At 71.3% G+C, this 55,627-nt stretch carries 54 protein-coding genes (1 of these 54 cut by a window edge); 31 read left to right on the top strand and 23 right to left on the bottom strand.

Annotated features, from left to right (window positions below; translation table 11 throughout):
• The 5 genes in view from ACFV9H_RS05435 to ACFV9H_RS05415 are tightly spaced (at most 51 nt apart) and all read right to left on the bottom strand, a layout consistent with a single transcriptional unit that may run on beyond the window.
• Positions 1-984, bottom strand: partial view of a LacI family DNA-binding transcriptional regulator gene (locus tag ACFV9H_RS05435; protein ID WP_385393658.1) — the 5' portion only. The gene continues 30 nt to the left of window position 1, outside the view; 984 of the gene's 1,014 nt are visible here — the first part of the coding sequence; the start codon lies at positions 982-984; its stop codon lies off the left edge, out of view.
• A complete protein-coding gene (locus tag ACFV9H_RS05430; RefSeq protein ID WP_385393655.1) occupies positions 969-2,555 on the bottom strand; it encodes a glycoside hydrolase family 13 protein in 1,587 nt (528 codons plus the stop codon). Before ACFV9H_RS05430 ends, ACFV9H_RS05435 begins: the two co-directional genes overlap by 16 nt.
• A 51-nt stretch (positions 2,556-2,606) precedes the next feature.
• On the bottom strand, positions 2,607-3,470 hold the full coding sequence (locus ACFV9H_RS05425; protein WP_385393652.1) for a sugar ABC transporter permease: 864 nt from the start codon (positions 3,468-3,470) through the stop codon (positions 2,607-2,609).
• Positions 3,467-4,495, bottom strand: coding sequence for a carbohydrate ABC transporter permease (locus tag ACFV9H_RS05420; RefSeq protein WP_385393649.1), 1,029 nt, complete (start codon positions 4,493-4,495; stop codon positions 3,467-3,469). The genes ACFV9H_RS05425 and ACFV9H_RS05420 overlap by 4 nt, the downstream gene beginning before the upstream one ends.
• A gap of 9 nt (positions 4,496-4,504) precedes the next feature.
• The gene (locus tag ACFV9H_RS05415) at positions 4,505-5,779 is read right to left on the bottom strand and encodes an extracellular solute-binding protein (protein ID WP_385393646.1); all 1,275 of its coding nucleotides are present in this window, start codon (positions 5,777-5,779) and stop codon (positions 4,505-4,507) included.
• 221 nt (positions 5,780-6,000) lie between these two features.
• On the opposite strand from ACFV9H_RS05415, the gene ACFV9H_RS05410 reads away from it, so the two are divergent.
• The 3 genes from ACFV9H_RS05410 to ACFV9H_RS05400 all read left to right on the top strand — a co-directional run bounded on the left by ACFV9H_RS05410 (position 6,001) and on the right by ACFV9H_RS05400 (position 9,652).
• Complete coding sequence (locus ACFV9H_RS05410; protein WP_385393644.1) at positions 6,001-7,620, top strand: glycoside hydrolase family 13 protein; 1,620 nt, start codon at positions 6,001-6,003, stop codon at positions 7,618-7,620.
• Between the two features lie 26 nt (positions 7,621-7,646).
• Positions 7,647-8,687 carry a LacI family DNA-binding transcriptional regulator gene (locus ACFV9H_RS05405; protein ID WP_385393642.1) on the top strand — a complete coding sequence of 347 codons (1,041 nt, stop codon included), beginning with the start codon at positions 7,647-7,649 and terminating at the stop codon, positions 8,685-8,687.
• 74 nt (positions 8,688-8,761) lie between these two features.
• Entirely contained in the window at positions 8,762-9,652 is an 891-nt protein-coding gene (locus ACFV9H_RS05400; RefSeq protein WP_385393639.1) for a phosphatase PAP2 family protein, read from the top strand.
• Positions 9,653-9,661: 9 nt separating this feature from the next.
• Here the strand turns inward: ACFV9H_RS05400 and ACFV9H_RS05395 are convergent, their stop codons facing one another.
• Both ACFV9H_RS05395 and ACFV9H_RS05390 read right to left on the bottom strand, forming a co-directional pair.
• Positions 9,662-10,867, bottom strand: coding sequence for a hypothetical protein (locus ACFV9H_RS05395; RefSeq protein ID WP_385393637.1), 1,206 nt, complete (start codon positions 10,865-10,867; stop codon positions 9,662-9,664).
• The gene (locus ACFV9H_RS05390) at positions 10,864-11,151 is read right to left on the bottom strand and encodes a hypothetical protein (RefSeq protein WP_385393634.1); all 288 of its coding nucleotides are present in this window, start codon (positions 11,149-11,151) and stop codon (positions 10,864-10,866) included. The genes ACFV9H_RS05395 and ACFV9H_RS05390 overlap by 4 nt, the downstream gene beginning before the upstream one ends.
• Positions 11,152-11,364: 213 nt before the next feature.
• Between ACFV9H_RS05390 and ACFV9H_RS05385 the strand changes: the two genes are divergently transcribed.
• The gene (locus tag ACFV9H_RS05385) at positions 11,365-12,111 is read left to right on the top strand and encodes a CAP domain-containing protein (RefSeq protein WP_385393632.1); all 747 of its coding nucleotides are present in this window, start codon (positions 11,365-11,367) and stop codon (positions 12,109-12,111) included.
• Between the two features lie 3 nt (positions 12,112-12,114).
• Here the strand turns inward: ACFV9H_RS05385 and ACFV9H_RS05380 are convergent, their stop codons facing one another.
• Positions 12,115-13,695 (bottom strand): amidohydrolase, encoded by a 1,581-nt coding sequence (locus tag ACFV9H_RS05380; RefSeq protein WP_385393630.1) that lies wholly within the window; start codon positions 13,693-13,695, stop codon positions 12,115-12,117.
• Entirely contained in the window at positions 13,617-15,176 is a 1,560-nt protein-coding gene (locus tag ACFV9H_RS05375) for an APC family permease (RefSeq protein ID WP_385393627.1), read from the bottom strand. Before ACFV9H_RS05375 ends, ACFV9H_RS05380 begins: the two co-directional genes overlap by 79 nt.
• Positions 15,177-15,289: 113 nt before the next feature.
• Between ACFV9H_RS05375 and ACFV9H_RS05370 the strand changes: the two genes are divergently transcribed.
• From ACFV9H_RS05370 to ACFV9H_RS05355, 4 genes are all read left to right on the top strand, one after another.
• Positions 15,290-15,925, top strand: coding sequence for a TetR/AcrR family transcriptional regulator (locus ACFV9H_RS05370; protein WP_385393625.1), 636 nt, complete (start codon positions 15,290-15,292; stop codon positions 15,923-15,925).
• A 72-nt stretch (positions 15,926-15,997) separates the two neighbouring features.
• Positions 15,998-16,564 (top strand): 1,4-alpha-glucan branching protein, encoded by a 567-nt coding sequence (locus tag ACFV9H_RS05365; RefSeq protein WP_385393623.1) that lies wholly within the window; start codon positions 15,998-16,000, stop codon positions 16,562-16,564.
• 63 nt (positions 16,565-16,627) lie between these two features.
• Positions 16,628-17,182, top strand: coding sequence for a DinB family protein (locus ACFV9H_RS05360; protein ID WP_385393621.1), 555 nt, complete (start codon positions 16,628-16,630; stop codon positions 17,180-17,182).
• Positions 17,183-17,217: 35 nt separating this feature from the next.
• On the top strand, positions 17,218-17,688 hold the full coding sequence (locus ACFV9H_RS05355; protein WP_385393619.1) for a hypothetical protein: 471 nt from the start codon (positions 17,218-17,220) through the stop codon (positions 17,686-17,688).
• Between the two features lie 2 nt (positions 17,689-17,690).
• Here the strand turns inward: ACFV9H_RS05355 and ACFV9H_RS05350 are convergent, their stop codons facing one another.
• Both ACFV9H_RS05350 and ACFV9H_RS05345 read right to left on the bottom strand, forming a co-directional pair.
• Positions 17,691-17,894 (bottom strand): DUF397 domain-containing protein, encoded by a 204-nt coding sequence (locus ACFV9H_RS05350; RefSeq protein WP_385393617.1) that lies wholly within the window; start codon positions 17,892-17,894, stop codon positions 17,691-17,693.
• The gene (locus tag ACFV9H_RS05345) at positions 17,891-18,754 is read right to left on the bottom strand and encodes a helix-turn-helix domain-containing protein (protein ID WP_385393614.1); all 864 of its coding nucleotides are present in this window, start codon (positions 18,752-18,754) and stop codon (positions 17,891-17,893) included. Before ACFV9H_RS05345 ends, ACFV9H_RS05350 begins: the two co-directional genes overlap by 4 nt.
• A gap of 109 nt (positions 18,755-18,863) precedes the next feature.
• Here ACFV9H_RS05345 and ACFV9H_RS05340 point away from each other — a divergent pair, with 109 nt between their 5' ends.
• Positions 18,864-19,349, top strand: coding sequence for an ATP-binding protein (locus tag ACFV9H_RS05340; RefSeq protein ID WP_385393612.1), 486 nt, complete (start codon positions 18,864-18,866; stop codon positions 19,347-19,349).
• 239 nt (positions 19,350-19,588) lie between these two features.
• Positions 19,589-20,443 carry a helix-turn-helix domain-containing protein gene (locus ACFV9H_RS05335; RefSeq protein ID WP_385393610.1) on the top strand — a complete coding sequence of 285 codons (855 nt, stop codon included), beginning with the start codon at positions 19,589-19,591 and terminating at the stop codon, positions 20,441-20,443.
• 155 nt (positions 20,444-20,598) lie between these two features.
• Here the strand turns inward: ACFV9H_RS05335 and ACFV9H_RS05330 are convergent, their stop codons facing one another.
• The 4 genes from ACFV9H_RS05330 to ACFV9H_RS05315 all read right to left on the bottom strand — a co-directional run bounded on the left by ACFV9H_RS05330 (position 20,599) and on the right by ACFV9H_RS05315 (position 24,955).
• Positions 20,599-21,819: a glycosyltransferase gene (locus tag ACFV9H_RS05330; RefSeq protein WP_385393608.1), complete on the bottom strand. Its 1,221-nt coding sequence runs from the start codon at positions 21,817-21,819 to the stop codon at positions 20,599-20,601.
• A gap of 207 nt (positions 21,820-22,026) precedes the next feature.
• Positions 22,027-22,917 carry a LysR family transcriptional regulator gene (locus ACFV9H_RS05325; protein ID WP_385393605.1) on the bottom strand — a complete coding sequence of 297 codons (891 nt, stop codon included), beginning with the start codon at positions 22,915-22,917 and terminating at the stop codon, positions 22,027-22,029.
• A gap of 121 nt (positions 22,918-23,038) precedes the next feature.
• Positions 23,039-23,932, bottom strand: a complete 894-nt coding sequence (locus tag ACFV9H_RS05320) for a LysR family transcriptional regulator (RefSeq protein WP_385393603.1) — start codon at positions 23,930-23,932, stop codon at positions 23,039-23,041.
• A gap of 123 nt (positions 23,933-24,055) precedes the next feature.
• A complete protein-coding gene (locus ACFV9H_RS05315) occupies positions 24,056-24,955 on the bottom strand; it encodes a LysR family transcriptional regulator (protein WP_385393601.1) in 900 nt (299 codons plus the stop codon).
• 88 nt (positions 24,956-25,043) lie between these two features.
• Between ACFV9H_RS05315 and ACFV9H_RS05310 the strand changes: the two genes are divergently transcribed.
• The 8 genes from ACFV9H_RS05310 (at position 25,044) to ACFV9H_RS05275 (ending at position 33,348) form a co-directional block, all read left to right on the top strand.
• Positions 25,044-25,445 carry a VOC family protein gene (locus ACFV9H_RS05310; protein ID WP_385393598.1) on the top strand — a complete coding sequence of 134 codons (402 nt, stop codon included), beginning with the start codon at positions 25,044-25,046 and terminating at the stop codon, positions 25,443-25,445.
• On the top strand, positions 25,409-27,007 hold the full coding sequence (locus ACFV9H_RS05305) for an MFS transporter (protein WP_385393596.1): 1,599 nt from the start codon (positions 25,409-25,411) through the stop codon (positions 27,005-27,007). The genes ACFV9H_RS05310 and ACFV9H_RS05305 overlap by 37 nt, the downstream gene beginning before the upstream one ends.
• Positions 27,008-27,226: 219 nt before the next feature.
• A complete protein-coding gene (locus ACFV9H_RS05300; protein WP_385393940.1) occupies positions 27,227-27,895 on the top strand; it encodes a DUF4097 family beta strand repeat-containing protein in 669 nt (222 codons plus the stop codon).
• A 67-nt stretch (positions 27,896-27,962) separates the two neighbouring features.
• Positions 27,963-29,087 (top strand): serine hydrolase domain-containing protein, encoded by a 1,125-nt coding sequence (locus ACFV9H_RS05295; RefSeq protein WP_385393594.1) that lies wholly within the window; start codon positions 27,963-27,965, stop codon positions 29,085-29,087.
• Positions 29,088-29,175: 88 nt separating this feature from the next.
• Positions 29,176-31,452, top strand: coding sequence for a DPP IV N-terminal domain-containing protein (locus tag ACFV9H_RS05290; protein ID WP_385393592.1), 2,277 nt, complete (start codon positions 29,176-29,178; stop codon positions 31,450-31,452).
• 148 nt (positions 31,453-31,600) lie between these two features.
• The gene (locus tag ACFV9H_RS05285) at positions 31,601-32,452 is read left to right on the top strand and encodes a DUF998 domain-containing protein (RefSeq protein WP_385393589.1); all 852 of its coding nucleotides are present in this window, start codon (positions 31,601-31,603) and stop codon (positions 32,450-32,452) included.
• Positions 32,362-32,559, top strand: a complete 198-nt coding sequence (locus ACFV9H_RS05280) for a DUF4287 domain-containing protein (protein WP_385393938.1) — start codon at positions 32,362-32,364, stop codon at positions 32,557-32,559. The genes ACFV9H_RS05285 and ACFV9H_RS05280 overlap by 91 nt, the downstream gene beginning before the upstream one ends.
• A gap of 192 nt (positions 32,560-32,751) precedes the next feature.
• Positions 32,752-33,348, top strand: a complete 597-nt coding sequence (locus ACFV9H_RS05275; protein WP_385393588.1) for a dihydrofolate reductase family protein — start codon at positions 32,752-32,754, stop codon at positions 33,346-33,348.
• On the opposite strand, the gene ACFV9H_RS05270 is transcribed toward ACFV9H_RS05275, so the two are convergent.
• Positions 33,349-34,197 carry a hypothetical protein gene (locus tag ACFV9H_RS05270; protein WP_385393585.1) on the bottom strand — a complete coding sequence of 283 codons (849 nt, stop codon included), beginning with the start codon at positions 34,195-34,197 and terminating at the stop codon, positions 33,349-33,351.
• A gap of 182 nt (positions 34,198-34,379) precedes the next feature.
• Between ACFV9H_RS05270 and ACFV9H_RS05265 the strand changes: the two genes are divergently transcribed.
• Complete coding sequence (locus ACFV9H_RS05265; protein WP_385393583.1) at positions 34,380-34,931, top strand: SigE family RNA polymerase sigma factor; 552 nt, start codon at positions 34,380-34,382, stop codon at positions 34,929-34,931.
• Entirely contained in the window at positions 34,928-35,854 is a 927-nt protein-coding gene (locus ACFV9H_RS05260; protein WP_385393580.1) for a hypothetical protein, read from the top strand. Before ACFV9H_RS05265 ends, ACFV9H_RS05260 begins: the two co-directional genes overlap by 4 nt.
• Positions 35,855-35,949: 95 nt before the next feature.
• Here the strand turns inward: ACFV9H_RS05260 and ACFV9H_RS05255 are convergent, their stop codons facing one another.
• Both ACFV9H_RS05255 and ACFV9H_RS05250 read right to left on the bottom strand, forming a co-directional pair.
• The gene (locus tag ACFV9H_RS05255; protein ID WP_385393577.1) at positions 35,950-37,350 is read right to left on the bottom strand and encodes an acyltransferase family protein; all 1,401 of its coding nucleotides are present in this window, start codon (positions 37,348-37,350) and stop codon (positions 35,950-35,952) included.
• A 57-nt stretch (positions 37,351-37,407) separates the two neighbouring features.
• A complete protein-coding gene (locus ACFV9H_RS05250) occupies positions 37,408-40,395 on the bottom strand; it encodes a bifunctional [glutamine synthetase] adenylyltransferase/[glutamine synthetase]-adenylyl-L-tyrosine phosphorylase (RefSeq protein ID WP_385393574.1) in 2,988 nt (995 codons plus the stop codon).
• A gap of 283 nt (positions 40,396-40,678) precedes the next feature.
• Here ACFV9H_RS05250 and ACFV9H_RS05245 point away from each other — a divergent pair, with 283 nt between their 5' ends.
• The 3 genes from ACFV9H_RS05245 to ACFV9H_RS05235 all read left to right on the top strand — a co-directional run bounded on the left by ACFV9H_RS05245 (position 40,679) and on the right by ACFV9H_RS05235 (position 43,470).
• Entirely contained in the window at positions 40,679-41,059 is a 381-nt protein-coding gene (locus ACFV9H_RS05245; protein WP_385393572.1) for a hypothetical protein, read from the top strand.
• Positions 41,059-41,220 carry a hypothetical protein gene (locus tag ACFV9H_RS05240; protein ID WP_385393569.1) on the top strand — a complete coding sequence of 54 codons (162 nt, stop codon included), beginning with the start codon at positions 41,059-41,061 and terminating at the stop codon, positions 41,218-41,220. Before ACFV9H_RS05245 ends, ACFV9H_RS05240 begins: the two co-directional genes overlap by 1 nt.
• Positions 41,221-41,415: 195 nt before the next feature.
• Positions 41,416-43,470, top strand: coding sequence for a PIG-L family deacetylase (locus ACFV9H_RS05235; RefSeq protein ID WP_385393566.1), 2,055 nt, complete (start codon positions 41,416-41,418; stop codon positions 43,468-43,470).
• A gap of 76 nt (positions 43,471-43,546) precedes the next feature.
• On the opposite strand, the gene ACFV9H_RS05230 is transcribed toward ACFV9H_RS05235, so the two are convergent.
• The 3 genes from ACFV9H_RS05230 to ACFV9H_RS05220 form a co-directional block, all read right to left on the bottom strand.
• The gene (locus ACFV9H_RS05230; protein ID WP_385393564.1) at positions 43,547-43,963 is read right to left on the bottom strand and encodes a nuclear transport factor 2 family protein; all 417 of its coding nucleotides are present in this window, start codon (positions 43,961-43,963) and stop codon (positions 43,547-43,549) included.
• 89 nt (positions 43,964-44,052) lie between these two features.
• The gene (locus ACFV9H_RS05225; protein WP_385393561.1) at positions 44,053-44,760 is read right to left on the bottom strand and encodes a helix-turn-helix transcriptional regulator; all 708 of its coding nucleotides are present in this window, start codon (positions 44,758-44,760) and stop codon (positions 44,053-44,055) included.
• A gap of 150 nt (positions 44,761-44,910) precedes the next feature.
• Positions 44,911-46,272 carry a glutamine synthetase family protein gene (locus tag ACFV9H_RS05220; RefSeq protein WP_365479648.1) on the bottom strand — a complete coding sequence of 454 codons (1,362 nt, stop codon included), beginning with the start codon at positions 46,270-46,272 and terminating at the stop codon, positions 44,911-44,913.
• Between the two features lie 172 nt (positions 46,273-46,444).
• On the opposite strand from ACFV9H_RS05220, the gene ACFV9H_RS05215 reads away from it, so the two are divergent.
• The 4 genes from ACFV9H_RS05215 (at position 46,445) to ACFV9H_RS05200 (ending at position 48,816) form a co-directional block, all read left to right on the top strand.
• The gene (locus tag ACFV9H_RS05215; protein WP_385393558.1) at positions 46,445-46,819 is read left to right on the top strand and encodes a hypothetical protein; all 375 of its coding nucleotides are present in this window, start codon (positions 46,445-46,447) and stop codon (positions 46,817-46,819) included.
• A gap of 54 nt (positions 46,820-46,873) precedes the next feature.
• Positions 46,874-47,563, top strand: coding sequence for a DUF3105 domain-containing protein (locus tag ACFV9H_RS05210; protein ID WP_385393556.1), 690 nt, complete (start codon positions 46,874-46,876; stop codon positions 47,561-47,563).
• Entirely contained in the window at positions 47,560-48,237 is a 678-nt protein-coding gene (locus tag ACFV9H_RS05205; RefSeq protein ID WP_385393554.1) for a DUF305 domain-containing protein, read from the top strand. Before ACFV9H_RS05210 ends, ACFV9H_RS05205 begins: the two co-directional genes overlap by 4 nt.
• Positions 48,238-48,396: 159 nt before the next feature.
• Complete coding sequence (locus ACFV9H_RS05200; RefSeq protein ID WP_385393552.1) at positions 48,397-48,816, top strand: CBS domain-containing protein; 420 nt, start codon at positions 48,397-48,399, stop codon at positions 48,814-48,816.
• Here the strand turns inward: ACFV9H_RS05200 and ACFV9H_RS05195 are convergent.
• Positions 48,801-49,694: an alpha/beta fold hydrolase gene (locus ACFV9H_RS05195; protein ID WP_385393549.1), complete on the bottom strand. Its 894-nt coding sequence runs from the start codon at positions 49,692-49,694 to the stop codon at positions 48,801-48,803. The genes ACFV9H_RS05200 and ACFV9H_RS05195 overlap by 16 nt on opposite strands.
• Positions 49,691-50,404, bottom strand: a complete 714-nt coding sequence (locus ACFV9H_RS05190) for a DUF998 domain-containing protein (RefSeq protein ID WP_385393546.1) — start codon at positions 50,402-50,404, stop codon at positions 49,691-49,693. The genes ACFV9H_RS05195 and ACFV9H_RS05190 overlap by 4 nt, the downstream gene beginning before the upstream one ends.
• A 73-nt stretch (positions 50,405-50,477) precedes the next feature.
• On the opposite strand from ACFV9H_RS05190, the gene ACFV9H_RS05185 reads away from it, so the two are divergent.
• The 4 genes from ACFV9H_RS05185 (at position 50,478) to ACFV9H_RS05170 (ending at position 55,590) form a co-directional block, all read left to right on the top strand.
• Positions 50,478-50,879, top strand: a complete 402-nt coding sequence (locus ACFV9H_RS05185; RefSeq protein ID WP_385393543.1) for a hypothetical protein — start codon at positions 50,478-50,480, stop codon at positions 50,877-50,879.
• An 80-nt stretch (positions 50,880-50,959) separates the two neighbouring features.
• Entirely contained in the window at positions 50,960-52,540 is a 1,581-nt protein-coding gene (locus ACFV9H_RS05180) for a multicopper oxidase family protein (protein ID WP_385393540.1), read from the top strand.
• Positions 52,541-52,635: 95 nt separating this feature from the next.
• Positions 52,636-53,766: a DUF4352 domain-containing protein gene (locus tag ACFV9H_RS05175; RefSeq protein ID WP_385393537.1), complete on the top strand. Its 1,131-nt coding sequence runs from the start codon at positions 52,636-52,638 to the stop codon at positions 53,764-53,766.
• A 69-nt stretch (positions 53,767-53,835) separates the two neighbouring features.
• Positions 53,836-55,590, top strand: a complete 1,755-nt coding sequence (locus ACFV9H_RS05170) for an NAD+ synthase (RefSeq protein ID WP_385393535.1) — start codon at positions 53,836-53,838, stop codon at positions 55,588-55,590.
• Positions 55,591-55,627 lie beyond the last annotated feature (37 nt).

The raw sequence follows: 55,627 nt of genomic DNA, 5'->3' as shown, positions 1-55,627 counted from the left end.
CACCAGTTCCGGCTGGAAGATGTACTCCGTGCGCTGGACCGGGGTGCCCGAGACCGCCTCCAGGAGGGCGCCGACCGCCGCCGTGGCCATGGCGCGGACCGGCTGGCGGACCGTGGTCAGCGGGGGGTCCGTGAAGGCGATGAGCGGGGAGTCGTCGAAGCCGACCACCGATACGTCCTCCGGTACGCGCAGCCCCCGCTCGCGGGCCGCGCGGATGACGCCGAGCGCCATCGGGTCGCTGCCGCACACGATGCCCGTGCAGCCGCGTTCCAGCAGGGCCATGCCCGCCGCGTGGCCGCCTTCGACCGTGAACAGGGTGCGTTGGATCAGGCCTTCGGCGCCAGCGGACGGCACGGCCGCGACGAATCCCTGTTCCTTCCGCGCCGACGGCACGTACCGCGTGGGCCCTATCGCGAGGCCGATGCGGCGGTGGCCCAGGTCCTCCAGGTGGCGTACCGCCATCTCGGCCGCCGCACGGTCGTCCGGGGAGATGAAGGGGGCGTTGACGGCTTCGTTGAAGCCGTTGATGAGGACGAAGGGGACACCGCGGGCCGCGAGCCGCTGGTAGCGGGAGGGGTCCGCCGAAGAGTCCGCGTGGAGGCCCGACAGGAACACGATGCCCGTGACCCCGCGCTCCTCCAGCTGCTCCACCAGTTCGTCCTCGGTCGCCCCTCCCGGAGTCTGCGTGCACAGCACCGGCGTGTATCCGTGCCCGGCCAGCGCCTGCTCGATGACCTGCGCGAAGGCCGGGAAGATGGGGTTCGTCAGCTCCGGGATCAGCAGTCCGACCAGGCCGTTGCTGCGGCGCTTGAGCCGCACCGGGCGCTCGTAGCCCAGCAGGTCGAGCGCGGCCAGCACCTTGTGCCGGGTGCCGGCCGCGACGCCCGGCTTGCCGTTGAGCACCCGGCTGACGGTCGCCTCGCTGACCTCGGCCTGCGCGGCGATGTCCGTCAGCCGGAGGGGGGAAGTCACCCCTGCCACCACGCCGTGGTGTCGGAGGGAAGGACGTCTCCTTCGCACGGTCCGCTGGACAGCAGGAGCGAGCCGGGCGCGGGCATCCGTACCGGCGCGGCCGTGGTGTTGGCGGTGCACACGAAGTCGCCCCGGCGGAAGGCCAGCACGCCTTCCGGGGCCTCCAGCCACTCCACGCCCTCGCCCGCGCCCAGCTCCGGCCGCTCGCGCCGCAGTCGCAGGGCCGCGCGGTACAGCTCCAGCGTGGACGCCGGGTCGCCGGTCTGCGCCTCGACGCTCAGCCCGGCCCACTCGGCCGGCTGCGGCAGCCAGCTGCCGCCGGTGCCGAAGCCGTACGGGGCCTGGTCGCCGGACCACGGCAGCGGTACGCGGCAGCCGTCGCGCAGGCCGTCCTGGCCGTTGGCCTTGAAGAAGGAGGGGTCCTGGCGCACCTCGTCGGGGAGGTCCGTCACCTCCGGCAGGCCGAGTTCCTCGCCCTGGTAGACGTACGCCGATCCGGGCAGGGCCAGCATCAGCAGCGCGGCGGCCCGCGCGCGGTCCAGGCTGCCGTAGCGGGTGCGGTGGCGGACCACGTCGTGGTTGGACAGCACCCAGGTCGTCGGGGCGCCGACCGGACGCATCGCGTCGAGGGACTCGTCGATGGTGGCGCGCAGCGCCTCGGCGTCCCAACCGGTGTTCAGGTAGTGGAAGTTGAAGGCCTGGTGCAGCTCGTCGGGGCGCAGGTACATCGCGGTGCGGTCCGCGCTGGGGGTCCAGGCCTCGGCGACGCCGATGCGGTCGCCCGCGTACTCGTCGAGGACGCGGCGCCAGGAGCGGTAGATCTCGTGGACGCCGTCCTGGTCGAAGAAGGGCAGCACCTGGTTGCCGAGCAGCTTGAGCTGTTCGCCGCGGCCGAGGTCGGGCAGGCCGGGGGCCTTGACCAGGCCGTGGGCGACGTCGATGCGGAAGCCGTCGGCGCCGAGGTCGAGCCAGAACCGCAGGATGGAGCGGAACTCGTCCTGGACGGCGGGGTGTTCCCAGTTGAAGTCGGGCTGCTCGGGGGCGAAGAGGTGCAGGTACCACTCGCCGTCGGCGACCCGGGTCCAGGCGGGGCCGCCGAAGATGGACTCCCAGTCGTTCGGGGGTTCACTTCCGTCCGCCCCCCGGCCCGGACGGAAGTGGAAACGCTCGCGCAGCGGCGTGCCCGGCCCTTCCCGCAGCGCCTGCTTGAACCATTCGTGCTGGTCGGAGCAGTGGTTCGGGACGAGGTCGACGATGATGCGCAAGCCGAGCTCGTGGGCCTCGCGGATCACGGCGTCGGCGTCGTGCAGGGTGCCGAACATGGGGTCGATGGCCCGGTAGTCGGCGACGTCGTAGCCGGCGTCGGCCTGCGGGGAGGCGTAGAAGGGGCTGAGCCAGACGGCGTCGACGCCCAGTTCCTTGAGGTAGGGCAGTCGGCTGCGGATGCCTTCGAGGTCCCCCATGCCGTCCCCGTTGGAGTCGGCGAAGCTGCGCGGATAGACCTGGTAGATCACCGCTTCTCTCCACCAGCCGGGCTGGGTGCCGGTGGAGGTGGGAAGTGCGTCGGCGAGGTGCTGGGTCATGTCGTCCTTGAAGAGATCGGGCCGGGGGTGAGAGGGGGCTGGCGCGGGTGGTCAGCCCTTGGTGGCGCCTGCCGTCATCCCGGCGACGAGGTGACGCTGGGCGAAGACGAAGAAGATCGCTGCGGGGATGGCGATGAGCACGGAAGCGGCGCTCATGGCACCCCAGTTGGAGGTGTACTGCGTGACGAAGGTCTGCAGTCCGCCGGCCAGCGTGAGGTTCTCCTCGCCGACCATGAAGGCGGAGGCGTACGCGACTTCGCCCCATGCGGTGATGAAGGCGTAGAAGCCGGTGACGGCGAGGCCGGGCTTGGCGAGCGGCAGGATGAGCCGCCAGAAGGTGCCGAACGGGTTGAGCCCGTCGACGCGGCCGGATTCGTCGATCTCCACCGGGATGGTGTCGAAGAAGCCCTTCATCATCCAGGCGCAGAACGGCACGGCGATCGTGAGGTACGTGATGATCAGGCCGAGGGGCTGGTTGAGCAGCCCGAGGTCGCCCATCAGGTTGTAGAGCGGGACGATGAGGATGGCCATCGGGAACATCTGCGTGATGAGCAGGGTCCACATCAGGGGCTTCATGCCGGGGAACTTGAACCGGCTGACCGCGTATCCGGTGGTGGCGGCGATGAACACGCCGAGGACGGTGGTGACGCCGGCGACCAGGACGGAGTTCGCGAACCAGCTGAGGAAGTGGCTCGACTCCATCAGGTACTGGTAGTTGGAGAGGGTGGGTTCCTTGACGAAGTCCGTGGTGATCGCGTGCTCGGCCGGCTTGAGCGAGGTCAGCAGGATCCACAGCACCGGGAAGACGGCGATGACGGACGCGACGACGAGGGTGGCGTGCAGGCCGACGGAGGCGAGCGGGGATCGGCTCCCCCGCGGGCGGGTGTCGTTCTTGACGGCAGTGGTCACGGTCACCACACCTCTCCCTGCTTGCGCAGCGAGCGCCGGTAGACCAGCGCGAAGATCATGAGCAGCAGGAGGATCAGCACGCCCCAGGTCGCGGAGACGGCGAAGTCGCGCGGGCTGGTGACGAAGGCCTCGCGGAAGGCCTGGGTCACGAGGATCTCGGTGGAGTCGCCCGGGCCGCCCCGGGTGAGCAGGAAGATCACCGGGAACATGTTGAAGGTCCAGATGGTGGAGAGCAGGATCACCGTCATGCTGACCGAGCGCAGGCCGGGCAGGGTGATGTGCCGGAACCGCTGCCAGGCGGTGGCGCCGTCCATTTCGGCGGCCTCGTAGAGCTCGCCGGGGATGGACTGCAGTCCGCCGAGCAGGGCGACCATCATGAAGGGGACGCCGAGCCAGACGTTGACGGCGATGACCGAGAACTTGGCCCAGGTCGGGTCGTCGAGCCACGGGATCGCGGCGATGCCGCCGCCGTCGAGGATCTTGTTGAGGATGCCGTTGTCGCGGTTGAAGAGGAACCGCCAGGCGAAGACGGAGACGAAGCCGGGCACGGCCCAGGGCAGGATCAGCGCCATCCGGTAGGCGGCGCGGCCGCGGAACTCCCGGTTGAGCATGTTGGCCAGCACCAGGCCGAGCGTGAAGGTGATCGACACGCAGCCGACGGTCCACAGGACCGTCCACACCAGCCGCTGCAGGAACACCGGGTCGCTGAGCACGGCCGCGTAGTTGTCGAGTCCGACGAACTCGTACGTGGCCTCGATGTGGCGGACGCCGATGGTGCGGGAGACGTTGCGCTCGTTGGCATCGGTCAGCGACAGGTAGATGCCCCGGACCAGCGGCCAGCCGATGATCACGCCGAGGACGAGCACCACCGGGGCGATCATGGCCCAGGCGTACCAGTGGGTGGCGAGGGCCCGCCCCAGCCCACCGCGCTTCCTGCTGTCAGTCCTGCGGCTCCGGCCGCGGGCGACGTCGGTGTTCCCGACTTCGTCACCCGCGGCCTTCGCCACCGACTGGCTGGTGTGAGCAGCCATCTGTATCTACTACTTCCAACCCTTGAGGATCTTGCGGAATTCGACTCCGGCCGCCTTGGCCGCGTCCTCCGGGCTCGAAGCCCCGGTGATCGCCTTGGTGTATTCGACCTTCAGCGGCTCGAAGAGGGAGCCGTTCTCCGGGATCCAGGCGCGCTCGACGGCCTTGTCCACGGCCGGCTTGAAGAACTGCACCATCTGGTTGCCCTTGACGTCGGGCTGGTCGTAGGCGGCGGTGCGGGTGGGGAGCAGGCTCAGCTCCTTCGAAGACTGCACCTGCACCTCCTGCGAGGTCATGTACTCGACGAAGGCGTGCGCGGCGTCGCGGTTCTTGGACCCGGCGAAGACGGCCAGGTCGTGGCCGCCCTGCGGGGAGCCCGCCTTGACCGAGCCGGCCGGGACGGGGGCGACGCCGAGGTTGGCCTTGTCCTTGAACTGGTCGCCCGCGTAGGTGTCGGCGACGGCCCACGGACCGTTGATCATCATCGCCACCTCCCCGGTCTTGAAGGCGGTCTGCATGTTCACCCAGCCGTCGGTGGCGTTGGTGAGCGCCGCCCCCGAGGTGACCAGGTCGCGCGCGGTCTTGAAGGCCTTGACGCCCGCCGCGTTGTCGACCGTGACGGTCTTGTTCTTGGCGTCGACCAGGTCGCCGCCCTCGCCGTAGATCAGCGGGAGGAACCAGTAGGAGTCGTCGCCGCGCAGGTAGAGGCCGGCCTTGCCGGTCTTGCTCTTGATGGCGGCGGCGGCGGTCTTCAGCTCCTCCAGCGTGGTGGGGGGCTGGACACCGGCGTCGGCGAGCATCTTCTTGTTGTAGAAGAGGCCGAGGGAGTCGATGACCTGCGGCACGGCGTAGGTCTTGCCCTCGAACTTGCCGCTGGCCGCGGCCTGCTTGAGGAACTCCGCGTCCACCTTCTTCGCCGTCTCGGCCGGCACCTCGTCGAGGTAGCCGAGCGAGGCGAAGTCGGCGACCCAGCCGACATCGGCGCGGATCACGTCGGGGGCGTCGGAGCCGCTGCTGAAGGCGTTCTTGACCTTGTTCTGCGCGTCGCCGTACGGCACGTTCACGTACTTGACGGTGACCTTCGGGTGCTTCGCGGTGAACGCCTCGGCGATCTTCTGGAAGCTGGCCTTCTCGGCGTCGTTCGAGGTGTCCCACCACGTGACCGTGCCGGAAAGCTCGCCGCCGGACTTGGTCTCGCCACCGTCGCCCTTGGTGTCACCGCCGCAAGCCGTCGCCGCGAGCGCCAGGGTCGCGACCAGCGCGGTGGCCGCTATGCCACGCCGCATATGAACTCCTTCGATGATCCCGGCCGCGCCTCGCGGTCCCGAGTTGCAGGGAACGTAACAAGCCTGCAAGCCGACCGAAAGACCTTGCGGCAATTTTCTGCAAGACGAGCTGATCGTTACATCCGTGTGTCCGTACGGTTGCCGCAGCTTGCTGTTAGTTCGAGTCACCTTCGACCGTCCGGGCCCGCAACCAGGGGGCGTGTACTCGCGTTGACCCCGATATGACCCATGAGCTGATCGCGTCCCGGCTTGCAAGCGCTTCCAGCAACGCGACTTCCGGCAACGCGACCGCGAGCGGCTGGTGGCGCGATGCCGTCATCTATCAGGTCTACGTACGATCCTTCGCGGACAGCGACGGGGACGGCGTCGGGGACCTGCGCGGCGTGCGCGAGCGCCTCCCGCACCTGGCCCGCCTCGGGGTCGACGCGGTGTGGCTGACCCCCTTCTACGTCTCCCCGCAGGCGGACGGCGGCTACGACGTCGCCGACTACCGGGCCGTCGACCCCCTCTTCGGGGACCTCTCCGACGCCGACGCGCTCGTCGCGGCCGCGCACGCGCTCGGGCTGCGGGTGATCGTGGACGTCGTACCGAACCACACCTCCGCCGAGCACCCCTGGTTCCGGGCGGCCCTGCGCGACCCCGCCGCCCGCGCCCGCTACCACTTCCACCCCGGCCGGGGACCGTCCGGAGAGCTCCCGCCCAACGACTGGGAGTCCGTCTTCGGCGGCCCCGCCTGGACCCGGCTGCCCGACGGCGACTGGTACCTGCACCTCTTCGCCCCCGAGCAGCCCGACCTGAACTGGGAGCACCCCGAGGTCTCCGAGGAGTTCGACTCCGTCCTGCGCTTCTGGCTCGACCTCGGCATCGACGGCTTCCGCGTCGACGTCGCCCACGGCATGGTCAAGGCCCCCGGCCTGCCCGACATCGGCCACGGCGCCCAGGCCACCCTCATCGGCACCGAGCCGCTCCCCTTCTTCGACCAGGAAGGCGTCCACGAGATCCACCGCTCCTGGCGCCGCCTCCTCGACTCCTACCCGGGCGAGCGCATCGGGGTCGCCGAGGCCTGGGCCCCCACCTCCGAGCGGCTAGCCCTGTACATCCGCCCCGACGAACTGCACCAGGCCTTCAACTTCCGCTTCCTGAACTGCCCGTGGGACCCGGCCGCGATGCGCACCGTCATCGACGAGTCCCTGGCCGCCACCGCCTCGGTCGACGCCCCGACCACCTGGGTGCTGTCCAACCACGACGTGGTCCGCCACCGCACCCGCTACGGCAGCCTGGACCGCGCCCGGGCCGCCGCCCTGCTGATGCTGGCCCTGCCCGGATCGGCGTACGTCTACCAGGGCGAGGAACTCGGCCTGCCGGAGGTGACGGACCTCCCGGACGACGCCCGCCGGGATCCGGCCTTCCACCGCACGGCCGGCCAGGACGGCCTGCGCGACGGCTGCCGCGTGCCGCTGCCCTGGGCCGGCGCGGAGCCGCCGTACGGCTTCGGGCCGGGCGGGACCTGGCTGCCGCAGCCCGCCGGGTGGGGCGACCTCAGCGTGGCCGCCCAGACCGGCGACCCGCACTCCACCCTGGAGCTGTACCGCGCCGCCCTGGAGCTGCGCCGCGCCATGCCGGGCCTGGGCGCGCCGGAGGCGGGCCCGCTGACCTGGCAGTCCGCGCCCGAAGACGTCCTCCTCTTCACCCGCCCCGGCTTCGCCTGCACCCTCAACACCCGCCCGACCCCCGTCGAACTCCCCGCGCCCGGCCGTCCCGTACTCTCCAGCGCCCCCGTGGAGACGGACGGCCGCACGGTCCGGCTTCCCCCGGATTCGTGCACGTGGTGGGCAATGTGAACGTCCGACCGGTACAGTCCAATCCCGTGACCGCACGGCTAGCCGACATCGCAGCCCAGGCGGGGGTCAGCGAAGCCACAGTCAGCCGCGTGCTCAACGGCAAGCCCGGTGTGGCCGCAGGCACCCGTGAGTCCGTGCTGGCCGCGCTCGACGTGCTCGGCTACGAGCGTCCCGTGAAGCTGCGCCAGCGCAGCGCGGGGCTCGTCGGCCTGATAACCCCCGAGCTGGACAACCCCATCTTCCCGGCGCTCGCCCAGGTCATCGGCCAGGCCCTGACCCGGCAGGGGTACACCCCGGTCCTGGCCACGCAGACGCCCGGCGGGTCCACCGAGGACGAGCTGACCGAGATGCTGGTCGACCGCGGCGTCTCCGGGATCATCTTCGTCTCCGGGCTGCACGCCGACACCACCGCCGACATGGGCCGCTACGACCAACTCCGGGGCCAGGGCGTCCCGTACGTCCTCATCAACGGCTTCTCCGACAAGGTCCAGGCCCCCTTCGTCTCCCCCGACGACCGCGCCGCGATGCAGCTCGCCGTCACCCACCTCACCGCGCTCGGCCACACCCGGATCGGGCTGGCGGTCGGGCCGAAGCGGTTCGTGCCGGTGCTCCGCAAGATCGAGGGCTTCCGGCTCGGGATGAAGGAGCGGCTCGGACTCGACGAGGCCGCGGTCGAGGGGCTGATCCAGCACTCCCTCTACACCCTGGAGGGCGGCCAGGCCGCCGCCTCCGCGCTGATCTCCCGCGGCTGCACCGCCGTGGTGTGCGCGAGCGACATGATGGCGCTCGGCGCGATCCGGGCAGCCCGGCAGCAGGGGCTGCGCGTCCCCCAGGACGTGTCGGTGGTCGGCTTCGACGACTCCCCACTCATAGCGTTCACCGATCCGCCGCTGACCACCATCCGGCAGCCCGTGCAGGCCATGGGGCAGGCCGCGGTCCGGACGCTGCTGGAGGAGATCGGCGGTACGCCGGCCCCGCACAGCGAATTCGTCTTCCTGCCGGAGCTGGTGGTGCGCGGCTCCACGGCCTCCGGCCCGGGGCAGGGTCGGGGGCGGAGTCGTCCCTAGGACGGAGAGGCTGCGCCCAAGACCGTCCCGAGGGATGATCGAGGGCGAGAACGCATCTGGCAGACTCTTTTCCCATGGGTGAAGCGAGCGTGAAGACACTGGAAACCCGGACGGCTGTCTCGTCACCCACCGTGACCGAGAGCGAGACCCGACCGGGGTCCGACCGCACCCTGATCTCCAGGTTGCGTTCGCCGCGCCGGCCGCGGATCTGGTTCGAGGTCCTCCTCATCGCGGTCAGCTACTGGACGTACTCGCTGATCCGCAACGCCGTGCCCGAGCAGAAGGCGGCCGCCCTCGCGAACGCCGACTGGATCTGGCGCGTCGAGCACGATCTCGGCATCGCCGTGGAGAAGTCCGTCAACCACGCCGTCGATTCGGTGACGTGGCTGATCGTGGGCATGAACTACTACTACGCCACGCTCCACTTCATCGTGACCATCGGCGTGCTCGTGTGGATCTACCGTTTCCATCCCGGGCGTTACGCGGCCACGCGCCTGGTCCTCTTCGCCACCACGGGCGTGGCCCTCGTCGGCTACTACTTCTACCCGCTCGCGCCGCCCCGGCTGATGAACGGGCAGGACTTCATCGACACCGTGCTGGTGCACCACACCTGGGGCTCCATGGCCTCCGGCAACCTCAAGCACATGTCGAACCAGTACGCGGCCATGCCCTCCATGCACATAGGGTGGTCGCTCTGGTGCGGGCTGACGATCTTCGCGGTCGCCTCCGCCCCCTGGGCCCGCATCCTGGGCCTGCTCTACCCGACGGTGACGCTCGTCGTCATCGTCGCCACCGCCAACCACTTCTGGCTCGACGCGGTGGGCGGCCTGCTCTGTCTGGCCTTCGGTTACCTCGTCTCGCGGGCCTGGTTCGGCTCGCTCCCGCACCTGCTGCCGCGCCACCCCGAGCACGCGGGTCCGCACCCGGCGGCGGCGCTGCTGAACCGCTTCCGCACCCGCGCCTGACGACGCGGGTCAATCGGGGCGCACCGCCCCCTCCCGTAGCCCTCGCCACCTCCGCAGCAGTCCGCGCCGAGCAGCGGGCACGGGCTCCGGCCCGGACGGCCGTACCGAGACCTCCGCGCCCGGACCGAGCCGCTCCAGAGCCTCGCCGAGGGTGCGGGCGTAGGCCTCGTCCGCCAGGATCCGCACGCTCTCGAAGGGGTGGCCGAGGCGTTCCTCCGACGCCAGGATCCGGCGGAGCAGCGGCGCCGCCGCCGCGGCCGGGGCGCCGATCTCCCCGAGCCTGCGGACGGCCTCGTGCACCGGCATGGCCGGCTGCCCCGTCCAGGCCGGGTCCACGGCCGCCAGCAGCACCGGCACGGCCGGCTCCGGGTCTCCGGTGATCCGCCAGTACGCGTGCGCCGCGGCGACCCTGGTCCAGGCGCCGGGCGACTCCATCAGGCCGCGCACGGTGTCCGTGTGCGCCGCGGCCAGGGGGCCGAGGTCGGCGAGGAAGGGCAGGCCGTGGCCTGCGCTCCCGGACGCCACGGCCGAGCCGCACACGTCGAGGGCGAGGGTGGGGTCCCCGGTGGCCCTCCAGTGCGCCCAGGCCGCCCGCCGGAGGTGGTGGCGGCGGGCCGACGGAGTGCGGCCGGTGGCGAAGGCGGCCAGCCGGTCGGCGGCGACGGCGGCCGGGGGGCCGATCCTGCCGAGGACGCGCAGGGCGTCGTAGGCGTACGGCGTCTCCAGGTACCGGACCACGTCGGGCACGGCGGGCGCCGCGGCCGGACCCCAGGCGGCGAGGAGTTCGAGCGTGAACGTACTCGCGTGGTACCGCTCCGGCCGTCGGCGCAGACCGGGCAGCACCACGGGGAGCAGGTGTACGGCGGGCAGCGCGGCCAGGATGCGGGCCCGGGGGCGATCGGAAGGGAGCTGGTTGTCGTTCGCGAGGCGCCGCAGGGCGGGCAGCGCCCGGACGTCGCCCATCCCGGCGAGGGCGAGGGCGTTCGCCTCGGCGGAGTGCCCGGAGGCGCGGACGATCCGCCTGAGCCGCTTGTCGAGGGACTCGGCGATCCGATCGGCATGCGCGGCGACGGCCCGGCCGGCCTGGGCCATCGCGGCGTCGGCGTCCCAGTTCGGCTCCCTGTCGCAGGCGGCCGTGACGACGGCTTTCCAGCACCACGGATCCGGCCGCCGGTAACGGAACACCGCCTTGACGGCGTCGTCCAGGCGTCTCACGCGGTGACCCGCGTCAGGGCGGAGAGGCCCTCGGCCGACGACTTGCTGCTCATGTCTCCCCCGGTACCTTCAACGACCGCCTCTTCCTCGCGGAACACACTGCCAGGCAGTTCCGGGTCCGATACGTGACATGCATCACAGCGCACCTCTCGACGCGGGGCATCCGCAAGGGATTTCACGCCATCGACATTTCGATATTTGTCCGTTTTGGAATCGACATTCCCCTCAACTACGGGAACGGAATCCGCGATACCGGCAAGCCCGTCGCCGACCCGCCTGGTCACGGCCGTTTCTGAGAACCCCTCAGACGGTTGCGGCAGTGATCAGATCGTGACCATGCACGATCACCGGCCCGTTTCAAGCCGGGATGCGAATGCCCCGAGGACGTCGGAAACGGAAACTTGCCAGGCCGTTGGAGGGCTTTTAAGAATGGCGGCCACTCCGGCGCCCCGCGGTTCGGGCTCCGGAAGCTTCGCGATCACCGAGTGAGGTCACGCATGCAGAAGCATCGGAAGAAGAAGCCCTACAGGAAAATAGTCATCGGCGTCGGTGTCCTGGGAATCGTGGGTGTCCCCAGTGTCGCCGTGGCCTGCTGGGACACCCAGGACACCGGTCGGACGCGGGCCGCGAGCCGGCAGGAGAGCCGCCCGTGGCAGTACGCGACGCCCTCGGCCACCCCGAGTTCTCAGGCACCTGTGGACGTCCCGCCGCCGAGCAGCCCGCCGGCCGCCTCCCCCAGCAGCCCCGCGGCGTCCGCGCAGCCGGTCGTACAGACGACGGCGCCTGCGCGGCCGCAGCCGACGAAGCCACCGACCGTCACCAGGCAGCCGGCGCCCGCGCCCTCGAAGACCTCTGCCGCGCCTGCTTCCGGCGCCGCCGCCGCGGTCCTCTCACTCGTCAACCAGGAGCGCGCCGCCGCGGGGTGCCCGGCCCTCACGCTCAACGCGAAGCTCACCAAGGCCGCGCAGGACCACAGCGCGGACATGGCCGCCCACGGCAACATGTCCCACACCGGCTCCGACGGATCCGACGCGGGCCAGCGCATCACCCGCGCCGGATACGCGTGGAGCTCGTACGGCGAGAACGTCGCCTACGGCTACAGCACTCCCGAAAAGGTCATGGAGGGCTGGATGAACAGCCCCGGCCACAGGCAGAACATCCTGAACTGCTCCTTCAAGGAGATCGGCATCGGTCTGGCGCAGCCGAACTCCTACTGGACACAGGACTTCGGCACGGCTCGCTGACGTTCAACGGTGGGTGATGCGCCCGCCCGACATCGTGAGGACGACCGGCGCCTCGGCCAGCTCGTCCGGGCCGGCCGTCACCGGATCCAGCGCGAAGGCCGTGAGGTCCGCGCGGAAGCCCGGTGCGATCCGGCCCGCCACCCTCTCCTCCCCCGCCGCGAGCGCCGCGTGCGAGGTCATGCCCTCCAAGGCCATCAGCCCGGTCAGGGCCCGGCCGGCCGAGGCCGCCCCGAGCGGGCTGCGGGCGGTGAGCAGCACCTGGCGGGCGTCGTAGTGGGCGATCGGCCAGTCGGAGCCCAGCGCGAGGACGGCTCCCGCGTCGCGCAGGTCCCGGCAGCGCCAGGCCCGCCCGGCCCGGTCGTCCCCCAGCCGCTTCGACCACTCGTCGGTGTGGTCGGCGCGGGTGTACCCGGTGTGCGGCGGCTGCATCGAGGCGATCACCCCGAGCTCCGCGAACCGCTTCAGCTGGTCGTCGGGGACGGTCTCGATGTGCTCGATCCGGTGCCGCATCCGGGCCCGTACGCCGATCGCCTCCACGGTGTCCAGGACGTGGCGGACGGCGGCGTCGCCGATGGCGTGGGTGGCCGTACGCACCCCGGCCGCGTCCAGGATCCGTACCGCCCGGGCGTAGGCCTCGGGGTCCGGCCAGAAGGCCTCGGTGCCCTGGCCGTGGCAGTCGGCGTGCTCCAGCCAGGCGGTGCCTCCCTCGACGGTGCCGTCCATGAAGAACTTCACGCCGCCGACCTGCCAGTTCCGGCCCATGAGGCGTTGGAGCTCGATCAGCTCGTCGAGCTCGTCGTCGTCGTCGGCGCCCGGCATGCACCAGGGGGCGAGGTTCAGTCGGAGCGGGAGGTGGCCCTCGTACTCGACGGCCGACAGGAGGGCCGGTACGTCCCCGTCGCCCATGTCCATGACGTGGGCGCCGGTGAGTCCGGTGGCGGCCATGTCGTTCAGCAGTCCGACGAGGCCGGCGCGGCGCTCGGCCGAGGAGGGCTTGGGCACGAGGGCGCTGACGAGGCCCATCGCGGCGTGCTCGATCAGGTGGCCGGTGGGGCGGCCCTCGGAGTCGCAGACGATCTCGGAGCGCTGGGCGAAGGTGCGCGGCCCGGTGATGCCGGCGGCGGCGAGGGCCGCGCCGTTCACGAGCGCGGAGTGGCCGTCGTACAGGCGCAGGAAGGCGGGGGCGCCGCCCAGGGCCTCCTCGACGAGGACCCTGTCGACGGGCCGGCCGCCGAAGGCGTTGTGGTCGAGGCCGTGGCCGACGACCCAGCCCTTGGCGCGGTCCGCCGCGCGCAGGGCGGCGCGCAGTTGGTCGAGGTCCCGTACGGCGGAGAGGTCGGTGCCGGTGGCCATCTCGATGCCCCAGACCGGGTGGCTGTGGGCGTCGGTGAGGCCGGGGGTGAGGGTGGCGCCGCCGAGGTCGATCAGCTCGGTGTCGGGGCCGAGGCAGTCGCGGCGTACGTCGGAGTCCTCCCCCACGGCCACGATCTCGCCGCCGAGGACGGCTACCGCGCGGGCTTGGGGGCGGCCGGGGTCGAGGGTGCGGACGCGGGCTCCGGTGAGGACGGTGTCGGCAGCGGGCACGGGGGGTCTTCTCCTTCTGACGTGCGGGGCTGTTCGGGCTCTTCGGGCTCTTCAGGCTCTTCGGCGAAGCGGGCGTATATCTCGGGGCGGCGGGTCTTCAACCGCTGGGCGAGGGCCAGGCCGGCGAGGAAGACGGCGGGCACGAGGGCGACGAGGACGGTGTTGACGGTGGTGGAGGCCATGGTGAAGAGCTCGACCTTGGAGGCGACAAGGAAGATCGCCACGGCGAGGAGGACGGCGGCGGCGACGGGCGCGACCACGGTCCGCCAGGGGCCTTCCGCATGGGCGGTGCGCCGGAAGTAGACGGGTACGGCGATCGCCGCGAGCAGCATCAGCACCATGAGGGCGATCATGCCGGGGGTGTTCACCCAGAGCAGCAGCTGCTGGTACGGGTCGGCTCCGGCGAGCGCGAAGCCGAGGACGATCACAGCTCCGAGGACGGTCTGCGCGAGGCCCGCCCGGTACGGGGAGCGGTGGCGGGGGTGGACGCGGCCGAGGGCGGCGGGCAGCACCCCCTCCTCGGAGAGCGCGAGGGCGTACCGGTTGATGGCGTTGTGGAAGGCGAGCAGGGAGGCGATGACGCTGGTGACGATGAAGACGTGCATCAGGTCCGCCGCCCAGGGGCCGACGTAGGTGGTGATCGCGGCGAAGAAGAGCCCGCCGGGGTCGGCGCCGGCGGCGGCGAGCACTTCCTCCGCGCCGAAGGCCTGGATGACCGTCCAGACGATGAAGGCGTAGAAGAGGCCGAGGAAGGCGACGGCGATGTAGGTGGCGCGCGGGATGGTCCGGTCGGGGTCGCGGGCCTCGCGGCGGTAGATGACGGTGGACTCGAAGCCGGTGAAGGCGGCGAACGCGAAGGCCAGGACGGCTGCGGTACCGGGCACGAGGACGGCTCCGGGGGCGAAGGAGCCGAGGGAGAGCCCGTGGGCGCCGCCCTCGAGGAGCACTCCGGCCGCCAGCAGGACGAGTATCCCCGTCTCGGCGACGAGCAGGATCCCGAGCAGCTTGGCGCCGAAGTCGATGGAGCGGAAGCCGCCGTACCAGATGAGCGCGAGCCCGGCGAGGGAGACGGGCAGCCAGGGGATGTCGAGGCCGAACAGGGCGCGGCCGGTGTCGGCGGTGGTCGTACCGAGGAGGCCGTAGACCCCGATCTCCATGCCGTTGTAGCCGATGAGCGCGAGCAGGGCGGCGCCGATGCCGACGCGCTTGCCGAGGCCGCGGGTGATGTACGCGTAGAAGGCGCCGCCGCTGCGGACGTGGCGGCTCATGGTGGTGAAGCCGATGGCGAAGACGGCGAGGGTGATGCCGGCGAGCAGGTAGCCGGCGGGGGCGCCGATGCCGCCGAGGAGGATCGCGACGGGGGCGACGCCGGCCATGACGGTGAGGGGGGCGGCGGCGGAGACGACGAAGAAGGAGATGTCGGCGGTGCCGAGCGCCGCGCGGCGCAGTTCGGGTGGCGTGGTGCTTTCGGGTTCGGGCAAGGCGGGGCCCTTCTGCTGGGGGAGGCAGAATCGGAAACCTAAAGGCTTTCGGTTTGCGGCAATGTAGCCTCCGGTTTCGGAGTACGGGAAGACCTGACGGCGGGAGAAAACCGATGGCGCGGCCACGCACCCCCCTGCTCGACCGGCAGCGGATCGCCGCGACCGCCCTGCAACTGGTGGCGGAGCAGGGAGAGTTCAGCGTCCCGCAGATCGCCCGGGCGCTCGGGGTGCAGACGGGCTCGGTGTACCACCACGTGGACGGCCGGGCGGGGGTGATCGAGCTGATCCGGGAGCTGGTGTGCGACCTGATCACCGACGACGCCCTGACCCTGACCCGGGGAACCCCCTGGGACCGCGCCCTGGAGGAGTGGGCGCGCTCCTACCGGGCCGCCTTCGCCGCCTACCCCCGGGCCATCCCGTTGCTGATGACCAACCCGGTGCGGGCCCCGAAGGTCCTCGCCCACTACGAGCACGCGGTGGCCCTCCTGCTGGCGGCCGGCTTCGCCGAGCCGGACGTGATGCCGCTCCTCACCGCCCTGGAGAACCTGATCCTGGGCTCGGCCCTCGACCTGGCGGCCCCCGAGACCATGTGGGAGCCGACGTCGGAGACCCCGCTGCTGGCCGGCGCCCTCGCGGCGGTGGGCCGGGGCGGCCGCGCGGACGCGGCCTTCGACCTCGCGCTGGCGGCGTTCCTGTCGTACGCCCGCACCCTGCGGGACGGGGCGGCGTTCCGGGGCGCGGGTGCTTGACCTTGCCGCCGCTTCGGCGTCCTAGGCTTGATCGCAGAACTCACCGTCCCTGACTTCTGGAGGCCCGTCCTCATGGCTGTCGTACACCGCACCACCATGACCCCCGGCAAGCTGGAACTCCTGTCGTCCTGGCTCCCGTTGCAGCCCTGGTACGAGGGGCAGCCCGGCCGGACCCCGGAGCTGACCAAGGCGGGCGGCTTCCGGCTTGACGACCCGGAGGGCGAGGTGGGCATCGAGTTCATGGTGGTCACCGACACGGCGGACGGTGTGACGTACCACGTCCCCCTGGCCTACCGCGGCGCCCCGCTGCCCGACGCCGACGATGCCCTCGTCGGCACGTCGGAACACGGCGTACTGGGCACCCGTTGGATCTACGACGGCACCCAGGACCCGGTTGCGCAGGCCCAACTCCGCGCGCTGCTGCGGGGCGAGGCGGTCCCGCAGGCCCAGAGCGCCAGCGACACCCCGGACCCCACGGTCGTGGTGGTGCAGGGCGAGGGCGGCCCGACCCTGACGGTGACCCGCGTCCTCCACACGGACGCCGCGGCGGACCCGGGCGCCGCCACCCACGTCACGGCAACGTGGCAGGACGCGGACGGCAAGCCGGCCCGGGCCGTCTTCGCGGCCCTGCGTGCGTGAGACTCCGGGCACGCACACGTAATTGACTAGCGGCTCGGGCCCTCACGGACGAACATGCGACGCATGAGCGATCAACCCGCACGATGGACCCAGGCGACCGTCTACCCCGACATGTGGGCCAACCCTGACGACGACCCTCGCAACAACGAGGCCAGTCCGGACGGCGAACTTGCGACGCTGCAGGACTTCCTGGCGAACTACCGCATGACCCTGCGGATGAAGTGCGAGGGCCTGAACCCTGAGCAACTGGCCCGCCGGTCGGTCCCGCCGTCGACGATGTCGCTGCTCGGCCTGCTCCGCCACCTCGCCGAGGTGGAACGGGACTGGCGCACCTGGATCACCGGGGTTCCGCTGCCGAAGCTGTACGGCGAGCGCGACTCGGACTTCGACGGAGCCGTCGCCGACCAGGCCGTGGTCGACGCCGCGTACGCGGACCTGGCGCGCGAGCAGGCCGAAACCGACGCCCTGCTGGCCCAGTACCCGGACCTGAGCCGGCGCGTGGGCAAGGACCAGACCTCCATTCGGGAGCTGATGGTGCACGGGATCGAGGAGTACGCCCGCCACTGCGGGCACGCCGACCTGCTGCGCGAGTGCGTCGACGGACGCGTGGGCCAGTGACGGGGCCGGGGCTTAGCGCCACGATGTACGTACGCATGAAGACTCCGTTGGCGACCATGACGCTGGCCCTGGCCTTGGCCCTGGCGGGCTGCACGGCGCCGGTGGACGACGCGACGGCGTCGTCCACCGCATCCGCGTCCGCCTCCACCTCGCCCGTCACCCGGGACACGGTGGACAAGGAACTGCGGGCGGCTATCCAGCAGGCAGGCCTGGACCCTGCGAAGGGGATGACCACCGCCGAACGGAACGGCAAGAAGCACCCGGGCCTGGTCGACTGGATAGCCACCATCCCGACTGCGGAAGCCGAGCAGGCGCTGCCCAAGATCGGCGCCGAGCTCGAACGCAACGGCTGGAAGGCGGAGCCCCCCATCGACTCCGTCCTCCGCTACAAGAAGTCCGGGTGGCGCCTGCTGGCGAGCAGCTTCGGCAGCAGCAAAATGCCCACGCTCGCCGAAGGCAGCAGCATGGTCCAGCTGAATGCCTCGGACCTCACCGACGCGGGCTGACGTCAGCCCGCGGCGTACCGCACGAAGCCGGTCCAGGTGTCGGGACCCACGGCCAGCCGGCCGCCGTCCACGTCCTTGGAGTCCCGCACCAGGACCGCTTCGGGCATCACCGCGACCTCGACGCAGTCGTTACTGCTGCTGGCGCTGTAGCTGCTCTTGACCCAGCTCAGTGCGGAAGGGCCGCCGACCGAGGGCTTGATGCTCATGTCTCTCCCAGCACTTTCTCGATGAAGGCCCTCGACTGCCTTGGGTTGAGGGCCTGTGAACGGATGATCCCATAGCGGAGTTCGAGGATCTGGATGTTCTTCGCGTCCGTGATCAGGCGGCTCATCAGCTGCGCCTCCACGTACCCGATCGTAGAGCCGTCTCGGAGCTTCAAGACGTCGATCTGACCACCCATCCCTGCGTGATCCTCACAGTCCATAGGCATCACCTGGATCTCCACATTGCGCAATCGACCGACATCAAGCAAATGCTCCAGCTGCCTGCGGAGTACGTCGCGCCCACCGATCGTCCGCTCCAGCGTCACAGGCTCCAGCACGAAGGTCAGCGCCGGTGACGGCTGCCTCTGGAAGATCTTCTGTCGCGCCATGCGGGCCGCGACGTGTCGCTCCACCTCGTCCGGGGAGTAGGCCGGCCGCCGGATCTCGTACAGCGCTCGCGCGTACTCCTCCGTTTGGAGCAGGCCGTGCAGGTTGTGGTTCCCGTACGCACCCAGCTCAACCGCTTTGGACTCCAACTCAGCCAGGTCCCGAACCTTCTTGGGATAGCGGGCCTTTTCGACATCAGCCTTCATCGCGGCAATTTTGCCGCCCGCACCCAGGATCCCGTCCGCCTTGTCCAGGTACTCAGGACGCGGAATCCGGGTGCCCCGCTCAATCTTGTAGATCAGGTTCGGCCCGTATCCCATGCGCGTAGCGAACTCCGCGCGGTCAAGCCCCGCCGCCTCCCGCCACATTTCCAGCTGACGCCCGAGGGCAGCGACAACCGCCCCCGATTCGTCTTTCGGATCAAGTTCCCAACTCGACTCGCTCGACTCATCGGCGACGCCGTCTGCATTCGGCACTTCCACCCCCAAGGGACAGGCGGGACAGGGCTGGACACCCCGGGACAGCCGCCGTACACAGCGACCTCAGCCCTGTTCAGGTTACGCACGCCTCGCCACGCTGAGTCACGTGAATCAGGAAATCACCTTCGTCGCCACCCTCCCCGCCAGCCCGCACGGCGCCCGTGCCGCACGGCAAATCACCTCCGCCCAACTGGCGGACTGGGGGCTTCCATTCGCCGACGCGGCTCAGGTAGTCGCCGAGCTCGCGAGCAACGCAGTCACGCACGGCCGCGTTCCCGGGCGGAGGTTCCGGCTCCGGCTCACCTCCACCGGCACCACGCTCCGTATCGAGGTGAGCGACACCCGCAGCGAGTGCGCACCCCCGCCCATCCCCGAACTCCCAGCCGCCGACGCCGAATCCGGCCGTGGCCTGATCCTCATCTCGGCACTGGCGGACAAGTGGGGCGTCACCCTCGGCCCCGTACCACTGAAAACGGTCTGGGCCGAAATCGCGCTACCGGCACCCGGATCACCGGATCCGGGTTTCCACGACCCGGTGATCCGCGAAGCGGTTCCGCACGACGTAAACCCCTTTAAAGAACCAGGGAAATGACCTCACCAAACCAAACCCCGCCCCCTCACTCGGTCGGGTGAATGCGGCCAACCTGGCTGGCGCATATGCCAATTCAGGGTGCAGGCTCGGCCTCGACAACCGCAAACATGCGAACGGCCCCCGACGGGACTGCCATCCCGACCGAGGGCCTCACCGCTCAGGAAGAAGAGCTTCCCGTGGCTGAACAGCACCATAGCGCGCCGTCGCGCGCCTCGTACCGCATTCGGAAGCCTGGTGTCATGCACGAGAAGGACTCTCAGGCCGAGCGCTACGTCAAGATCGACAACCGCCTCGCCCAGCACGGCGAGTTGAGCTTGACGGCGATCGGCCTGTCCACACACATCCAGTCACTGCCCACCGGCGCCGATGTGTCGATCAAGGCCCTGGCGCAGCGGTTCACCGAGGGCGAGGCCCGCATCGCCTCGGCCCTGCGCGAGCTGGAAGCCCACGGCTACCTGTCCCGGACCCGGGAGCGACTTCCGTCGGGGCAGATCGTCATATGCACGGTGTCGTACAACATCCCGCTCGCCAAGCGCGCGAAGGCCGCGGAACCCGCCGGCCGAGGCCCCGCCCCGGCCCCCGCACCGCGCCGGGTCCAGGCGGCTCCGGACCCGGAACCGGAACCCGAACCGGCCCCCGAGGCGGCAGAGCCGGTGGTGATCCACCGGCCCGAGGCGCCACCTCCCCCCAAGCCCAGCAGGCCGACTCCCGAGGCCCACCGAGAGGCCGCCGACCTGCTGGCCCGTCTCCGCCTGCGCGACCCCCGCCTGCTGCTCTCGGAACGCGACGTGGCCCGCCTCGTGCCCGGCGTCACCACCTGGCTGGAGCGCGGCGTGACCCCCGCCGCGATCAGCGGAACCCTCGCGGGCTGCCTCCCGCTGGAGCCGATCCGCTCCCCCGCCGCGCTCCTGGCCCACCGCCTCACGGAACTCCGCCCACCCGCCCTCCTGGACCGCCCGGCCGGCCCACGCCACCCGAGCGCGGACCGGGAGCTCCATCCCCTCCAGACCTGCGACGGCTGCGACCGCGCCTTCCGGGCCCCTTCCCCGGGCCGCTGCGCCCCCTGCACGCCTGCTGCGGCCGCGGCCGCATAGACCTCAGCCTGCTGGTACGGGGGATGACCCGGGGCCTTGGGGGCCTGCACCCGTACGGCGCGCAGATCGCGGAGGCGCGCGCGTTGGTGACGAGCGGCCCGAGCCGACGCGCGGCGGCGGCGAGAGCGCGACTGCGCGAGCTGGTGACCGAGGTACTAGGAGTCGCTCACCGCGCCGAGCAGCAGCTTCGCGGCCACCGTCGTGCCGTCGGTGCGGATCGTGCCGGCCACGGCGGTCGCTCGGGCGGCCGTCCGCGGGGTCAGGGCCGCATCGAGCGCGGCCGACAGGGACTCGGTGGTCGGGGTCGGGCCGTCGTGTGCCACGCCGATGCCGAGGTCGGCCACGCGCTCGGCCCAGTACGGCTGGTCCGCCCCCTGGGGGATCACCACCTGGGGTACGCCGGCCTGCGTGGCGGTCGTCGTCGTGGCCGCACTGCCGTGGTGGACGACGGCGGCCGCCCGTCGGAAGAGTGCCTGGTGGTTGACCTCGCCGATGACGAAGCAGTCGTCCCGGTCGTCGATCAGGTCCAGGTCGGCCCAGCCGCGGAAGACCACGGCGCGCCGGCCCTGCGCGCGGATGGCCTCGATGGCCACCTTGGCGAAGTCCTGCGGGGCGCCGATGGGCATGCTGCCGAAGCCGATGTACACGGGCGCCGGGCCGGCGTCCAGGAACGTCAACAGGTCGGTGGGGAGCGGGCGTTCGTCGGTCGTGGTCCACGCGCCGGTCTGCACCACGTCGAGGTCCGTGGGCTGCCACGGGGACAGGATCGGGTCCGTGGCCAGCCACGGCTGGTCGGTGAAGGCGTAGTCGCGGACGTTGTCCACCGGCGGCAGGCCCATCGCCGCCCGGCGGGTGTTGATCGCCTCGCCGAACATCGTGTTCGCGATCTGCGCGTCCAGGTCCCACAGCGCCCGGTTGTCGGTCGCGTCCTCCGGCAACGGCTGCCCCCGCCGCGCGGGCGGCCGGCGGTACGGCGACGGGAGGGCGACCGGCTGGTGGCTCACGTGCACGAAACGGATGCCCAGCTTCTCGGCCGCCGACCGCGCGCAGGCCGCGACGGGCAGCGGGCCGGTGACCACCAGCGCGTCGCATCCCTCGGCGGCCGCGCCGACCGTGTCGAACTGCGCGTCCATCAACGCGGCCGCCCGCTCGGCCAGTCCCGCCGCCGACCCCGGGGTCACCGTGGTCACCAGCGGGCGTACCGGCGCGCCGGCCGGCACCATCTCCACTCCGACCCCGGCGAGCCGCTCCACGAACTCCTCGTCCGGCGGCGCACACACCCGTACCTCCGCACCGAGCTCCCGCAGCCGCACCGCGAGTCCCACCATCGGCTCGACGCTCCCACGCGACCCGTACGTCGACAACAGCACACGCATTCCGCAACTCCCCGTTTTCCGCAGGTCTTTCTGCTCAGATCGGCGATTCTGCAGCATGATGTGGATCTTGTGGCAAGCCCCCCATTGCGCTATATGTTGAACGTGGCGGGAGTGACTCCGGACCGATGTCGGGCGCTCACCGCGGCCGATCGGCCGATGTCTCCTTCACCTGATCGACTCCGACCGGTACGGCCGTCGAAGGCCCCCTCACAAAGCCATCGTGCCGAGGTCGCGGGCGATGCGTACGAACGAGTGGACCATCGGGTTGTCGTTGTCCGACCGCCAGACCAGGCCCCAGCGGAGCAGCGGGGCGTCGTCGAGGTTCAGGTAGGTGATGTCCGGGCGGACGTGGAAGCGGCGGACTTGGGCGCCCAGGGTGTGGATGGCGTCGCCCGAGGAGATGATCACGTAGAGCGTGTCGAGATCCGCGACGGCGAAGTTCCGCTCGATCTTCCGGCCGCTGGGCGCGTAGAAGGGCATGAAGGCGTCCTCCCAATACTCGGGCTGCTCCCACTCCCCGCCGATCACCCCGTGGTCGGCGAGCACCTCCAAGGACACCGACTGACGGACAGCCAGCCTGTGGTCGGACGCCACGGCCGCGACCCGGGATTCCTCGAACAGCACGGGCCCCACCGAGAGATCCGGCTCCTCGACAGGGAGCCAGGAGAGCAGCAGGTCGGCTTCACCCCTGCGCAGCGGCCCGAACGGATCGACGAAGCCGTTGTAGCGGAGCCGTATCCCGCACTTCGGATGGAGGGAGCGGAAGGCGTCCCAGAAGGGCCGCAGTTCGTGTGCGTTGGAGACCAGCAGGTTGATCCGCAGGATGTCCGTCTTGCCCTGGGCGGTGAGCCGGGCCCGGTCCATGCTCGCTTTCAGCCCCTGGTAGATCGGCCGCAGGTCGTCGCGCAGCTGCTCACCTACCGGCGTGAGACACACCTGGCGACTGGTCCGCTCGAAGAGCTCCGCCCCGATCGACCGCTCCTGCTTCTTGATCGCCTGACTGACCCGCGCCGCCGACACGTGCAGCCGCTCGGCCGTCCTCCCGAAGTGCAACTCCTCCGACAGCGTCAGGAAGATCTCGATATCCCGCAGCTCCACGCGCCCCCACGCCCCCGCTCGTTCATCAACTTTCGCCTGGTCAGCGTTGCATGATCGGTCGTTGATGATCACGTTGTCCACACCGGATGGCCAGTGCACGAACACACTGGCAGCCGGGCCCTTACAACGACATCGTCCCGAGCTCGCGGGCGATGCGGACGAAGGACCGCACCATCGGGTTGTCGTTGTCCGAGCGCCAGACCAGGCCCCAGCGCAGCAGCGGTGCGTCATGGATGTGCCGATAGGCGATGTCGGGGCGGACGTGGAAGCGGCTGGCCTGGGAGGCCAGGCTGTGGATGGCCTCGCCCGAGGAGATGATCAGGTACAGATCATCCAGATCCTTGGCGTCGAAGTCCCCCCGTTCGATCACCCGGCCCTTGGGCGTGTAGAAGGGCATGAACGCGTCCTGCCAGTAGTCGGGCTGCAGCGACTCCCCGCCGAGCACGACGTGGTCGGCGAACACCTCCATGGACACCGACTGGCGGTCCGCCAGTCGGTGGTCGGACGCCATCGCCAGGACTCGGGGCTCTTCGAACAGCACGGGGCCCACCGTGAGATCCGGCTCCTCCACGGGCAGCCAGGAGAGCAGCAGGTCCGTCTCGCCCCTGCGCAGCGGCCCGAACGGATCGACGAAGCCGTTGTAGCGGAGTTTTATCCCGCACGTCGGATTCAGGGAGCGGAAGGCGTCCCAGAAGGGGCGCAGTTCGTGTGCGTTGGAGACCAACAGGTTGATCCGCAGGATGTCCGTCTTGCCCTGGGCGGCGAGCCGGGCCCGGTCCATGCTCGCCTTCAATCCCTGGTAGATCGGGAGCAGGTCGTTGCGCAGTTGCCGGCCGACCGTTGTGAGCTGGACCTGGCGGCTGGTCCGCTCGAAGAGCTCCGCCCCGATCGACCGCTCCTGCTTCTTGATCGCCTGACTGACCCGCGCCGCCGATACGTGCAGCCGCTCGGCCGTCCTCCCGAAGTGCAACTCCTCCGACAACGTCAGGAAAATCTCGATATCGCGCAGCTCCACGCGCCCCCACGCCCCCGCTCGTTCATCAACTTTCGCCTGGTCAGCGTTGCATGATCGGTCGTTGATGATCATCTTGTCCACACCGGATGGCCAGTGCACGAACACACCGGCAGCTGGGCGCCCTTACAACGACATCGTCCCGAGCTCGCGGGCGATGCGGACGAAGGACCGCACCATCGGGCTGTCGTTGTCCGACCGCCAGACCAGCCCCCACCGCAGGAGGGGCGTGTCGCGGACGGGGATGTACGTGACGTCGGGGCGGACGTAGAAGCGGGTGACCTGGTTGCCCAGGAGGTGGATGACCTCCCCGTCGGCAACGAGCGTGTACAGCTGGTCCAGCGTCGTAACCAGGAACTTCCGTTCGATGGCACGACCGCTGGGTGCGGAGAACGGTACGAAGGCATCCTCGAGGTACTCGGGCTGGGGCCCGTCCGGCCCCACGATCCCGTGGTCCGCGAACACTTCCAAGGTCACCGACGAGCGGCCGGCCAGCCGGTGGTCGGCGGCCATCAGCGCGACCCTGGGTTCGTCGAAGAGCACCGGTCCCACGGTCAGGTCGGGCTCTTCCACCGGGAGCCATGACAGCAGCAGGTCGATCTCGCCGTTGCGCAGTGGGGCGAACGGGTCCATGTAGCCGTTGTGGCTCAGTCGCAGACCCCACTGCGGATGCTGCGTACGAAAGGCGTCCCAGAAGGGCCGCAGTTCGTGGCCGTTGGTGACCATCAGGCCGATCCGCAGGACGTCCGTCTTGCCCAGGGCAGCGAGCCTCGCCCGGTCCACGCTCGCCTTCAGGCTCTGGAACACCGGCCGCAGATCACCGAGCAGCTGTTCCCCCACCGGCGTGAGCCGCACCTGGCGACTGGTCCGCTCGAAGAGCTCCGCCCCGATCGATCGCTCCTGCTTCTTGATCGCCTGACTGACCCGCGCCGCCGACACGTGCAGCCGCTCGGCCGTCCTCCCGAAGTGCAACTCCTCCGACAACGTCAAGAAGATCTCGATGTCGCGCAGCTCCACGCGCCCCACGCCCCCGCATGTTCATTAACCCCTGGCTTAACCGGCGTTGCATGATCGATCGTTGATCATCATCTTGTCCAAAACGGATGCTGGCTGCATGAACGTCGTCACCACCAAGGTGTCGTTGACCGTGCAGGACGTGGGCGCGTCCAGCCGGTTCTTCACCACTCATCTGGGGTTCCGCGAAACCGAGTTGGCCGAGGGATACGTATGCCTCCGCCGAGATGACGCCTCCGCCGAAATCGCCCTGTCCGAACGCGACCTCGAGCTGGCGCCGCCTGGACGGCTCGGCCAGGGGCTCTCGGATCTGGTCGTGACCCTCGTGGTCACGGACGTCATCGCCGAGTACGAACGGCTGCGCCGCGAGGGTGCCCCCGTCACCGGCCCGCTGCACCAAGAGCCCTGGGGTGAGCTGCTGTTCCAGCTCACCGATCCCAGTGGCGTCGTGGTGCAGCTCACCGAATGGGTTCCGCCGGCCGGCGCCCCCGAACACAACTAACCGAAAGGTTCCCGTTTTTCGTGGACGAGATACTTGAGTCACAGCGGGCGAATCCGCGCCGCTGGCTCATCCTGGTCGTGCTGTGCCTGAGCACGCTGGTGCTGGTCATCGACAACATGGTGCTCACGGTGGCCATTCCGCCGCTCGCCGAGGACCTGGGGGCGAGTGCCCAGGACATTCAGTGGATCATCGACTCCTACATCCTGGTCTTCGCCGGCCTGCTCCTGACCTCGGGCAGCCTGTCCGACCGGTTCGGCAGGCGCCGTGTGATGGTCATAGGGCTCGCGCTGTTCGGCGCGGCCTCGGTGCTCGGCACTGTCGCCGACAGTCCGGGGCAGTTGATCCTGGCGCGTGTGCTGATGGGCGTCGGCGGTGCGCTGATCATGCCCAGCACGCTGTCCATCCTGATCACCGTCTTCGACGAGGCCGAACGCCCCAAGGCGATCGCCGCCTGGGGGTCCGTGTCCATGCTCGGCGTGGTGGGCGGCCCCTTGCTCGGCGGCTGGCTGATCGCCGCCTACTGGTGGGGCGCGGTCTTCCTGATCAACATCCCGATCGCGGCCCTGGCCATCATCGCGGCGCTGGCCCTGATGCCGGAATCGAAGGGGCCCTGGCGCAAGGCGGACCCGCTGGGCATGGTGCTGTCCGTGGCCGGGATGACCGCGCTGGTGTGGACGATCACCGAGCTGCCCAAGGACGGCCTGGACCGTACGAGTACCCAGGTCACGCTCGCGGTCGGGGTGCTGAGCCTGGTCGGATTCGCGGTCTGGGAGACCCGTACGGCACACCCGATGGTCCCGGTGTCGCTGTTCCGCAACCGTGTCTTCACCGGGTCCAGCCTGTCGCTGGTGCTCCTGACCTTCGCGAACGGCGGCCTGCTGCTGGTGCTGACCCAGTACCTGCAGTTCGTACTCGGCTACACGCCCACCGAGACCGGCCTGGCCTTCACCCCGCTCGCCGTCGCCGCCCTCGCCTTCAACGGCATCGGCGCCGGGCTGTTGGCGAAGACCGGTACCAGGATCATGGTGGTTCTCGGCCTGCTGATGATCGCGGCCGGGTCCGGTGTCCTGACCGGCCTGTCCGCGGGTGACGGATGGGGACCGCTGACCACCGCGATGGTCCTGATCGGAGCGGGTGCCGGACTGGTGATGCCCGCGGCCACCAGCGCCCTGATGGGGGCCGTCCCGGCCGAGCACGCCGGTGTGGGGTCCGCGCTCAACGACACCATCCAGCAGGCCGGCGCCGCCCTCGGTGTGGCCGTGTTGGGTGCCGTCCTGTCGAGCACGTACACCTCCGAGATGCCGGTCGGTACGCCCGAGGCCGCCCGTCACGCCGTTTCCGAGGCGCTCGTCGTGGCAGCCCGTACCGGGGACGAGGGGCTGGCCGCAGCGGCCCGCGAAGCCTTCACCTCGGCGATGTCCGCCACCTTCCTGGTCGGTGTCTGCGGGGTGCTGGGGGCGGCGGTGCTGGCGCTCTTCCTCATGCGGAGCCGCAAGGCGGAGGTGGCCGAGAAGGAGGCCGCCCGGACCCAGGACCAATTCGCCACGGTCGCCGGGCCCTGACGCGGCTCGGCAGTGCCGCCTGAGGTCCGCGTGAGCGTTCACCTTCAACCCATTGCAACACACAGGCGCAGCGCATTGCATTAACCGCAAAGACGATTGCAACGATTTACCCGAACTCACCTGCGCAGATGCCGGTTTCGCGCAATGAATGAGTTGAAGAGTCCATGAATGCAACGTAGCTTTTCCCACATCGGAAACAACGAGCTCAAGGAGAGCATCATGCAGAAGTTCGACACCCCCGCCCCGGTCGCCACCGTCCTGGACATCCCCGCGGGACACGTCCGGTTCATCGCCGCCGACCGGGCCGACACCACGGTCGAGGTCCTGCCCTCGGACGCCTCGAAGGGCAACGACGTGAAGGCGGCCGAGCGGATCACGGTCGCCTACGGCGACGGCGTCCTGCGGATCGAAGCCGAGGAGGCGAAGAACCGGATCCTCGGGAACTCCGGGTCCGTCGAGGTGACGGTCCAGCTGCCCGCCGGCTCCCGCGTCGAGGCGAAGACGGCCGCCGGCGAGTTCCGGAGCGTCGGACGGCTCGGTGACGTCGAGTTCGAGGGCGCGCAGGGCTCGATCGAGCTCGACGAGACCGACAGCGCCCGCCTGACCCTCCTCGCCGGTGACATTTCGGTCGTACGCCTGGGCGGGTCCGCGGAGATCAGCACCCAGAAGGGCGACATCCGCATCGCCGAGGCCGTGCGGGGCACGGTCACCCTGCGCACCGAGTCCGGTGAGGTGTCGATCGGCGCCGCCCGGGGCGTCTCGGCCTCCCTGGACGCCGGCACCGGCCACGGCCGGATCCACAACTCGCTCCAGAACGCGGACGGCGCCGCCGACCTGAACATCCACGCGACCACCGCCTACGGCGACATCACCGCCAGCAGCCTCTGACCCTGACCTGACCGCCACTGGCCCTCTGGGCCGAACCACCATCCCCACCCACAAGGAGCGCACGGCCATGTCTCTCCCTCTCACCGACCGCGACGAACTCACGCAGGACCGCCCCGAGTTGCAGAAGGTCATCCAGGAAATCGTCGATTCAGGCTTCACCGGGTTGCAGCTGCGCGTGAACGACCAGGAGGGCGAGTGGGTCGGCAGCGCCGGAGTGCGCGAGCTGGGCGGGACCGCCAAGCCGCCGACCGACGGGCGGTCCCGGATCGGCAGTGTCACCAAGACCTTCACCGCGACGCTGGTACTGCAGCTGGTCGCCGAGGGCAGGATTGGGCTGGAGGACCCGGCGGCCGACCACCTGCCCGAGTTCGACCTGGACCGGCGCATCACGGTGCGGATGCTGCTCCAGCACACCAGCGGGGTGTTCAACTTCACCGGCGAGTACTACGAAGACGGGACGATCGCCCCGGGTATCCCCTGGCAGGGCCAGGAGTGGGTGGACAACCGCTTCAAGACCTACCGACCGGACGAGCTGGTACGGCTGGCACTCTCCAAGCCCGCGCGGTTCGAGCCGGGGACGGACTGGAGCTACGCCAACACCAACTACGTGCTGCTCAAGCTGCTGATCCAGAATGTCACCGGCCGCCCGCTGGCCGAGGTGATGCAGAGCCAGATCCTGGGGCCGCTCGGGCTGTCGGACACCGTCGTGCCGGAAACCCAGGAGGAGGTGCCCGAGCCGCACGCCCACGCCTACTACCGGTACGAGGAGGACGGCGAGGAGAAGACGGTCGACGTCACCCGCCAGAACCCCTCCTGGATCTCCAGCGGCGGTGACATGATCTCCACCACCCGGGACCTCCACACCTTCATCTCCGCGCTCATGGGCGGCAAGCTCCTTCCTGCCCCGCTGCTGGCCGAGATGCTCACGCCGCACCCCAAGGTCGGCTACGGCCTGGGGGTGATGGTGCAGGAAACGGACGGCGGCGGCACCGTCATCACCCACAACGGCGGAATCGCGGGCCACGCCGCGCTGATGTACAGCACGCCCGACGGCAACAGGACCCTGACCGCCGCGGTGAACTACGTGGACGACGCCGCGATGTCCCTGGCCGAGCCCTTCCAGAAGGCGACGCAGCGGCTCGTCCAGGAGGTGTTCTGCGGTGGGCAGGCCGAGCCGGCCGACGAGGCCTGAGCCCTCCCACGCCCTCATCACCCCTGCCGTACCGGCACCACCGTGGCATCGCCATGCCCGAATCCGACACCGAGGACAGAGGAAAAGAATGAGCACCACGCAGGACTACCAGGCCGCGGAGCAGCTCCTGCGCCGACCCGCCCGCCCCGGCGAGCTCGTCATCGGCGACAAGGTCAGGCCGCAGTGGATCGACGGAGGCACCCGCTTCTGGTACGCGGTGAGCAACGGCGTCGGCAGGCGGTTCGTGCTGGTCGATCCGGCGGCGGGCACCCGCGAGCCGGCCTTCGACCACGCCCGGCTCGCCGCCGCGCTGGCCGCCGCCTCCGGGCAGCAGGTCGACCCCGAGTTCCTGCCGACCACGGCGATAGACCTGGCCGGTGGCACCGTCGAGTTCGACGCGTTCGGCGAGTACTGGCGCTGCCGGCTGGACGACTACACCTGCGAACGCGCCGAGTTCACCCCGCCCGGCAACCCCCTGGAAGTACCGTCGCCCGACAAGAAGACCGCAGTGTCCCGGCGGGGACACGACCTGTGGGCGCGCTCGCTGTCCGACGGCCGTGAGTGGGCGCTGACCACCGACGGCGCGCCCGGCCACCAGTACGGCACCGGCCCGGAGTGCACGGCGAACAGCACCCTGCTGCGCAAGATCGGCCTGCCGTACCTGCCTCCCGCGGTGGCCTGGTCACCCGACTCGACGAAGGTACTGGCGCACCGCACCGACGAGCGCGAGGTCCGGGAGACCCACCTGGTGGAGGCCAGGCCCGCCGACGGCGGGGCCCCCGTGCTGCACACCCAGCGGTTCGCCCACCCCGGGGACGAGCACGTGCCGCTGGCCGAGCTCGTCGTACTGGACGTCGCCGCGGGCACGGTGATCCGCGCGCAGGCCGAGCCGCTGCTGATGCCGACGCTGTCGCCGATCACGATCAAGTGGGCCTGGTGGGCTCCGGACAGCTCGGCGGTGTACTACCTCGGCCGGCCCCGCGACCTGCGCACGCTCACCCTGTACCGGCTGGACGTGGCCACCGGCGGGGTCACCACGGTGGTCAGCGAGACCGGCGCGACCCGTGTGGAGCCGAACCAGTGGGCGTACGAGCCGCCGATCGTGCGGGTCCTGGCCGACGAGGTGCTGTGGTACTCCCAGCGTGACGGCTGGGGCCACCTGTACCGGTACGACCTGCGCACCGGCGCGCTGCTCGGGCAGGTCACCTCCGGACAGTGGGCGGTGCGGCAGATCCTGCGGGTCGACGAGGCCGAGCGGGTGGTGTACTTCACCGCCTCCGGGCTGGTCGACGAGGATCCGTACCGGCGCACGGTGTGCCGGGTCGGCCTGGACGGCTCCGGCTTCGCCAAGGTCACCGACGACGAGGTGGACCACGTCGTCACCGTCGCGGACGACCACGAGTACTTCATCGATTCCGCGTCAACCGTCGACACCCCGCCGGTGACGACGCTCCGCGACTGGACCGGACGCGTCCTGGTCGAGCTGGAGCGCGCGGACATCGGCAAGCTCACCGCCACCGGCTGGACGCCGCCGGAACGCTTCCGTGTCAAGGCGGCCGACGGGGTGACGGACATCTACGGAGTGCTGTACCGGCCTCGGGGGTTCGACCCCGCCCACTCCTACCCGGTGGTCGACAACGTCTACCCCGGCCCGCAGCTCAGCCGCGTCACCCCGTGCTTCGACCCCGGCGGCATGGGCCTCGACGCGGAACCCCTCGCCGCGCTCGGCTTCGTGGTGGTCGCACTGGACGGACGCGGCACCCCGGGCCGGGACAAGTCCTTCCACGACGCCTCCTACGGCCGGCTGGCCGACGCGGGCAACCTGGCCGACCACGTCGCGGCGCTGCGGCAGTTGGCCACGACCCGGCCGTGGATGGACCTGGACCGGGTGGGCGTGTTCGGCCACTCCGGCGGCGGCTTCGCGGCGGCCCGCGCGATGCTGGACTTCCCCGAGACGTACAAGGTGGGAGCCGCGCTCTCCGGCTCGCACGACGCCCGCCACTTCAACTCCGGCTTCGTGGAGACCTACGACGGCGCGGACAACCCCGGGGCCTGGGCCCGCACCTCCAACGTGGACCTCGCCGACCGCCTGGCGGGCAAGCTGCTCCTGATCCACGGCGACATGGACGACCAGGTACACCCGGCCCAGACCCTCCGCCTGGCCGACCGCCTCATCGCCGCCGGCAAGGACTTCGAGCTGCTCATCGTGCCCGGCGCCGAGCACACGTTCATCGACCACTTGGCCTACGTCCGCACGCGCTGCTGGGACTTCCTGGTGCGCGAGCTGATGGGCACGCAGCCCCCCGCCTACCGCCCCGCCCCCATCGCCATCGGCCCCGAACTGCTCGCCGAGCTGTTCGCCTGAGCACGACACCACGGAGCCGCGCGGTGTGACCCAGGTCATACCGCGCGGACCGATGGGTTCGATCGTCCCTCACGGTCATACATGCGACGAGATTCCAGCGCCGCGAACCCGGTCTCCGGGTGGGTGCGGCGAACGAGGAAGGCATGCCATGACCCACACGATCAGCGCTTCCACCTCCGTTTCCGCCGCCCCCTCCCCCGCCGCGGCCGCGTCCCGGCCCGCGACGCGGGTGCTGCTCGCATGCGGAGCGGCGGCGGGGCCGCTGTTCCTGGCGGTGGGGATCGTAGGGGGCCTCACCCGTGAGGGATTCGACTTCACCCGCAACGCCATCAGCCAACTCAGCCTCGGTGACCTGGGCTGGATCCAGGTCACCGGCTTCTTCGTGGCCGGCGCCCTGATGCTCGCCGGGGCGATCGGAGTGCGGCGCGCGGTGACCGCGGGCCCCGGCCGCCGCGCCGCTCCCTGGCTGGTCGGGGTGTTCGGCGCCTCGTTCCTGGTCAGCGGGGTGTTCGCCGCGGACCCGGGCGCCGGTTTCCCCGTCGGCACCCCGGACTCCCCGGCCCCCGCGCTGAGCGCGCACGGCGCGGTCCACATGGTCGCCGGCATGGTCGGCTACCTCGCACTGTGCGCCGCGTTCCTCCTCCTGGCCCGCCACTTCGCCGCCGAGCGGCAGCGGGGCTGGGCACTCGCCTGCCGGCTGCTCCCGGTGGGCGTCCTCACCGGGTTCGTCGGGTCCGGAGCCTCGGTCCTGTCCTTCACGGCGGGAGCGGCCCTCGGCCTCGCCGGACTCACCGCGGCGACCGTCCGGCTGGCGCCGCTGGTCGGACCGGCGGGCGTCGATCACGTAAGACCCCAAAAGAGCTCCCTCCCGAGCAACGAACGAAAGGCATGGACGACATGGCCGACTCAATTCAGGGCTCCGCGTACTTCCCCTCGATCGAGAAGAAGTACGGCCGCCCCATCGCGGAATGGAAGGACCTCATCCGCTCCTCCCCCCTGACCAGGCACATGGAGCTCGTCAACTGGCTCAAGTCCGAGCACGGTCTGGGCCACGGCCACGCCAACGCCCTGGTCGCGCACACCCTGACCGAGGACAAGGCGAAGTAGGCGTTCACCTTCAGGTCATTGCAATATCGCGAGCCTCGTCTTTGCGTTCAATGGCAAGCCCATTGCAAGAGTTCCGGGCAAGTGACCTGCGGGGACGGTGATTTCGAGCCACGACTTGATTGCCTCACCTCTGAACGCAACATAGCGTTTCCCGTGTTCTCAACCCGACACGAATCAGGAATCGAGAGTGCCATGCGCATAGCGATCGGTGAATTCATCAGCCTGGACGGCGTCGTTCAGGCCCCTGGGCACCCGGACGAGGACACCGACGGCGGCTTCGCCCACGGTGGCTGGACCCACCCGTTCTTCGACCCGGAGGTGATGGGCGGCGCACTGGCCGAGTGGCAGACCGGTACCGAGGCCCTGCTGTTCGGACGCCACACCTGGCAGGTCATGGCCGCGGCGTGGCCGGAGCGGGCCGGCGACCCGTTCGCCGACCACATGAACAGCGTCGCCAAGTACGTCGTGTCCAACACCCTGGGCGAGGACGAGCTGACGTGGAACAACACCACGCTCATCCCCGGCGACCAGGCACTGGACCAGATCAAGAAGCTGCGCGAGGCCGACGGGCGCGATCTGGTGGTCATGGGGAGCGCGTCCCTCACCCGGACCCTGCTGGCCGAGGGACTCGTCGACGAGCTCCGGCTGATGATCATCCCGGTGCTCCTCGGTGGCGGCAAGACGATCTACCCGACCGACGGCCTGCTCCGCACGTTCGAACTGGTCTCCACGGTCGTCAGCGGCACCGGGGTGCACGTGTGTACGTACCGACCCAAGGCCGGGGCATAGTCAGCGGGCGTACGATCCGATGCCGACCAGGCAGTAGACGTACTGGTTGATGACACTGCCGTTCAGCGTGTAGCGGTAGGAGAACGCGTACTCCGTCTTGGGGTTGTCGTTGCACTGGTCGAGGTCCGAGGTCATGGGGATGCTCTCGATCACCCGGTAGTGCGCGTCGGACGCCGAGCAGGGAACCTCCTCCACACCGCTCACGCGCTGGGCGGTCGTCGAGTCCGGTAGGTCCCCGTTGAGGCAGGTCCCCCTGTCGAACGGGCTGGGAGCCGCCGGGCTGGACGGGAGGGCCGGGGCGGCGGGCTCGGTCGTCGCCGAGTAGGTGGGGGCGGCGGAGTAGGAGGGCGCGGCGGAGTAGGACGAGGTGGCGCCGGCCGTGGGGTAGGGACTCGCCGAGTAGCCCGAGTACGTGGGCGTGGGCGTGGGCGTCGGCGTGCCGGAGGCCTTGCTGTCGCCCTCGTCCCCGTCACCGCTGCTCAGCAGGACGAAGCCCAGGATCAGGGCCGCGACGACTCCCAGCGCCACCAGGCCTCCGCGGGCACCGGACTTGGGCGCCCGTCCGGGCGGTGCGGGCGTTGCCGGACCGAACGCCATGGGTGTGGCCATCGTGGCCATCGCTGGGGTGGGCTGGGGCGGCGGGGCGGCCGCCGCGGCCCCGGCCACCCGGATCCGCAGCAGTACCTCCTGGGCTCCGACCCGGACCCGGACGAGGTCGCCGTCCCGGCAGGGCGGGATGCGCAGGCGGGCGGGGCCGGTCGGCAGGGTGTGCTTGAGGATCACGCCGAAGCGGGCCTGTTGCGAGGTGAGCGTTATCTCGATTTCCTGCGACGACACCAACTGCTCCATGGGGTGAGGGTGGTGCGGAGACTGTCTGACGGTCCGTGGGAATTGTGCCCGTTACACGCAGGCGGGCGCAGACGTTCCGCGAGACGGGTTCGAGATCACAGTCATGGCCGCGTCAAACTTCTCGTCCCCGTCGGGCAACCGAATCCGAGCAGGTGGTGGTCAAGAGGGCGAAGGGGGTGCCGATGCACGCCGAGCAAGAAGCTCATTTCCAGTCGTTCGTGGCCGCACGCTGGACCCACCTGGTGCGGACCGCTTACCTGCTGACCGGTGATCCGCACGACGCGGAGGACGTGACCCAGACCGCGCTCGCGAAGGCGTACCGGTCCTGGCGGCGGGTGTCGCGCATGGACAGCCCGGAGGCGTACGTGCGCCGGATGCTGGTCAGTTGCAACAGCGACAGGTTCCGCAAGCGCCGGGTCGCCGAGCGGGTGACGGACACCGTGCCGGACACGTCGATGCGCGACAACGCCGTCGCCTGGGCCGACGAACGCACCGCGCTGATGGACGCGCTGGCGGGGCTGCCCGCCCGGCAGCGCGCGGTGGTGGTCATGCGGTACTGGGAGGACCTCTCCGAGGCCGAAACCGCCGACGCCCTGGGGTGCTCCCCCGGCACCGTCAAGAGCCAGGCCTCCAAGGCCCTGGCGAAACTGCGCACGTGGCCCGGCCTGGACCAGATCACGGCGAGCACGGCGAGCACGACGAGCACGACGACGAACGAGAGGGCGGTCCTGTGAGCGGCCAGGATGACTTCGAGCTGAACCTGCGCGAGCGGCTGGCCCAGGACGCGGACGCCGTGCGGCCCGCGGCCGTGCCGTATCAGGAGATCGTCCGACAGGGTCGCGTCGAACAACGTCGGCGCAGGCTCACCGTGGCGGGGGCGGCGCTGGTCGCGCTGGCCCTCGTACCGGCCACGGCCATCGCCCTCACCGGCGCAGGGCCCTCGGACCGGGTGTCCGTGGCCGGCGGCGGCCCGTCCCCGAGCACGGCACCGAGCACGGCGCCGAAGACCCCGCCGCCGCCCGCCGGACCGGCCGCCCCCGCGACTCCCGGGCAGCTCGCCGACGGCATCACCCTCCAGGACGCGGCCACCGGGCTGGAGCAGTGCCTCGCGTTCAGCGCGGATCGCCCCACCCCGCCGCCGGGGTCCCCTCCGAGGCCGGACCTGGGCAAGGCCGCCGACTACCGGATCCTGCTCGCGCACCACGGCACCGGCAACGACAACAGCCCCGGCGACGGCCGGCTCGTCGTCGCCGTCAAGGACGCCCCGGTGCCGATCCGGATCATCTGCAACATCAAGGAGGGCAAGGTGAGCGGCGCGAGCACCTCCGTGGGCAGGGACGGGACCCCCGAGGGCCGGGCCGTGGCCCCCGACATGAACGGCGGCAAGCTCTACCTCCAGCGCCTGACCATGGAGGGCCCGTGGAAACTGCCCTACCGTTGGGGCAGCATCGGCACCGTCGACTCCCGCGTCGCCCGCGTCACGGTCACCTACGGCGGCGCCACCGCCGAAGCCGCCCTCGACCACGGCTGGTTCGCCGCGACCGGCATCCTCGAAAAGCGCGTCACGGAGGCCCCCCGCATCAAGGGCTACGACGCCCAGGGCAACCAGATCTACGACTCCGACGAGGACAAGCTCTACGACAAGCGCATCCCGTAGCCCGATGACCCCGGACTCGGGCCCCCGCCGCCGCACAGGGGTCGGCGGCGAGGGCCCGCCACGCCCCGCCGCCGCTTGTACACGTCAGCGGGGAGTCACTCCCGCGTGGAGAGGACCGGCTCGGTCTCCCGCACGGGTGCCGCCGGCGCGGTCGCCCCGGCCGGCGGCGTCCCGGTCCCGTCCTGAGCCGGTACGGGCGCCCGCTGCGGGAATCGTCTCGCCACGGCCTTCAGCACGCTGCGGCCCAGGTTCTGGAAGGGCAGCTCCACCAGGCGGTAGCTGAGCCAGCTGACGCCCGTCAGTGCGGCCATGAACGCGGTGAACAGCAGGGCCCGGCCTGCCCAGCTCTCGATCGGGGCGCGTCCTTCCAGCGTCCAGTCCATGGCGCGGATCACGGGGTTGTGCAGCAGATAGAGCGAGTAGCTGATCGCGCCGAGCCAGCTGAGCCAGCGCGGGAAGCGGCGCTTGCGCAGCAGCATGCCCGCGACGAAGACCGCCCACGCGCCGACGTAGGCGAACGACCAGGCCATCCAGGATCCGGTGAAGGTCCGCCCGAGCGCTTCCCCGTGGTTGTACATGTAGCCCGTGAGGAATCCGCAGGCCACGACGAAGCCGCAGGACAGGAAGGCCTGGGCCCGTTCGATCTGGCCGTGCTCCCACCGGTACAGCACGGTGCCCGCGAACATCGTCGCGAAGATCATCATGGTTTCGAACGCCGCGGACCGGCTGTTGAGGGTGACCAGCACCAGTCCGAGGCCGCCGAGGAGCAGCCCGCCGCCCTTGGCCAGGGCCGGCTTGCCGGTCATGATGCAGGCCATCGCCATCACCACGATGGTGGCGGAGGCCAGGACCAGATGCCGGGTGCTCGCGTGATCGACCGAGAGCGTACCGAGGGCGATCCAGCCGCCCAGCACGAGCGCCACGGCCGCGAAGCCGACGGCGATGCCCGCACTCTTGCGGTGCCATCCGAGCGCGAACAGTGCCGTGACGAAGTAGTAGAAGACCATCTCGTAGGTGAGGGTCCACAGCACGCCGAGGCCGTTGGTGACGCCGATCAGGTCCTGCAGCATGAGCCCGTTGGCCACGAGCGAGAGCAGCGGGTGATCGAAGGCATAGCCCGCGACCACGGTGTGGTCGCGGGGCAGGATCAGCAGCGCGGCGACCACGGTCAGGATGACCGCCGGATAGATCCGGAAGACGCGCCCCACCCAGAACGCCCGCATGTCCCCGCGCCGCTCCAGCGAGGCGGGGATGATGTAACCGCTCACCAGGAAGAACAGCAGGACGCCGAAGACCCCGGGGTCCAGGTAGTGCGGCACCCGGGTGCCGTAGGGCACCCAGTAGAACGGCAGCGCCAGGTGGTACACGGCGACGGACAGGGCCGCGATGCCGCGCAGGGCGTCCAGCCAGCCGAGCCGCGACGCGCTCGGGGCAGGGCCGCTTTCCGCAGCGGCCCGTGCAGGGCGTCGGCCTGCTGTTCGGTCGATCGATATCACCCGTGGAGGCTACACGCGCGGGCATGGTCGACAAGGCTCGCCGGTGCGTGACCTCGGCTACGCCCCGTAGAACAGTTCGTCCACCACCGCGCGTGCGCGCCGCGTGATGCGGCGGTAGTCGTCCAGCATTTCGCCGACCGTGCCCTCCGCGTAGCCGAGGTAGCGGCCCACCGCCGCGAGTTCTCGGGCCTCCGAGGGGAAGGTGTCCCCGGCGCGGCCGCGGACCAGCATGACCGCGTTGCGGACGCGGGTGGCCAGGACCCAGGCCTCGTCGAGGATCTGGGCCTCCTCGGTCGGGATCAGGCCGGCCGCGTGGGCGGCGGCCAGGGCCTGGCGGGTGCGGGTGGTGCGCAGGCCCGGTTCGGCCCAGGCGTGCCGCATCTGGAGGAGCTGGACGGTCCACTCGACGTCGCTGAGGCCGCCGCGGCCGAGTTTGGTGTGGAGGGTGGGGTCGGCTCCGCGGGGAAGGCGTTCCGATTCCATGCGGGCCTTGAGGCGGCGGATCTCGCGGACGGCGTCCTCGCCGAGGCCCTCCATCGGGTAGCGCAGCGGGTCGATGAGGTCGATGAAGCGGCTGCCCAGGTCGGTGTCGCCCGCCACCGGTTCGGCGCGCAGCAGGGCCTGGCTCTCCCAGGTCAGGGACCAGCGGCGGTAGTAGGCGGCGTAGGAGGACAACGTACGGACCAAGGGGCCCGAGCGGCCCTCGGGGCGCAGGTCGGCGTCGATGAGCAGGGGCGGGTCCGCGGTGGGGAGTTGGAGGAGGCGGCGCATTTCGGCGATGACCGTTTGGGCGGCCTTCGCCGCTTCCTGTTCGTCGACGCCCTCGCGCGGCTCGTGGACGAAGAGGACGTCGGCGTCGGAGCCGTAGCCCAGTTCGTGCCCGCCGAAGCGGCCGACTCCGATGACCGCGAAGCGGGTGGGCAGGGTGTCGCCCCACTGGTCCTGTACGGCGGCGCGCAGGGCCCCGGCGATGGTGGCGGCGGTGAGGTCGGAGACGGCGCCGCCGACCCGGTCGACGAGGGCTCCGTGGTCCTCCTCGGCCGGGCTGTCCTCCGTACCGTACGAGCCGATGATGTCGGCGGCGGCGGTGCGGAACAGCTCGCGGCGGCGGACCCCGCGCACGGCGGTCACGGCGGCCTCGGCGCTGTCGGCGCGGCCCACGGCGGCCAGGATCTCCTGTTCCAGTGCCTCGTGGGTACGGGGGAGGAGGCCTTCGGGGTCGCCGAGCAGGGCGACGGCTTCGGGGGCGCGCATGAGCAGGTCGGGGGCGAGGCGTCCGGCGGACAGGACGCGGGCGAGGTTCTCGGCGGCGGCGCCCTCGTCCCGCAGGAGCCGCAGGTACCAGGGGGTCTTGCCGAGGGCGTCGGAGACCTTGCGGAAGCCGAGCAGGCCGGCGTCCGGGTCGGCCGAGTCGGCGAACCAGCCGAGCAGGACGGGCAGCAGGGTGCGCTGGATGGCGGCCTTGCGGGTGACGCCGGAGGCGAGGGCTTCGAGGTGGCGCAGGGCGGCGGCCGGGTCCGCGTACCCGAGGGCTTCGAGGCGCTGGCCGGCGGCGCGCGGGGAGAGCCGGGTCTCGCCGGGGGTGAGCTGGGCGACGGCGTCGAGCAGCGGCCGGTAGAAGAGCTTCTCGTGCAGGCGGCGGACCACGGAGGCGTGCCGGCGCCATGCCTTGTTGAGCTCGGCGACGGGTTCGGTGCGCAGGCCGAGCGAGCGGCCGAGGCGGCGCAGGTCGCTCTCGTCCTCGGGGACGAGGTGGGTGCGGCGCAGCCGGTAGAGCTGGATGCGGTGTTCCATGGCGCGCAGGAAGCGGTACGCGTCGTGCAGCTGGGCGGCGTCGGTGCGGCCGACGTAGCCGCCGGCGGCGAGGGAGTGGAGGGCGTCGAGGGTGGTGCCGGAGTGCAGGGTGGCGTCGCTGCGGCCGTGCACGAGCTGGAGGAGCTGGACGGCGAACTCGACGTCGCGCAGGCCGCCGGGGCCGAGTTTGAGCTCGCGGTCGACCTGGGCGGCGGGGATGTTGTCGACGACGCGGCGGCGCATCTTCTGGACGTCGGCGACGAAGTTCTCGCGTTCGGCGGCCTGCCAGACGAGCGGGCTTATGGCGTCGATGTACTGGGCGCCGAGGTCGGGGTCGCCGGCGACGGCGCGGGCCTTGAGGAGGGCCTGGAACTCCCAGGTCTTGGCCCAGCGCTGGTAGTAGGCCAGGTGGGAGGCGAGGGTGCGGACGAGGGGGCCGTTGCGGCCCTCGGGGCGGAGGTTGGCGTCGACGGGCCAGATGGTGCCCTCGACGGTGGTCTCGGAGCAGATCCGCATGAGGTGGGAGGCGAGGCGGGTGGCGGCCTGGATGGCCTTGCCCTCGTCGGCCCCGTTGGGGGCGTCCCCGACGAAGATGACGTCGACGTCGGAGACGTAGTTGAGCTCGTTGCCGCCGCACTTGCCCATCGCGATGACGGCGAGGCGGCACTGGGCGGCGTCCTCGGGCGCGGCGGCGCTCGCGATGCGCAGGGCCGCGCGGAGGGTGGCGGTGGCGAGGTCGGCGAGCTCGGCGGCGGTCTGGGCGACGTCGATGGTGCCGCAGACGTCGCGGGCGGCGATGGAGAGCAGGCAGCGGCGGTAGGCGACGCGCAGGGCGACGGGCTCGTGCGCGTCGGCCAGTCCGCGCTCGAAGTCGGCCAGTCCGGGATGCAGGTCGGCGGCCTCGTACGTGACCAGGGCCTGCCAGTCCCGGGGGTGGCGGGCGAGGTGGTCGCCGAGCGCCTCGGAGGCGCCGAGCACTCCGAGGAGGCGGTCGCGCAGTGGTTTCGCGGCGACGAGGGTGTCGAGGAGCAGGGGCCGCTCCTCGGGGGTCTGCGCCTCGGCGAGCCGTACGAGTCCGAAGAGCGCGAGGTCGGGGTCCGCGGTCGCCCCGAGGGCATCGAGGAGCACCGGATCGGCGCGTACGGAGGCCAGCGCGTCGGTCTCCAGCAGCCGGGCGGCGGTCTGGGGGTCGGTGAAACCGCTGCGGAGCAGCTGGATGAAGGTGCTGCTCCTGCGTCCCGGGACCGTCATCCCGTCGCCTCCTGGATCGTCTCTGCGGCCGCGTGCCGCCGCCTGCCGCCGTGTGCCGCCGCGTTGCCGCCGCGGGCCACCGCCTGCCTGCCGGTGCCTTCCGGTGCGTGGCCGCCGTCCGGCCGTCGTCCGGTCGTCGTCTGCCTGTGGCGAGCCTAGCCGGAGCGGCGTTCGAGCCACGGGATGATCTACGACGTATCATGGCTTGACTTATCGGGTTATCAGAACATTTACGGATACATGGGGCCCGCTCCCCCGCCACCCGGCCAGGAGGAGAGCCCCCGTGCCCGACGCACCGATCCCTCGCGCGTCCGACAGGCGCGGCCGGGGGCAACGCCGCGCCGGCAGCCGCCGGCAAGGCCGCGGGCGCGGGCGCGGGCAACACGGCCGCCACCGGTCCGGCCTCGTCAAGAGCGTCGCGTTCGTCGCGGCCACGGTCGCCGGGAGCATGCTCGTGCTGCGCGGCAACGACGCCCTCGACCGGCTCGACCGCCCCGTCGCCCCCGACAGCAAGGCCGTCGCCCCCGCGGCCGCGGCCGACGCGCCCGATCCCGGTCGGGTGCTCCAGATCGTCGCGCATCCCGATGACGACCTCTACTTCATGAACCGGACCTGCTGGGCTCGGACCTCGGGTGGGGCCGGCCGTGGGAGCGGTCGCCGCTGATGTTCGTGGGCGCCCCGTCCTCCACGATGACCGGGAAGAGCATGGTCAGCCTGGCGGTGGTGGGGCTCGACGCGCGGCTGTACGTGACCTCGTCGGCGGACGCCCCGGACGCTCGGCTGGCGCCGTGGCAGCCGGTGGGCCCGCGCAACACGGCCCCGTAGGAACCGGGCGGAACAACAACCTCCACATCTCGGTCACATATACGGACCAAAAACTCCACAGGGCACAATCACGTCCGGTCTTTTTCGGAAAGTGGCAGTCATCGCCGAAACCGGTGAACCAAGTTCCCCGTTTTGGCCTCTCTCTGACTGCTCAGCAGTTCTTTCCGACCCGAACGACCCCCAAGGCGTGACCCGATGCCCATCACCCGTCGCCGCTTCGCGGCCCTGCTCACGGTGCTCACCGCGGGCACCACCGGCGTGCTCGCCGTGGCCTCCGCCCAGCAGACGTCGGCCGAGGTCACCCGGACCGAGGGTCCGGCCGCCGTCCTGCCCGCGAGCGTCACCGCCGGGTCGGTCGTCCAGGTCGTCGCCCACCCCGACGACGACCTCTTCTTCATGAACCCCGACCTCAGCCGGTCGCTCCTCGCCGGCACCCCGGTCGCCACCGTCTACCTGACCTCCGGCGAGGCCGACGGCGTGAACCGCGCCAACGGCGGCGCAGCCAAGGACCCGGACCAGCCCTCCGACCGCGCCCACTACGCGGAGGCCCGGCAGAACGGCATACGCTCCGCCTACGCGCAGATGGCCACCGGGGACCGCACCAGCGCGTGGCGTCGTACGGTCGTGCCCACGGCCGGCGGCGGACAGGCCGAACTCGACGTCCTCATCGCGAAACCGCACGTCAACCTGGTCTGGCTCCAGCTGCGCGAGGCCCGCACTCCCGGCGGCGACAACCCCGACAGCCTGCGCGGCCTGTGGAACGGGCGGATACCCGCGCTGGCCTCCCAGTTGACCTCCGGGACCCCGGTCAAGAAGGAGTTCACCTACTCCAAGGACCAGCTCATACAGGCGATATCCGGGGTCCTGGAGCGGTACCGGCCGACGACGATACGGATGCAGGACCCGACGCCCGGCCGGTACGGGGAGACCGGCAGGTACACCGACCACCAGGACCACATGTACGCCGCCCGCTTCGCGCAGGCCGCCGCGGCCGCGTACGCGGAGCGGGTCACGAGCCGTCCGCACTTCTCGGTGCAGAACTACCTCGGCTACCACAACAGCACCCTCCCGCACTCGTTGGACCCGCAGACCGCCGAGACGAAGACCGGCTTCCTGAAGACCTACGCCTGGCACGACGGCGAGAACTACTGCGGCAGCCCGTCCGGCTGCGGCGACCGGAAGGTCGCGGGCAATCCCACCGGCCGGAACTGGGCCCAGTCCCTGCGCTACAGCCGCGGCGACCACAGCTCCTGGATGACGGAGGGCACGCCCGGCCGGCTCTGGGCGTTCGCCACCCTCGACGGGCAGACCGCGTACTGGACCCGGGCGCCCGGCGGCGCCTGGACCGGCCCGGCGCTCCTCCCCGGCACCGGCATCGACCCGGGCGCGAGCGCCGTCCGCTTCCCCGACGGTCGCGTGGCCGTCCTGGCCACCCGCACGACGCTGGGGCCCGTACCCCTCGAATACCGGCGCGAGGTCGTGTACGCCGTCCAGTCCGCGCCCGACGGCCCGTTCAGGCCCTGGCAGTCGCTCGGCACCCCCGAGGGGCCCGACGAGGAGGGCACCTCCGCGATCAGCTCCCCCTCGGCCGCCGTGGACCCGGACGGCCGCATCACCGTCTACCTGCGCGACTCCCGCCGCACCCTGCGCGCCACCGTCCAGCAGCCGGACGGCGGCTTCTCCGCCTGGGGCCGCCTGGGCGGCGAGGACCTGCAGAGCGACCCGGTGACGGCCGTCGACTCCGCCGGGCGGCGCCACGTGTACGCCACCACCACGAACTCGGTCCTGGCCTGGATCCAGCCCACCCCGGGAGCTCCGCTGCACGGCCCGGTCGAGACGGGCCTGCCCGCCACGACGGTCCCCCTGACGGCGGCCCCGGACGGCGCGGGCGTCCGCCTGTACTTCCGCCGCCCCGACTCGGGCGTGGTCCGCACGGCCCTGGTCACGGCGACCGCCGGCAAGCCCCAGGTCTCCAGCGTCGCGGAGGCCGGCGGCCGGGCGGGCTACGGCGCGGTCGGCGTGGCGGGCCGCCTCGTCTCGGGCCGCGCGGACACGGGCACGATCGGCACGACGGGCCTCGGCGGGCCCCCGGCCTGGACGGAATCCGCGATGCTCTACGCGGGCGCCCCGGGCGCGGTCCTGGAACTCTCCGGCACCACGATGGCGGTCCTGGGCCTCGACGCCCAGCTCCACATCACCACCACCCCCCGCACCACGACGACCCCCACCTGGCACCGCGCGGTCCGCTGAGGCCCGTCACGGCCGAACCGAAGGAGGCGCGCCGGTCCCCCGCCGGGGCCCGTGGCCCGGCGCCGGACCGTGCCGGTCAGGCGGCGAAGCGCTTGTTGCCGGTGAGTGACCACACGGCGGAGATCCGGCCGTCCGTGACCGCGAACATGTCGATGCCGCTCCGGACGACGACGTCGCCCTCGCCCTCGGCGTGGCTCTCGTGCCACCGACAGGCCATCTCGCCGCGCTCGGAGTCGACCAGCGGTGCGGCGTCGGCGCCGAACGTCAGGCCCGTGAAGGCCTGGCTGTTGACCGAGATGAACGCGGTCAGTTCGTCCTGGCCGAAAGTGGCGGCGGAGTCGTCCGCGAAGTACAGCCGGAAGCCGGGGGCGAGGATCTGCTCGGCGAGGGCGATGTCTCCGTTCCAGAGCGCCGCCCAGCCCTCCACCAGCCGGTTGCCGGCCTCCCGGGTCAGCGGTGCGGAGTCGGTGAGGGGGGTCGTCGTCACAGACATGGGTGCCTTCCAAGGTCGGTTCGTGGTCACCCAGCCTCCGGGCCGAGGGCGACAACCCTCTGTCGGTGTTTAGCCCTCCGAGCGGTGGCTCAAGCGAAACCGTAGAGCTTGTCGAGTGCGACGAAATCCCATCCGGGGGTGTCCGGTTCGGACAGGTCCACCGGACGCGGCTCCGCCGTTTCCTCCAGTGCCCGCGCCTCCCGGATGCGGTCGAGGCGGAAGCCCCGCACGGCGGAGCTCAGCCGGCACCAGCCGATGAGGTACCAGTGGTCGCCTCCGAGGAAGCCCAGGGGTTCGACGGTGCGGTCGGTGACCTCGCCCCGCGCGTCGGCGTAGCACAGGTGCAGCAGCCGGTTGGTCGAGAGCGCCTCGCGCAGGGTGTGCGGGAGCGCGGACGGTCGCACGGGGTTCACGGCGAGCCGTATCCGAGCGGCGAGCTCGCCCGCGGCCTGACGTTCGCGCTGCGGCATGACGGCGAGCACCTTGTACAGCGCCGAGCGGGCGTCCGCCGCGAACGGTGTCCCGGACAGCCCGTGCAGGGCCACGGCCAGGGCCGCCGCCTCGGCCGGGGTGATGGTCAGGGGCGGCAGGGTGTGGTCCTTGTCCACCACGTACCCGCCGCTGCGGCCCGGTTCGGCGTAGAGCGGCACGCCGGACTGCTGCAGGGCGCTGAGGTCGCGCTCGATGGTGCGGGTGCTGACGCCGAAGCGCTCGGCGAGCCACCGGGCGCTGCGCGGCCGGGGCGAGACCGCGCGTAACTCCTCCACCAGGGCGTACAGACGCTCGGTACGGTTCACAGCCAGGACCGTAGCCGATGCCCGGGGCCGGGCGACGGCGGATCGGACGGCCCACGGATGGCCCGGGGGGAACGAGACGACTCCGGGCCGGTGGTCGATGACCACCGGCCCGGGGTGTCGTACGTGGCCCGCAGGGGCTTTGAACTCGGGTTACAGAACCGGGAGGTTCTTGCGGAGTTCGAAGGCCGTGACCTCCGAGCGGTACTCCTCCCACTCCTGCTTCTTGTTGCGCAGGAAGAAGTCGAAGACGTGCTCGCCGAGGGTTTCCGCGACCAGTTCGCTGCGCTCCATCAGGGAGATGGCCTCGCCGAGGTTCTGCGGGAGGGGCTCGATGCCCATCGCGCGGCGTTCCGCGTCGGAGAGGGCCCAGACGTCGTCGTCGGCGCCCGCCGGGAGTTCGTAGCCCTCCTCGATGCCCTTGAGGCCGGCCGCCAGGAGGACGGCGTACGTGAGGTAGGGGTTGGCGCCCGAGTCGATCGAACGGACCTCGACGCGGGAGGAGCCCGTCTTGCCCGGCTTGTACATCGGGACGCGGATCAGGGCCGAGCGGTTGTTGTGGCCCCAGCAGATGTACGAGGGGGCCTCGCCACCGGAGCCGGCGGTGCGGGAGGAGCCGCCCCAGATGCGCTTGTAGGAGTTGACCCACTGGTTGGTGACGGCGGCCGTCTCCGCGGCGTGCTTGAGGAGGCCCGCGATGAAGGAGCGGCCGACCTTCGAGAGCTGGTACTCGGCGCCCGACTCGTAGAAGGCGTTGCGGTCGCCCTCGAAGAGGGAGAGGTGGGTGTGCATGCCCGAGCCGGGGTACTCGGAGAAGGGCTTCGGCATGAAGGTGGCCTGGACGCCCTGTTCGAGGGCGACCTGCTTCATGACGAGGCGGAAGGTCATGATGTTGTCGGCGGTGGAGAGGGCGTCCGCGTAGCGGAGGTCGATCTCCTGCTGGCCCGGGGCGCCCTCGTGGTGGCTGAACTCGACCGAGATGCCCATGGATTCGAGCATCGTGATCGCCTGGCGGCGGAAGTCCATGCCCACGTTCTGCGGAGTGTGGTCGAAATAGCCGGAGTTGTCCGCCGGGACCGGGCGGGTGCCGTCCAGCGGCTTGTCCTTCAGCAGGAAGAACTCGATCTCCGGGTGGGTGTAGAAGGTGAAGCCCAGGTCGGAGGTCTTGGCCAGGATGCGCTTGAGGACGTAGCGCGGGTCCGCGAAGGACGGGGAGCCGTCCGGCATCAGGATGTCGCAGAACATCCGGGCGGTCCCGGGAGCCTCCGCGCGCCACGGCAGTATCTGGAACGTGCTCGGGTCCGGCTTGGCGATCATGTCGGACTCGTAGACCCGCGCGAAGCCCTCGATCGCGGAGCCGTCGAAACCGATGCCCTCGTCGAAGGCCTGCTCCAGCTCGGCGGGGGCGACCGCGACGGACTTGAGGAAGCCCAGTACGTCGGTGAACCACAGGCGCACGAAGCGGATGTCGCGCTCCTCAAGCGTCCGGAGGACGAATTCCTGCTGCTTGTCCATGCCTTCATCCTCGCAGTTCAGACGGCCTGTGCACCACCTCCCCGAGGGGCGGGCCACAGTCGGGCCGGCCCAGTATCGCCAGCGGTGGTTTCCGCCACATTACGCACCCCCGAAAGGTCATGACACCCCCGCACTGACCTCCGGCCGGTCATGAGCATTACCATCGGCGCCCATGGGGGGCCGGCAGTACACGCAGCGGGGGCGTCAAGGACGTCCGCCGCTTCGGCGTGCCGTCCGCCTGACGGCGTTCTGGGGTCTGGTCGGAGCGCTGGTGGGGGTGCTGTTCCTCTGCTCGCGGCCCGGTGGGGACGGGCGGGTGGTCGAGGCGCGGGCGCACGCCGTCTGCGCGTCGCCGCACGACCTCCCCGGCTGCTCCCCCCTCGCGCACGCGACGGCGGGCGTGCTGCCCGCGTCGCAGCCCGCCGCGGTACCGGCCGGCGGTGAGCCGGCGGCCCCCGCCCGGGCCGTCGGGGCGGGGTCGACGCGGCCGCCCGAGCCGCTCGCCCGCGCCCCCGACCTGCATGTGCTCCAGGTGCTGCGGACCTGACGGGTCCGGTTTCGACGCTCCATCCACCCCCCTCAGCCAAAGGAACCAGGGCACATGTCCACCAGGACCACCAAGAACACCGACCCGCAGTCCCGCCAGGCACGGATAGCCGAGATGCGCCGGGCCGACAAGGCGCGCGAGCGGCGCATGAAGGCCATCACGATCACCCTCTCCACGGCCATCGTCGCCGGACTCGTCGGCTTCGGCGCCTGGGTGCTGATCGACCAGAAGCAGACCGAGAAGCGCAAGCAGCAGGCCGCGGAGAAGCTCCTCAAGGAGCAGCAGGAGCTCCGCAAGAAGCCCGTCGAGGGCGAGCAGCTGTGGGACCTGAAGACGCTGGGCCGCAACCACGTCGAGACCCCGGTGAAGTACGAGATGAACCCGCCGATCGGCGGTGACCACCACCCCCGCTGGATGAACTGCAACGGCGACGTCTACCAGGCCGCGGTCCCCGAGGTGAACGCCGTGCACTCGCTGGAGCACGGCGCGGTCTGGGTGACGTACAACGAGAAGGCCGCCAAGGCCGACCTCGACAAGCTCTCCGCGCGGGTGGAACAGACGCCGTACACGCTGATGAGCCCGGTCAAGGAGCAGGCCGGGGCGATCATGCTCAGCGCCTGGGGCAAGCAGCTGACGGTGGAGACGGCGGACGACCCCCGGGTGGCGCAGTTCTTCACCAAGTACGTGCAGGGCGACCAGACCCCCGAGCCGGGCGCCGCCTGCACGAACGGCCTGACCAAGTGAGCCGTACGCCCCGTACGTACTGGGTCGCGGGCACGGCCGTCCTGCTGGCGCTGCTGTTCGCCGCCGTGGCCACGATGGCCGCCGCGGCGAACGGCGACGGCGACGACCGCGCCGCCGCGCCGACCTCCGGCCCGCCCGGGCTGCGCTCCGCCGACGCGGGCTTCGCCCGGGACATGGCGGTACATCACCAGCAGGCGGTGGAGATGTCCTTCATCGTGCGCGACCGCACCCAGGACGAGGCCGTGCGCAGCCTCGCGTACGACATCGCCAACACCCAGGCCAACCAGCGGGGCATGCTCCTCGGCTGGCTGGACCTGTGGGGGCTGCCGAAGGTGCTGGCGGACGAGCCCCCGATGTCCTGGATGGCGGCCGACGGCGGCCATTCCGGGCATGCCGGGCAGGCCCGGCCCGGCGGGCCGCTCATGCCCGGCATGGCCGGCAAGGAGGAGCTCGCCCGGCTCGGCGCCGCCGAGGGCCGGGACGCCGAGGTGCTCTACCTCCAGCTGATGACCGACCACCACAAGGGCGGCGTCGCGATGGCCGAGGGCTGCGCCCAGCTGTGCACGACCCCCGTCGAGCGGGCCCTCGCCCAGGGCATGGTCGACGCGCAGCAGTCGGAGCTCACCCTCATGGCGGACATGCTGGCGAAGCGCGGAGCCGCGCCGCGCGGGTGACGGGACACGCCCGTACGGTGGTGGGAGGCGTCCCGTCACCCGTATGGGCGTGTGCTCCCCCTGTCGGGTCGCGTGGGCCGAACGGCCGAATGACGATGGTGACGCCGCGGCGGGAGCACCCGCGCCCCGCCGGTACTCGGCGCTTTGGAGGTTTACGCGATGACCACCGCCGGAGACATCATGCACGCCGGGGCCCAGTGGATCCCCGCCACCGAAACCCTGGACCGGGCCGCTCAGCTGATGGCCCGCCTCAACGTGGGCGCGCTGCCCATCAGCGACAAGACGGAACGGCTCTGCGGCATCCTGACCGACCGCGACATCGTGGTGGGCTGTGTGGCCAAGGGCCACAACCCGTCGAAGGTGACGGCCGGCGAGATGGCCCAGGGCACGCCGCGCTGGATCGACGCGGGCGCCGACGTCTCCGAGGTACTGGAGGAGATGGAGAGCCACCAGATCCGCAGGCTCCCGGTGATCAGGAACAAGAAGCTCGTCGGCATGATCAGCGAGGCCGATCTGGCCAAGCACCTCACGGATCGGCAGATGGCCGACTTCGTGGAGAAGGTCTACGCCCGCGGCTGACCCTGCTCGGCAGTGCTCAGGACCGCCCGGGCCACCTGGTCCGGGCGGTCCAGCATGACCAGGTGACCGGCGGGCTCGGCGACCTCGAAGCGGGCGCCGAGCCGGTCGGCGAGTGCCGCCTGGCGGGCGAGCCAGCGCAGGGCGGCGCGGCTCCCGGAGCCGTCGTGGCCCGCGAGGACGGTGGCGGGCGCGGCCGACGGGTGCGCAAGGCGCAGGGCCGGCATCTCGGCGGCGACATCGAGGTAGCAGGCGTTCTCCAGCAGCGCCCCCCGCCAGACGCGGCCGGTGCGGTAGCAGCGGCGTACGAGGTCACGCGCGGCCGGGTCGGACCCGCCGGTCCGTGATGCCCGCACGGCGGCCCGCCGCGCGAGCGGGCCGAGGGCCGCGGGCAGCCCGACGGCGGTCACGGCCCGCCCGAGGACCCGCGCGACGCCGGTGCGGAGCCCGGCGGACAGCAGGGCGCGCGGGACCTCCTCGACGCTGGAGTCGACGAGCACGAGGGCGGCGGTGCGCTCGGGGTACAGGCGGGCGAAGGCCTCGGCGTGGAAGCCGGCGATGGAATGCCCGACGACGGTGACGGGGCCCGCCTGGCCGGCGTCCACCGCGCCCGCCGATTGCAGCGCGTCCAGGACGCGCGCGATGCGGTGGGCCTCCCCCGCGGCCGTCGGCGCTTCGGTGGCGGGGCCGCTGAGGCCGTGGCCCGGGCGGTCGAAGCGGACCACGGTACGGCCCGCCGCGACCAGCAGCGCGGCCACCGGGTCCCAGTCGAACCAGGCCATGGCCAGGCCGGCGCTGAGCACGCAGACCGGCCCCCGGCCCTCGACCACCACGTGCAGCGGGACCCCGTCCACACGCACGAAGCGACCCGGCCCGCTCACGTACGGCGCTCCTTGTGCACGGAGTGGGCGAGCAGGCCCAGCCAGAGCGCCACGAACAGCACCTGGAGCCGCTGCCCGGCACCCAGGGCCCAGGTCCCGCGCCCGGCGGTGAACAGGGCTATGGCGGTCAGGGTCCACGCGGTGGCGAGCAGCTCCAGGACGACCAGCACCGGGCCGTGGCGGGCCAGCGGGGCGAGCCGGCCGTAGCGCCGGGCGGCGACGGTGAGGGCCACGATCCCGACGAGGGCGCCGGTCATCGCGAGGCTGCTGCTGACGGCGTGCGCCTGATGGGTGGCGGGGACGAGACCGGCGGTCTCCCGGGCGGCGCACACCGGGTCCACGGTGGGCGTACAGCTCAGCGGCAGCCAGGCGTCGGCGGCGGTGGCCGCCCCGAAGAGGGTGACTCCGGCCCATCCGGCGACGGCCCACGGGCGGCGCGACCCGGCGTGGCGCAGCAGCCCGAGGAGCGCGAGCGACCCGCCCGCGAAGGCGAGCAGGCCGGCGCAGAAGTCGGTGGCCCGGAAGAGGCCGCCGAGCGGCTGGTCCTGGGCGGCGAGCTCGCTCACGTACGTCTCGATGGGGTTGAGGCCCGTGGAGAGGACGACTTCGAGGACCCACGCGGTGTAGGCGGCGGCGCCGAGCCCGATCAGCACGGCCACCGGCCAGGCGGTACGCGACGACGGGCGCGGAGAGGGGCCATTAGGGGACATAGTGTGACTAATCCTATGCAGACCCGGCGGTTGATCCGACGATCGGATACCCACCCCGGGTAGGGTTCCGGACATGACGAGCAGAGCCCAGCGAGCCGCCCCGTGGCCCCGGCCGCTGCTGCTCGCCGCGCTCCTGCTGGGCATGGTGACCATGCACGTCCTGGGCCATCCGACTGAATCCCATGCCTCGGAAGACGCGTCCACCGCCCGCTCCGTTGCCTCGGCGGGCCCGCCCGACCCGGCGGCGGACGGTGAGCCGCACCACGCCCGGACCCCGCTGTCCGGGGCCGGCACGGACCCCGGATCCGTCTGCCTCGCCGTGCTCGTCGTGCCGCGCCCCGACACCGGACCGGCCGGCTCCCGCGATACCGCGCCGCTCGGGGGCGCGGCCCGCACACCGGACCGGTCCGCCGGGGGCCCCGACCCGCCCTCACCCCGCGAACTCCTCGACCGGCCGGCCGTCCCGCGCGTATAGGACCGGGCCCCGCCGTCACCCCGGCATGCCCGCACCCCCCACGACCGCATGCCCCCCTCACGACCCCACGAGGTACTTCCGTGCGCTCTCTTCCCTCCCGCCGCGCCGTCCTCGGCGCCTCCGCGGCCCTCGCCGGCTCGGGGCTGCTCGCCGCCTGCGCCGGCTCCGCCGAAGACGATGGCTCCGTGCACCACGGCGCCGCCGGCAAGCCCGCGGCCCCCGGCGACTACGTGGACCCGGCCGGGCCCGAGGTGCAGGCCGCCGAGGCCGCCCGCAAGGCCACCGGGCCGCTCACCGAGGTCAAGGTCACCGCCACCGCCACCCCGCTGGACCTCGGCGGCGGGCGCGTCTTCCGCTCCTGGGCGTACGGCGACAAGCTGCCGGGCCAGGAGGTACGGGCCACCGCGGGCGGCACGCTCTCCCTGACCCTGGCCAACAACCTCCCCGAGGCCACGTCCCTGCACTGGCACGGCCTGTCCCTGCGCAACGACATGGACGGGGTCCCCGGACTGACCCAGCGGGACATCGCCCCGGGCGGCTCCTTCACGTACGAGTTCGCCGTCCCGCACCCGGGGACGTACTGGTTCCACCCGCACACCGGGGTCCAGCAGGACCGCGGGCTGTACGCGCCGCTCGTCATCGAGGACCCGAAGGAGCCCCTCTCGTACGACAAGGAGTGGGTGGTGGTCCTGGACGACTGGCTCGACGGCGTCGACGGGTCCACCCCGGACGCCGTGCTCGCCGAACTCCGCGGCGCGAACGGCCAGGCCGCGGGCCACGCCGGCCACGGCGCTGCGCCCACCGCGTCACCGAGCGGCAGCACCGGCCCCTCGCGCGTCCGCATGCTCGGGGAGAGCGACGTGCTCGGCAAGGACGTGGGCGACGTCGCCTACCCGTACTACCTGATCAACGGCAGGGTGGCGGACGACCCGTCCGTCTTCACCGCCCAGCCCGGCGACCGGATCCGGCTGCGCATCATCAACGCGGGCGGGGACACCCCCTTCCGGATCGCCCTCGGCGGCCACGAACTGACGGTCACCCACACCGACGGCTTCCCGGTGGAGCACGCCAAGACCGGCTGCCTCCTGCTCGGCATGGGCGAGCGGTACGACGTCCTGGTCACCGCGCAGGACGGGGTGTTCCCGCTCACCGCGCTGGCCGAGGGCAAGGGCCAGTCGGCGCTCGCCGTGCTGCGCACCGGGTCGGGGACGGCGCCCACCGCCGCGACCAGGCCGGCCGAACTGGCCACCCGCCCGCTGATGGCGGACCAGCTCAGGGCCGCCGAGTCGGCGGCCCTGCCGGCGCGCGCGCCGGACCGTACGGTCTCGATCCGGCTGACCGGCTCCATGGCCCGCTACAACTGGGCCTTCGACGGCACCCCGTACACGCCCGACCAGCGGCGTCCGGTGAGGGCGGGCGAACGGGTCCGGTTGGAGCTCAGGAACTCGACTCCGATGTGGCACCCGGTGCACCTGCACGGGCACACCTTCGCGCTGGGCGGCGGCACGGGCGCCCGCAAGGACACCTCGATCATCCTGTCGGGCGGACGGCTGACGGTGGACTTCGAAGCCGACAATCCCGGCCTGTGGATGCTGCACTGCCACAACGTCTACCACTCGGAGTCGGGGATGATGACGGTGCTCGGCTACGAGCGCCCGTAAAAGGCGGCGTGGGGCGGGACGGTGGCGTGGCAGGCTTGGGCCGATCATCACAGCGCGACGAACGACGCGACGAACAAAAGGACGCCCCCGCCCGTATGAGCACCCCGCCGAACCCGCCCAACACCCCGACCGAACCGGCCGGGACGCCCATACCCGAGGCGGCGTCGGTCCCGGCGCCCCAGCAGCCGCCGTCGCTGTCGCCGTCGCTGTCGCTGTCGCTGGAGAAGACCCCGGCCGCGGCACCTTCCCCGGCCCCCGCACCGGCCCCCGCCCCCGCCCCCGCCGCGTCCCCGTTCGCGCCACCCACGCCGCCCACGCCGCCGGCTCCCCCGAACCACCACGCCGGTCCCGGGTTCGGCGCCCCCACCGACCCCACCGCGCCGTTCTCCCCCGGCAACCCGTGGGCGCAGCCGCCCGCCGGCCTCGGCTACCCCATGTACGCGCCGCCCGCACCGACCACCAACGGTCTGGCCATCGCCGCGGCGATCGTAGGCGGCCTCGGCATCCTCATCGGGCTGGTCCCCTTCCTCTTCTGGATCGGCGGCATCCTCGCCCTGACCGCGATCGGTCTCGGCATCGGCGCCATCGTCCGCTCCTCCAAGGGCGCCCCGAACAAGACGCTGTCCATCGTCGGCACCGTCCTCGGCGGGCTCGCGCTCGCCGCCTCCGTCGGCGGCGTGTTCCTCACCGCCGTCGTCGCCGAGAACGCGGTCGACGGCGTCGAGCAGCGCAGGAAGGAGCGGCTGTTCGGCGGCGGCGCCGAGCCCTCGCCGTGGAAGCTGCCCTCGACGCCCCCGTCGAAGTCGCCGTCGCCCTCGCAGGTCCCCGGCCTGACCAGCGCGCTGCCGTTCGGCGAGACCTTCACCTACGACAACGGCGTGAAGGTGAGCCTCTCGACGCCGACGAACTACGAGCCGAAGAACAAGTACGACCGCGAGCGGGTCAAGAACGCGATCCAGATCACCGTCACCATCACCAACGGCGGAACCGCGCCGCACGAGGTCATCTACTCCATGCCCAACGTCCGCGACGACAAGGGCATGACCGCCGAGAAGGTCTTCGACAGCAGCGGCATGCCGAAGATGATCAGGGGTTCCATCATGCCGGGCGAGTCCGCCAGCGGCGTCGTGGCGTTCGAGGTGCCCGAGGGCACCAAGAGCGTCACCGCGGACATCCGCGCCGGCACTCTCCTTGACCCGGTGAAGTTCGCCGGCCCCATCGGCTGAGGCGGGAATCAGGCGGGAATCAGGCGGGGTCCAGGACATCGCGTCAGAAAGACGATTAGACTGGGCCCCGTGCCTCAACTTCGTCTCGCTCTGAATCAGATCGACTCGCACGTCGGCAACATCACCGCCAACGCCGACTCGGTCGTCCACTGGACCCGGCACTCCGCCGAGCAGGGCGCCCATCTGGTGGCGTTCCCGGAGATGGTGCTGACCGGGTACCCCGTCGAGGACCTCGCCCTGCGCGCGTCCTTCGTCGAGGCCTCCCGCACCGCCCTGCGCGACCTGGCGGCGCGGCTCGCGGACGAGGGCTTCGGCGAGCTCCCCGTCGTCGTCGGCTACCTCGACCGCACCGAGAAGGCCGCGCCCCGGCTCGGCCGCCCGGCCGGTTCCCCGGAGAACGCGGCCGCGGTGCTGTACCGCGGCGAGGTCGTCCTCCGCTTCGCCAAGCACCACCTCCCCAACTACGGCGTGTTCGACGAGTTCCGGTACTTCGTACCGGGCGACACCCAGCCGGTGATCCGGGTGCACGGAGTCGACGTGGCCCTGGCCATCTGCGAGGACCTCTGGCAGGAGGGCGGCCGGGTGCCGGCCACCCGCTCCGCCGGGGCCGGACTGCTGATCTCGATCAACGCCTCCCCGTACGAGCGCAACAAGGACGACGTCCGACTCGAACTGGTCCAGAAGCGGGCCCAGGAGGCCGGCTGCACCCTCGCCTACCTGGCCATGATCGGCGGTCAGGACGAGCTGGTCTTCGACGGCGACTCGATCGTCGTCGGAGCCGACGGCGAGGTCATCGCCCGCGCCCCGCAGTTCTCCGAGGGCTGCGTGCTGATCGACCTCGACCTGCCGGCGGCACGGGCCGACGCCCCCGAGGGCGTGGTGGACGACGGGCTGCGCATCGACCGGGTGATCCTTTCCGAAGAGCCCGCGGAGGCGCCCGAGGCGGTCGTCACCGGCGGTTACGCCGACCGGCTCGACGACGACGAGGAGATCTACGACGCGCTGGTCGTGGGCCTGCGCGCGTACGTGAAGAAGAACGGCTTCCGCTCCGTCCTGGTCGGGCTCTCCGGAGGCATCGACTCGGCGCTGGTCGCCGCCATCGCCTGCGACGCCATCGGCGCGCAGAACGTGTACGGCGTCTCGATGCCCTCGAAGTACTCCTCGGACCACTCCAAGGGCGACGCGGCGGAGCTGGCCGAGCGCACCGGCCTGAACTTCCGCACCGTGTCGATCGAGCCGATGTTCGACGCGTACATGGGCTCGCTGGGCCTGACCGGGCTGGCGGAGGAGAACCTCCAGTCCCGGCTGCGCGGCACCATGCTGATGGCGCTCTCCAACCAGGAGGGCCACATCGTGCTGGCCCCGGGCAACAAGTCGGAGCTGGCGGTCGGCTACTCCACCCTGTACGGGGACTCGGTGGGCGCCTACGGCCCGATCAAGGACGTCTACAAGACGGACGTCTTCCGGCTGGCCGAGTACCGCAACCGGGCCGCCGTCGAACGCGGCGAGACCCCGCCGATCCCGGAGAACTCCATCGTGAAGCCGCCGAGCGCCGAGCTGCGCCCCGGCCAGGTGGACACGGACTCGCTGCCGGACTACCCGGTGCTCGACGCGATCCTGGCCCTGTACGTGGACCGCGACCAGGGCATGGAGGCCATCGTGGAGGCCGGCTTCGACCGGGAGCTGGTCGCGAAGACGCTGCGGATGGTGGACACGGCGGAGTACAAGCGACGCCAGTACCCGCCGGGCACGAAGATCTCCGCGAAGGGCTTCGGCAAGGACCGCCGGCTGCCCATCACGAACGGCTGGCGCGAACAGGCGTAGCCACGCACGCGAACGGGGCCCCGCCGCATCTGCGGCG

This window comes from Streptomyces sp. NPDC059874, from assembly GCF_042731135.1.
GTDB lineage: Bacteria > Actinomycetota > Actinomycetes > Streptomycetales > Streptomycetaceae > Streptomyces.
Note: the sequence above shows the minus strand (reverse complement) of the source record. Positions and strands in the feature narration are given on the sequence as shown.

Coding starts and splice junctions, on each gene's coding strand:
- ACFV9H_RS05410 (WP_385393644.1), top strand. CDS start 6,001: ATGACCCATGAGCTGATCGCGTCCCGGCTTGCAAGCGCTTCCAGCAAC.
- ACFV9H_RS05275 (WP_385393588.1), top strand. CDS start 32,752: ATGCGCATAGCGATCGGTGAATTCATCAGCCTGGACGGCGTCGTTCAG.
- ACFV9H_RS05220 (WP_365479648.1), bottom strand. CDS start 46,272: ATGGACAAGCAGCAGGAATTCGTCCTCCGGACGCTTGAGGAGCGCGAC.
- ACFV9H_RS05365 (WP_385393623.1), top strand. CDS start 15,998: ATGGCTGTCGTACACCGCACCACCATGACCCCCGGCAAGCTGGAACTC.
- ACFV9H_RS05185 (WP_385393543.1), top strand. CDS start 50,478: ATGACGAGCAGAGCCCAGCGAGCCGCCCCGTGGCCCCGGCCGCTGCTG.
- ACFV9H_RS05240 (WP_385393569.1), top strand. CDS start 41,059: ATGTTCGTGGGCGCCCCGTCCTCCACGATGACCGGGAAGAGCATGGTC.
- ACFV9H_RS05305 (WP_385393596.1), top strand. CDS start 25,409: ATGGGTTCCGCCGGCCGGCGCCCCCGAACACAACTAACCGAAAGGTTC.
- ACFV9H_RS05400 (WP_385393639.1), top strand. CDS start 8,762: ATGGGTGAAGCGAGCGTGAAGACACTGGAAACCCGGACGGCTGTCTCG.
- ACFV9H_RS05265 (WP_385393583.1), top strand. CDS start 34,380: ATGCACGCCGAGCAAGAAGCTCATTTCCAGTCGTTCGTGGCCGCACGC.
- ACFV9H_RS05335 (WP_385393610.1), top strand. CDS start 19,589: ATGCACGAGAAGGACTCTCAGGCCGAGCGCTACGTCAAGATCGACAAC.
- ACFV9H_RS05295 (WP_385393594.1), top strand. CDS start 27,963: ATGTCTCTCCCTCTCACCGACCGCGACGAACTCACGCAGGACCGCCCC.
- ACFV9H_RS05200 (WP_385393552.1), top strand. CDS start 48,397: ATGACCACCGCCGGAGACATCATGCACGCCGGGGCCCAGTGGATCCCC.
- ACFV9H_RS05370 (WP_385393625.1), top strand. CDS start 15,290: ATGGCGCGGCCACGCACCCCCCTGCTCGACCGGCAGCGGATCGCCGCG.
- ACFV9H_RS05330 (WP_385393608.1), bottom strand. CDS start 21,819: ATGCGTGTGCTGTTGTCGACGTACGGGTCGCGTGGGAGCGTCGAGCCG.
- ACFV9H_RS05270 (WP_385393585.1), bottom strand. CDS start 34,197: ATGGAGCAGTTGGTGTCGTCGCAGGAAATCGAGATAACGCTCACCTCG.
- ACFV9H_RS05250 (WP_385393574.1), bottom strand. CDS start 40,395: ATGACGGTCCCGGGACGCAGGAGCAGCACCTTCATCCAGCTGCTCCGC.
- ACFV9H_RS05300 (WP_385393940.1), top strand. CDS start 27,227: ATGCAGAAGTTCGACACCCCCGCCCCGGTCGCCACCGTCCTGGACATC.
- ACFV9H_RS05385 (WP_385393632.1), top strand. CDS start 11,365: ATGCAGAAGCATCGGAAGAAGAAGCCCTACAGGAAAATAGTCATCGGC.
- ACFV9H_RS05355 (WP_385393619.1), top strand. CDS start 17,218: ATGAAGACTCCGTTGGCGACCATGACGCTGGCCCTGGCCTTGGCCCTG.
- ACFV9H_RS05175 (WP_385393537.1), top strand. CDS start 52,636: ATGAGCACCCCGCCGAACCCGCCCAACACCCCGACCGAACCGGCCGGG.
- ACFV9H_RS05285 (WP_385393589.1), top strand. CDS start 31,601: ATGACCCACACGATCAGCGCTTCCACCTCCGTTTCCGCCGCCCCCTCC.
- ACFV9H_RS05310 (WP_385393598.1), top strand. CDS start 25,044: ATGAACGTCGTCACCACCAAGGTGTCGTTGACCGTGCAGGACGTGGGC.
- ACFV9H_RS05290 (WP_385393592.1), top strand. CDS start 29,176: ATGAGCACCACGCAGGACTACCAGGCCGCGGAGCAGCTCCTGCGCCGA.
- ACFV9H_RS05350 (WP_385393617.1), bottom strand. CDS start 17,894: ATGAGCATCAAGCCCTCGGTCGGCGGCCCTTCCGCACTGAGCTGGGTC.
- ACFV9H_RS05415 (WP_385393646.1), bottom strand. CDS start 5,779: ATGCGGCGTGGCATAGCGGCCACCGCGCTGGTCGCGACCCTGGCGCTC.
- ACFV9H_RS05215 (WP_385393558.1), top strand. CDS start 46,445: ATGGGGGGCCGGCAGTACACGCAGCGGGGGCGTCAAGGACGTCCGCCG.
- ACFV9H_RS05430 (WP_385393655.1), bottom strand. CDS start 2,555: ATGACCCAGCACCTCGCCGACGCACTTCCCACCTCCACCGGCACCCAG.
- ACFV9H_RS05230 (WP_385393564.1), bottom strand. CDS start 43,963: ATGTCTGTGACGACGACCCCCCTCACCGACTCCGCACCGCTGACCCGG.
- ACFV9H_RS05360 (WP_385393621.1), top strand. CDS start 16,628: ATGAGCGATCAACCCGCACGATGGACCCAGGCGACCGTCTACCCCGAC.
- ACFV9H_RS05190 (WP_385393546.1), bottom strand. CDS start 50,404: ATGTCCCCTAATGGCCCCTCTCCGCGCCCGTCGTCGCGTACCGCCTGG.
- ACFV9H_RS05235 (WP_385393566.1), top strand. CDS start 41,416: ATGCCCATCACCCGTCGCCGCTTCGCGGCCCTGCTCACGGTGCTCACC.
- ACFV9H_RS05210 (WP_385393556.1), top strand. CDS start 46,874: ATGTCCACCAGGACCACCAAGAACACCGACCCGCAGTCCCGCCAGGCA.
- ACFV9H_RS05420 (WP_385393649.1), bottom strand. CDS start 4,495: ATGGCTGCTCACACCAGCCAGTCGGTGGCGAAGGCCGCGGGTGACGAA.